Source organism: Empedobacter sp. UBA6305 (assembly GCF_002440405.1).
GTDB lineage: Bacteria > Bacteroidota > Bacteroidia > Flavobacteriales > Weeksellaceae > Empedobacter > Empedobacter falsenii_B.
The window spans coordinates 57672-115342 of sequence record NZ_DJTP01000041.1 but is presented as its reverse complement, the minus strand read 5'-3'; the positions used below and the strand labels follow the sequence as shown (position 1 = coordinate 115342).

Genomic DNA, 57671 nt, shown 5'->3' with positions numbered 1-57671 from the left:
ACTATCGTAGAAGAAGCAACTACAAAATATCCAAAAGATGCTGACATCAACAATATCGCAACTGGAATTTACCAAGTTTCTGGAAACTCTGATAAAATGACAAAACGTATCGAAGAAGCGATTAAAATTAATCCAAACGATGCACAAAATTATTACAACTTAGGAGTTTTATATTTAGATGACGCTTCTAAAGCAGAAGAATCTAAAAACTTGTTCAAAAAAGCGATTGAATTAAATCCTAAACATTTCGAGTCTTACAACAATTTAGTTTTAGCTATTTTGCAACCAGACAAAGAAATTGTTGAAACAATGAACAACAATTTAGGAACATCTAAAAAAGAGAAAGAAATTTATAATGCAAACGAAGTAAAACGCAAAGCTTTGTTTACAGAAGCAGCTCCTTATCTTGAAAAAATGTACGAAATTCAACCAGAAAATCGTCAAGTTATTCGTAACTTAATTCAAGCTTACAAAACTTTAGGAAACGAACAAAAAGAAAATTTCTATCGTGACGCTGAGAAAAAATTAGTAAAATAATTATTTCAATATTTTAAAAAAAAGGACTTCAATTGAAGTCCTTTTTTTATGCTTTATCATTCTGAATGTAGATTTAACGAACTTAGAACAAATCCCAATTTCTTAAATCTGGTAAAAAATGATGGGCTGTCAAATCATAACGAACTGGTACAACAGAAACATAACCCTCCTCTAAAGCACGTTCGTCTGTATCTTCACCTTTGTCAAGATTTTTAAACTCTCCACTCATCCAATAATACGTTCTTCCACGAGGATCTTCACGTTTATCAAATTTTTCTTCCCATTTTGCATCAGCTTGGCGACAAACTTTTATTCCTTTTATTTCATGTTCTTTCAACTTCGGAATATTAACATTCAACACTACACCTTTTGGTAATTTATGTTTTAAAACTTGATCAATAATTGTTTTAATAAATTCTTCTCCAGCTTTAAAATCAGCATTATAAGCAAAATCACACAACGAAAAACCAATCGCAGGAATCCCTTCTATTCCAGCTTCTACAGCAGCAGACATTGTTCCCGAATAAATCACATTCACCGACGAATTCGATCCGTGATTAATTCCCGAAATACACAAATCTGGTTTACGAGGTAAAATTTGCGAAACAGCCAATTTCACACAATCCACTGGCGTTCCAGAACACGCATACTCTTTTACATCTTCATCAACTTCTATTTCATCACAAAACAATGTCGAATTTATTGTCACCGCATGCCCCATTCCACTTTGCGGACTATCTGGCGCAACAACATAAACTTCTCCAAATCCTTTTGCAATCTCTATCAACGCTCTTATTCCAGGCGCAGTTACTCCATCATCATTTGTAACTAAAATTAGCGGTCTTTCCATATTTTATTCTTACTTTTATTCATCATTTTTACAAATGTAAAAAACTTCCTTCTAATTTCTTTTTTGTTTTATATTTGAAGGAGTCTTAAATTATTAATTTATATAATACCAACGCAATATGTTAATTAAAAAAACGTATGTATTACTATCGTTTTTATCAATGAGTTTGCTTGCTTTTTGCTTTTGCAAACCCATGCTAGACACAGATGAAGAAAGAGAAAAGTTAATCGTAAAAAATACACGAAACACCCTAACTTACCTACATTACAAACCTGCTACTGTAGATGATAAATTTTCGGAAAATGTTTTCAATAAATATTTAGAATACATTGATCCAAGCAAACGTTTTTTATTGCAATCTGATTATGATCTATTCAAAAAAGATTATCACAATTTAGATGATTATTACAAATCAGAAAACTTAGGTTTCTACAATTCTACTGTTGACACAATCTACAAACGTATTGCTGACGCTGAAAAATATTCGATGGATGCCTTGTCAAAACCTTTTGATTTCAATCAAAAAGAGAATTTCAACATCGATTATAAAACATCAAAATTCGCGAAAGATAAGAACGAATCAAAAGATTTGTGGCGCAAATATTTGAAATATAACGTGATGTTAGAAATCATTTCAATGCAAGACGAATTAAAAGGTCAAAAGAAAGATACATTAGACAACTCTTCTTCTATAAAACCTATAAAAGATCCTTTGGCAGATGAGAAAAAGAAAATCACAAAAGATACGCCTTTTGCAGAAGTAGAAAAGATGGCGCGTGAAGAAGTTAAAGACTTGATTTCTGACTATTTCCGTCGTATAAAACAAACAAAACGCGAGAACTATTTTTCTATTTACATGAACTCGTTCACAGAACAATACGATCCGCACACAACATACTTCTCTCCAACAAGTAAAGAGGATTTCGAATTCGAAATGTCTGGACAAATGGAAGGAATTGGAGCCAAAATACAAGACAAAAGAGGTTACGCTACAATTGCTGAATTAATTGTTGGCGGACCAGCTTGGAAGAGCAATAAATTAGAAGTTGGTGACAAGATCATTAAAGTTGCACAAGGGAAAAATGGTGAAGCTAAAAACATCGTTGGGATGATTTTAAGCGATGCTATTCGCCTAATTAAAGGGAAGAAAGGAACAGAAGTTGTCTTAACTATTCAGAAAAAAGACGGTTCTCAACAAACAATCTCTTTGATTCGTGAAGTGATTGAATCAGAGGAAGTGTTTGCTCGCTCATCTGTTATTACGGACGAGAAGGGAGATAAATACGGAATCATCTATTTACCTGAGTTCTACACTCCAATGGGAAAAGAAGGCGGACGTTATCCTTCGGATGATATCAAGAAAGAAATTGATATATTGAAGAAAGAAAACATCAAAGGTCTTGTCTTCGATGTTAGAAATAATGGAGGAGGTTCTCTTGAAGAGGTAGTTAAAATCTCTGGATTGTTCATCAATCAAGGACCAATTGTTCAGGTGAGACGTTCGGACGGAATGCTTAAAATTCACGAAGACAAAGATAATTCTATCGCATACGACGGACCTTTAGTAGTAATGGTTAACGAGCTTTCTGCATCTGCGTCAGAGATTTTTGCTGCAGCAATGCAAGACTATGGTCGCGCTGTTATCGTGGGTTCTCCGCAAACCTTTGGTAAAGGTACTGTACAAACAATCTTGCCTTTAGATCGTCAGTCGGGAAGTGATGAGTTAGGCGCTATTAAGTTAACAATACAAAAATTCTACCGAGTAAACGGAGGTTCTACACAATTGAAAGGAGTTCAATCGGACATTGCATTAGTTGATCAATTCACTTACGAAGATATCAGCGAAGCTTCTCGTTCAGAAGCCTTGAACTGGGATCAAATCAAACCATTGGTTATTGCAAAATGGCCTTCTGCTTTCGATTTAGCGAAGATTAAAACGAACAGTAAAACTCGTTTGGCAAACAATGCTCACTTAGCATTAATGAACGAAAGTTTCAAGTTCATCAAATCAATGGAAGACGTAAAAGAGATTCCTTTGAACTTAGAAGATTACAAAACGTACCGTAAAACACGCGAAGATAAAATCAAGAAATTCGAAACTTTAGACAAGTATAAAAACAATTTCAAATTTACAATGAATCAAAACGATTTAGCAACTACTAAAACAGATACTGTTCTAAAAGCTAAACGTAACAATTGGTTCAAAGGAATGCAAAAAGACTTTTATTTAAACGAAGCTGTTAACGTTTTAAGAGACATTAAATAATGGAACAAGAAAACGGTTCATTTTCTCAAATCATATTCAATAAATTAAGAAAGAACACCCTTGGTGTTCTTTCTTTTAGTGTAATAGTATTAGCTGCAATCATTTCTATTTTTGCTTATGTCTTTGCGTCCGACAAAACGGAAAATGCAAACAGACAGGACCTAACCATTGCATATTCACCTATAGGTTATCAGCAAAAAACAATCGAAATCCCTTTACCTAATTATTCAGGAAAAACGAACTTTTCTGATTTTATATTCGGGAAAGAAATCGATACCGAACAAATAAGTATTACATCTTACAAAAGAGATGGACAAAGCATTACTTATATTCCATATATAGGGAACGGACTAAGTGGTGAAGCAATAAAGATAGATTTGTTAACTTGGACAAAGCATAACATCAAAACGCAAGATATAGAGAAGGATTTTATCTATACAAAAACCTATTTACTTGGAACAGATTCTTACGGAAGAGACTTTTATTCTAGATTAATCATCGGGACAAGAATTTCTTTTCTTATCGGGTTTATCGCTGTTTTCATTTCATTAGTTGTCGGAATTTCCTTGGGCGCTCTTGCAGGTTATTACAAGGGACGAACAGATAACATTATAATGTGGTTGATAAACGTTGTGTGGTCTATCCCAACATTACTATTGGTTATTGCAATTACCTTAGCTATTGGAAAAGGATTTTGGCAGATATTTATCGCAGTTGGACTAACGATGTGGGTAGAAGTTGCACGTGTAGTTCGCGGACAATTCCTATCATACAGAGAAAAAGAATTTGTAGAAGCAGCAAAAGCTTTAGGATTTTCGGACACAAGAATTATCTTCAACCAAATATTACCTAACGTTGTTGCACCTATTATCGTTATATCTGCTGCCAATTTTGCTTCGGCAATTTTAGTAGAAAGCGGTCTTAGTTTTCTTGGAATTGGCGCACAACCTCCTACTCCGTCTTGGGGAAATATCATAAAAGAACATTATAATCATATTATTTTAGGGAAACAACATTTGGCAATTCTACCGGGATTAGCTATTATGTTATTGGTTCTTGGGTTTAATATCTTTGGGAATGTATTGCGAGATATTATGGATATTAAGCAGTAAGAAGCTTATAAAGTTTTATACTTTTCTTTTTTTAATACTTTAAAACACAAGTTATATCTTTATCTATGTCTTTATGTGGTTAATATTTTATCTTTTTTAACCACATAGAGACATAGGTTAAATATTGATAAAGATTTGAATAGACTTATAGTTTTCACAGTAACTTTACTTAAGTTAATAACTGAAAGTTTATAAATAAATCACAATTAATCAATTTCTATGTTTCTATGTGGTTAATATTTTACCAAAACAAAATTAAAAATCTATCTATTCTAATAATATAAATACATGGGTTTAATAATTTGGAAGATGAGTAAAAAACTCATTAACATACGTTTTTTATCCTTCATTAAATATGTTAAAACAATTGAAGTTGATTAGTATTCCTTTTGGACATTTCAGTAGTTTCATATAAGTTAATAATTGAGCTTCATAAGTAGGAAAAATATCTTGCACAGCTTTTAACTCAACAACTATACTATTTTCTACATAGAGATCACAACGAAAATCAAGATCAAGCAGTTTTTCTTTATAGACAACTGGAACCTTCATTTCTGTGAGAAAATTTATTTTCCTATGATTTAATTCTTCTTTTAAGCATTGATGATAAACACTTTCTAATAATCCTCTACCCATTATTTTATGAACTTCTATAGCAGAACCTATTATTTCATAAGTTAATTCATCTAAATATTTTTTAGTTTTCATAGTCTATGTTTCTATGTTGTTAATGATTATTCAATTGAGATATAAATAAACTTTTTATAAAACCTCCTTATCTTTTATATAAAACATAAGGAGGTTTTAAACAAAACGTCAAGTGGTTTTAATGAAAACCACTTGACGTTTTTTATTTACTTCAATTAGAAATTAGAAAAATTATCTCAACTATTTCTTTTTCTCATACTTTAAAGTAGCTAAAGTATCTCGTAAATCGAGACCAGGTCTAAAAAGTATTTTAGCACTTTTTATAGAAGCAGAATTTACTTTGTTCATTGCATCCATTCCTTCGCTACTAATACTTATTTGAAAAGAACCAAAATCTCCTAAGCGAACAATCTTTCCATCAGACAAATGTTTCGATAACATTTTAGCCAAATCAATCAATGTTGCATACACATCACTCTCACTAACAGATGAGGTTTGCGCAATTTCTTTACTCAAATTTCGAAGTGATACTTCACCATCTGCAATAGAATTTGCGTAGAACTTTTTAGGCGCCATAGGATCTCCTGGGTAAGCCTTCTGAATAACGTTGTATTTTACAGCCATAATTAAAAGTATTTATAGATTAACAGTTAATTATCTTTAAGTTAATACTTTATATTTAATTAACAAAATAAAACTATTGATTATCAATAAAATACATTATATCATAAAAATAAAAAAGGCTTTCTTATATAAGAAAGCCTTGCTATTATCTTGAAACTTTGGTCGAAAGTTTTGCTGTTGTTTTTGGTACAATTGGTTTTTGATGCAATCTCATCGAATCTTTATTTGGTGCTTTTAGCGGATAAGTTCCTGTAAGTCCAGCCAATTTAAATGCACTATATATATTCTTATTCTGCTTGTTTCCTAATGCAATTACCGTAAATTGATTGTTAACATCGTGTACAAAAACTGTGTTATTCCCGTGCCACCAACCATTGTGATACAATAATTTTTTACCATTGTCATATTCTAACAAGCGCATTCCAAGCCCATAATTTTTGAAACCTTTCTGCTCGTAACTATATCCTTTGAAAGCTTCTTTCTTGATCTTCTTCGGTAAAAAATCGTCTGAATACATGGCAACATCTAACTTGTAAAGATCTCTTGGCGTTGAGTAGATATTTTTGTCTCCATACGTGCGGTCAAAATCATCCCAAGCCCACTCGTAACCATTGTATTTGTAAGAACGAGCTACTGTATCTTTATCGCGATCATACTCAAAAACAAAGGTGTTATTCATCTCAAGAGGGTCAAAAACCATGTATTTCATTGCTTTCGGATAAGGTATTTTCATAATCTTTTCGATTACTAAAGCAAGGAAAGCGAAGTTGGTGTTCGAGTAATAAAACCCTTTGTCTGCGGGACGAATTTGTTTAACGTCAAATTCTCTAAAGATATCTAACACATCTTGATTAGAAATTGGTTTCTCGCGATCCATCATTACCTTCTTGTTATTCCACAAAACGTTGGCATAATTTGGCAAACCACTGCGGTGATTTAGCAAATTACGAACCGTGATATCGTCGTAAGGAAAACCTTCTAATATTGTATTTACTTTTTGATCTAATTTGATTTTACCTTTCTCGACCAGCTTAAGTATCGCCATAGATGTAAAAACTTTCGAGATAGATGCTATGTGAATAGGCGTTTCGGCAGTGATTGGACGCTTATGTCTTTCGTCTGCCATCCCTTGATATTGCTCTAAAAGTACTTGCCCATTCTTCACAACCAACAAACCTCCGCTCACTTTCCCGTCAACCCAAAAGTCTTTATAATAGGTGTTTAGTTTATTTCTGTAATCATTAAGTTCTGCTTGTGTGTACTTCATTGGCTTGAAATCTGCTTTCCAATCCAACGAATCATAGCGCAAAGCATGAGGATCCTTCTTTCTAACTTCTTCTTTTTGTTCGTTTTTCTTGCTACAGCTTCCCATAAACAGCATTGCAGAAGCAAGAACAACCGCTACATATTTCATGTGTTTTTTCTTAATCTTATTGTTTGTTTCTACTAAAGTATATATTTATTTGTGGAATAGTTACCCGTTTAGAAACATTAAGTTTTTTTTATGATTTGTGCGAAAGTTGAGACTTAAACTCGCCTAAGATGACACTTGTTGCAACAGCTACGTTGAGACTTTCGGTAGAACCATTTTTCCCAAAGAACGGAATACTTAGTTTATTTGTCGTTAACTTCTCGATTTCTGGAGAAATTCCATTCGCTTCGTTCCCCATTACCAAGATACCTTCTTGTGGAAGTGTTTGTTCATAAATAGATTCTCCTTCCATAAAAGTCCCGAAAATGTTTCCTTTATAGTCAGACAAGTATTTCTCCAAATCGATATAATGAACTTTCACTCGTGTAAAAGAGCCCATTGTCGACATCACAACTTTTGGGTTGTACATATCAACAGATTCTTTGGTACACAAAATATCCTCTACACCAAACCAATCAGCCAAGCGGATAATTGTTCCTAAATTACCTGGATCTCGAATATCATCCAAAGCAATACTTAAACCATTCAACTTGATGTTTTCGTTATAATTAGGTAATTCACAAAGTGCTAAACCTACATTCGGAGTAGTTAAGAAACTGATCTTTTTCAAGTCTTTTTCTTCAATAAAAGTCTTTTTGATATGTGTAGCTTCTGGCCAAAAGTCTTCAGTTATAAATAATTCTTTAATATTTATAGAACTTTTTATAACTTCCCCAATATTTTTAACACCTTCTACGACAAACAAATTATATTTTTGTCTATATTTTTTAGAACCCAGAGAAGTTATTATCTTAATAACGTTATTTGATAACATATTTATGCAAAAAAAAATTACAACAAATATAACACTTATCTCTTGTTTAGGTTTACTTTTTTATAGCTGTAGTACAACTAAAAAAGTACCTGAAGGAAAATATTTGTTTGTAAAGAACAAATTTATCTACGATAAAGAAGATCCCGATATTAAGAAGAAAAAAACTATAATCAACAAAGATTTAAGTGATTATGTGAAACAAAAACCAGCTGGTAAGTTCCTTGGTTTTTTCCCTCTTTGGCAATGGGTTTATAATTGGTCTCCTGCAAAATTTGATGAAACTTTTCAGGAATATTATCGACAAGATGCTTCGGTTCGTAACCAAAAATTATTGGACAGTTTACTAACGAAGAATAATCTTAGCGAATATGTTGGGCACAGTTTATGGAAAGAACGTCTTTATTATAGTCAAGGTGAGGCTCCAGTTTTGTTGGATGAACAACAATCAGAATTTTCGGCAAAGAACTTAAATAGATTATTTCATGACAAAGGTTATTTCGATTCGAAAGTAGCTGTTTCCTATAATAAAGATTCTGTTGCGAAAAAAGCAGAAACTATTTATGATATTAAGTTAGGGGAACCTTCTTATATCGAAACATATGATCAAAAAATATCTGATCAAAAAATAGAAGAATATCTTAATTCTTCTATTGGAAAACAAACTGTTTTGCATGCTGGAGATCAATATAATTTTGACAAATTTGAGGAAGAACGCGATCGTATCATCGATTTGTTAAAGAATAGAGGTTACTATGATTTTAATGATTCGGGCGAAGATTTATATTTTGAAGCGGATACATTAAAAAGTAACAAACGCCTTGATGTAACGATGTTTATTGATAAATATATTCAAGATTCTTTGAAAACGGATAGTATTACACCTTTTACGCAATACCGTTTTGGGAAGATAAATATTTATGCAGATTCTCGCAGTTTTGTTGATGATGAAAGTAAATTAATCAAAGAAGAATATAAAGATTATAACGTTTTATATACAAAAGAACCAGAATATCGACCAAAATATTTTACAGATGCATTTGTAATTCGTCCTGGTCAACTATATCGTCAACGACAAGAAATTCAGACAAAACGTAATATTTTCAAGAAAGAAAACATTAACTTACATGGATTCAGAATTAATAAACAAGATTCTATCCTAAATGTAGACGTTTTCTTTACACCAAAAAAGAAATATGACTTGAATCTCTTTGTCGAAAGTTATGCTTCTCGCTATATGAACTTTGCAATTTCTCCCGGAATGACTTTAACTTCGAGAAATCTATTTGGAGGAGGAGAAAATTTAGAAACAACTTTGAAAGGAACTTTAGGTTCTGTCAACAAAGATTTCTCAATGAATAAAGCATTCTTAAATGCTTACGAAATCGCTATCGAAACAAAGTTGAAATTTCCTTATTTATTAACACCAATTAATCTTGATAATATTTTACCAAAACGTTTTACTGCCGAATCTGCTATTCGAATGAATGCAAGTACGCAGAAAAATGTAGGTTTAGACAAAACGACTTATGGTTTTGGTTTTGATATGGATATTTCGAGTTCGGAGTTTCAACACAAAGTTTCTTTGTTTAACACAGAATTTATTAGTAACCGAAAAAAAGATCGCTATTATGAAGTGTTTACAAAAGATAATAATACAAAAAACGAAGTAAAAGATTTATACTACGCATACAATCCTAATGCACCAATTTATCTAACGGACGATGAATTAACAGACGCAATCGAGGCTGACAAAGGATTCCAAAGTTCATTAACTGGAGAAAACGCAAAGTTGTATGTTGATTTTGAGAATATGTTATATAGAAAAGCTAATATTTCCCAAAATGTATTAATCAACTCTTTTATCTATCAATTTACATTTAATCAAGAAAATTCATTTCGACCAAAAAGTAATCCTTGGTTTATTCAAGCGAGAATTGAATTAGCCGGAAATGTATTAAGAGGTTTAGACAAAGCTTTTGGCTTTAATAAAGCTGAACCTGATCGAGACGGAAATCAAGCAGGTTTGATCTTTGGAATTCCTTATTCTCAATTCGTAAAATTTGATGTGGATGTTAGACGAAAATTCAAATTAAATTCAAATTCTAGCGTAGCGGGACGTTTCTTATTCGGAATCATTCAACCATATGGAAACTCAGATGTTGCACCCTTCGTAAGAAGTTATTCGGCTGGAGGAGCAAATGATGTTCGTGGTTGGGCACCGTTAACTTTAGGTCCTGGAAGTAAACCACGTATCGATTCTAAAAATCAAAGTTTAGAATTTGAAAGCATGAAATTGTTATTCAATGCTGAATATCGCTTCAATCTTTTTGGAAGTTTGGAAGGTGCATATTTTCTTGATGCTGGTAATATTTGGGGTGTTAATAAAAATCGTCCAGAAACATTATTTAAGTTCAAAGATTTTTACAAAGAATTCGGAATTGGTTCTGGATTAGGTTTCCGTTATCACATTGGTACGTTTGCAATTGTAAGATTTGATTTAGGTTACAAAATTTATGACCCTTCTTACGAATTGGGTGATCGCTGGCAATTTGACAATTTTAATTTGCTTAAACCAAGAATCCACTTCGGAATTAATTATCCTTTCTAAAAAAACATCTATATTTGTTTCACAAAATACTAACATAATGAGCAGAAAATTTCCTGCCGGTGTTGCTACCGGTTCATTAGTTCAAGACATTATCAATGATGCAAAAGCAAATCAATACGCTTTACCAGCGTGTAATGTCATCGGTTCAGATACTATTAACGCTGCAATGGAAGCTGCAGTTGAAGTAAACTCTCCGGTTATTATTCAATTTTCTAACGGAGGTGCTGCTTTTAATGCCGGAAAAGGATTAAAAGGAGAAAATCAACTTTCTGCTATCAAAGGTGCTATTGCGGGAGCAAAACATATTCACACTTTAGCTGAGTCTTACGGAGCTACTGTAATTTTACATACAGACCACTGTGCAAAAAAATTATTGCCTTGGATTGATGGAATTATGGACGCTAACGAAGAACATTTTAATAAATTCGGAAAGACTTTATTTAGTTCTCACATGTTAGATTTATCTGAAGAGCCTTTAGAAGAAAACGTAGAAAAGTGCAAAAGATACTTAGAAAGAATGTCTAAAGTTGGAATGACTTTGGAGATGGAATTAGGTATTACAGGTGGAGAAGAAGATGGTGTTGACAATTCTAATGTTGACAATTCTTTATTATACACTCAACCAGAAGAAGTTGCTTACGTTTACGAAAACTTAAAATCTATTTCTGATAATTTCTGGATTGCAGCAGCATTTGGTAATGTACACGGTGTTTACAAACCAGGAAATGTTGTATTGACTCCAAAAATTTTAGATAACTCTCAAAAATACATCAACGAAAAGTATGGTGTAGACAACGCTGTAAACTTCGTATTCCACGGAGGTTCTGGTTCTACGTTAGAAGAAATTAGAGAAGCAATTAGCTACGGAGTTATCAAAATGAACATTGATACAGATTTACAATATGCATTTATGGAAGGAATTCGTAAATATTTTGACGAAAATGCAGCTTATTTACAAGGACAAATTGGAAATCCTGAAGGTCCAGAATCTCCTAACAAAAAATATTATGATCCACGCGTGTGGTTAAGAGCTGGAGAAGTTACTTTCAAAGACAGATTAATTCAAGCTTTTCACGATTTAAATAATGTTAATACTTTAGGATAATCTTTTCACTAAGATTATTCTTACCCAAATAAAAACAGAGAATATGCCTTGGTTTATTAGAAGCAAGAAAAATATTACAACGCCTACTGAGTCTAAAAAAGACGTTAAAAAAGGCTTATGGTACAAAACACCATCAGGAAAAATTATTGAAACTGAAGAACTAAAAGCAAATGCGTATGTAAGTCCAGAGGATGATCATCACGTACAAATTGGTTCTCAAGAATACTTCGATATCTTATTTGATGATAGTAAATTCACAGAATTAGATACAAAAGTAGAAAGTAAAGACCCATTAAATTGGACAGATACAAAACCTTATAAAGATCGTTTAAAAGAGATTAAAAAGAAAACGGGAATGACAGATTCTATTCGCAATGCGACTGGAAAAATTCATGGACGTGACATTACAATTTCTTGTATGGATTTCAAATTTATTGGAGGTTCTTTAGGATCTGTAATGGGAGAAAAAATTGCACGTGCAATTGATTATTCTATCAAAAACAAAACTCCATTCGTAATTATTACACAATCTGGTGGTGCACGTATGATGGAAGCTGCAATTTCGTTGATGCAATTAGCTAAAGTAGAAGCTAAATTAATTCAATTAGCAGATAACAACATTCCTTATATTACAATCTTAACAAATCCATCTTTTGGAGGAATTACAGCATCTTTCGGATCAATTGGTGACGTTATCATGGCAGAGCCAGGAGCATTAATTGGATTCGCTGGACCACGTGTTATCAAAGAAACTATTGGTAGAGATTTACCAGAAGGATTCCAAACTTCTGAATTTTTATTAGAAAAAGGCTTCGTTGATATGATCGTTCATCGTAAAAAGATGAAAGATAAAATAAAAGAAGTAGCTGATATGTTAATGCCTATCAACTAATTAAAATAAGTGCAAATATTTTTTTAAAATTTTATTCAAATTTGATTTGGATTATTAGAAATTGATTTTATATATTTGCACTCCAATCGCGAGAATAGCTCAGCTGGTAGAGCGCAACCTTGCCAAGGTTGAGGTCGCGGGTTCGAGCCCCGTTTCCCGCTCTTTGAAATATAAAAATTCATAAAAATCAAATTTTGCCTTGGTGGTGGAATTGGTAGACACGCAGGACTTAAAATCCTGTGTCCATTAGGACGTGCGGGTTCAAGTCCCGCCTGAGGTACTTTTTAATTTGATTTTTACAATTTACACGCGGGAATAGCTCAATTGGTAGAGCGTCAGCCTTCCAAGCTGAATGTTGCGGGTTCGAGTCCCGTTTCCCGCTCTAACTTCTTTCTTAGAAGTGGATGCCTTGGTGGTGGAATTGGTAGACACGCAGGACTTAAAATCCTGTGTCCATTAGGACGTGCGGGTTCAAGTCCCGCCTGAGGTACAACAAAGTTCAAGAATTTATTTTCTTGAGCTTTTTTTATGCTCTAAATAATCATATCTTTATACTCATAAAAAACACGTTTTTACCATATGATTCAAAAATCATTTCTAAGAAAGACACTCTTTGCTCTTACCTTTTTACCTTTATTTTCGTATAGCCAGGAATTTAAAAGTTCGGATGATTTATTTCAAGAAGCACGTCACAAAGCTTTTGAAGAAAAAGATTATACAACTGCCAAGAAACTTGCATTACAGGCTTTAGATCAATCGCCAGAATATGCAGATATCGCTGTTTTTTTGGGACGAATATATACTTGGAATGATGAAACCGAAGAAGCGAGAAAAGTTTTTCAGAATGTCGAAAAAAACATGGATCCCTCTCCCGATTTCTATTTAGCCTACACGTCACTTGAATATTGGAATGATAATTATAAAGAAGCTGTTTCTATTATTGATCGTGGATTAATTAAATATCCTAAAAATGAAGAACTATTGCTGTTAAAAGCTAAAGTTCTTAATTGGAACAATTCTTATAAAGAAGCTTCAAAAACAATCAAAGAATTATTAGCAATTAACCCTAAAAATACAGAAGCACGCGAATTAGCAAATCGAATCGAAATCAATAATACTAAAAACGCAATTGGTGTTAATTACAATTACTCGCATTTTGACAAACAATTTGCAGATGATTGGCATCAAGTTTCGGTAAGTTATAAAAGACAAACTTCGCTTGGTTCATTGATTTTTAAAGTGAATTACGCAAACAAGTTTAAAGATAACGGTGTTCAATATGAAGTAGAAGCTTATCCAAGACTTTCTAAGACATTTTACATGTACGTTGGCGGTGGATATTCGGATAGTGACGGAATTTTTCCTAAATATCGCACAGGAGCCTCTCTTTACGCTAATTTACCTAAAAGTTTCGAAGCTGAATTAGGTTATCGTCAACTTCATTTTTCGGATGATGTTTGGATGTTTACTGGATCTATCAGTAAATATTATAAAAATTATTGGTTCAATTTACGTGCATTTGTAACGCCAAGCAACAACAATATTTCGCATTCGTATACATTCACAACTCGTTATTATACAGGCGATGCAAACAATTATTTAAGCTTAGCTATTGGTACAGGAATTTCACCAGAGGATTTTAACAACAATCTTTTAGAAGATACAACTTACAAACTGAAGTCTTTCAAAATTGGAGCAGATTATAATTGTTCGATCAATGAATTAAACTTAATTTCAATTGGTGCAAATTATTACAATCAAGAATATCGTCCAAATCAAAAAGGAAATCAATTTGATGTAAGCGTTTCGTACAGCCGAAAATTCTAATTGATATAACGGTTAAATATAGAATCAGGAACCATTTTTTGAGTATTTTTCAAAGAATGGTTTTTTGTTTTAAAGCTTTTCAATCGATTTTTCAACTCTGTTTCCATCTTCGAATTTTGTTCAACATCTTCTGTTAAATTCTTTTCAATTCGATATAACTTCCCTCCTGACAAATGATAATTTTGAAAAACATAATCGTCTAAAATATTTTTATTCTGCATTAACGGAACACCTTGTTTTCTGTAATTCACTTTACCGTTTTCTAAATTTTGTCCCATCCAAGTCACATAATTCGGTAATTTCAGTTTATACGAATCTCTAAAATATGTCACAAAAGTTGGTGCAATATCAAAATGCGTCACAATATTTGACATCTTTTTCGGTGACTTTAACAAAGGAGAATAGACAATAATCGGAACATGAAAACGATCAATCTTTGTTTCCATCGGTACTTCTGGCATTCGATGATCTCCAGTAATCACAAAAATAGTTTGATTAAAATCTGAACGTTTTTGATAAGCTTCGAAAAAGTTTTTTACAGCTTCATCAACAATCAAAAAAGTCACCAATTGTTGTTTATATTTTTTTACTGTCGTCAAAGTTGTCGCATCATAATTTCGAGATTTAATCAACGTTTCAAACTGTTTATTATATTTCTCAACATTGTTTATTAAGAAAGGACTATGCGTCGCTAACGTCATCAAAACATTAAAATATGGTTGATTATTTTCTTTTTGCGTTGCTAAATATTTTTTAAACACTGAATGATCGTCAAATCCCCAAGAAAATCCATTATTCGACGGAATTTTTGCATAATTATTTTCGTAATCATTTTCATCAATAATTGTTTCAACACCCGAATAATTCAAGTATTTTGACATAAAATCGAAATCAACATCGCCACCGTAAAAATACCCCGTTTTATAACCATTACTTTTCAACAAATTATACAAATTGTAATGTTGAGGTAAACTCTTTTGTTCCATAAAACCATTTTCAGCAAATGGCAAAGACCCCGTCAATCCAGGTAAAACTCCATATGTTCTTCCCGTCGTACTTAATCCATTTTCCCAATACAAACTCTTTTTCGAAAGCTTATCAATATATGGTGTAAAAGAACCTAAATATGCACTTTCGTTACTAAAAGCTCGTCCCAAACCTTCAATCACAATAAAAACAACATTCGGTTTTTCTGTTGTTAAATTAAATTGATCCGCGAAGAAATTTTTGTTCTCATCTTGATACAAAAATGGATAATTAATTTTATCAAAATAATGTCGATTATCTTCATTATTTGAACTCGAATTTGAATTTAAAAAATCAATTTCCGAAAGTTTATCTTCTGCATATTGTTCAATCGAGTTTGAGAAAAAATAAGACGATTTACTCAAAATTAGATTAGATGAAAACTCATCATTTTGAGAACTTTTTAAATCCAAATTAATTGGAACAATAAGCGATAAAAAACTCAAAATTATTAATGGTAATTGAAGAATTTTTTGGTTAATTTTTAATCTATAACTGTAAATAAATATCGTTGTTAAAATAGCAATTACAGCAATTGATAAAAGGATACTTATTGTATTGACAACACCTGATGCTCCAATAATTAATTTCAATTCTTCGAACGTATAAGAAAACAAATCTGAACCTAATAAATTGAGTGTTGTTTCAAAATATTTAATCAATAAAATATTTGAAATGATTAAAAAAGAATACGCAAAAATGATCCATTTTTTTGCCCAACTTATCGAATAAAATTGCAGTAAAAAATATGCAAAACTTACCACAAAAATACTATCTAAAGCAAAATCGATATTATGTACGAATAAATCAAAAAATAAAGTTTGATTAGAAGTTGTTGTAAGATTTTCTTGATAAAGATAAAATTCAAGAATTGATGACAATCCAAAAATTAAAAAATATATCAGTGAAATAAACGTAGTTTGCTGAACTAAATTAATAAATCCAAGTTTCAGTTTTTGCCAAATAGATAATTCTTTCGCTTGATTTCCTCCAAAACCTTGTCGCGTCATTTCTCCCCACGAATTATTTTTGAGAAAGAAATCCTTCACCCCTTTCACGCCTGCCATCACAACAAACGGATGAAATGTAAACGGCTCTATAAACGCCGTAAAAAATAATTTCGGAATATCCCCTTTTTTGTGATAAACATTGTACGTCATCAAATCAATCAGAATAGCATAAATCGAATATAAAATTCCATAAAGCAATACAAAAGCCATCAAAGGAAAGAAAATATGCCAATTAATAAATCCTAAAAAGAATAAAACTACGAAAATGATCCAACCAATATATTCGATAATCGGTCCTAAAAATTCGAAGAAAAACCAATACGGATAACTCATCATTCCAAGTTTTCCATATTTCGGATTGAAAAATAAAATACGATGCTTCCACAATGTTTCTATCGTTCCACGCATCCAACGATTACGCTGTTTGGTTAAAATTTCTTTATTTTCTGGTACTTCTGTCCAACAAAGCGGATCGGGAATATTTACTACTTTATAGGCCAATTTTTGCTCGTGCATATAACGTCGCATTCGCACAACAAGCTCCATATCTTCACCAACTGTATCGTGATCGTAACCGCCACACTGGAGTACAATTTCACGATCAAAAGCACCAAAAGCACCCGAAATCAGCATCAAACCATTGGCGCGCGACCACGCCATTCTTCCCAAAAGAAATGCACGAATATATTCTAACGCTTGTGCTCTTCCTAAACGAGTTTTAGGCAAATTAACATCGACAATTTTTCCGTCAACAATGGTACAATTATTCGCCAAAAGAATTACGCCTCCACATGCAATTACTTTTGCTTTTGCTTCATCCATAAAAGGTTTCGCAAGCTTCAGAATCGCATCTTGTTCTAAAATACAATCGACATCAATACAAACAATATAATCGTTTGTTGCAATATTAATTCCGACATTTAACGCATCCGATTTTCCTCCATTTACTTTGTCAACAATAATTAATTTTTTGAAAACTGGATTGGTACTTTTATAAATTGCATTAATTGGTTTCGTTTCGATGTTTCCTTCAACGAAATAATCAATTTTAATCAAATCATACGCTTCAATTAATCGTTGCAACGAATCATCTTTGGAACCATCATTTACAATAATAATTTCGAGCTGATTGTAATACAACGACAACAACGAACGCACATTCTCCACAATCGTTGCACCTTCGTTATAAGCGGGCGCAATAAGGCTAAAAGTAGGCGCATTTGGCGATGTTGCAATAAGCGAATAATCCGTAAAACTGTTTTTTCGGATATACATTTTTATCGCTCCTTTTGCATAAAAACCTATCCATCCGTAGACTAAAATTAATAGGATTGAATAAAAAAGGAAGCCGTAAATAAAAAAATCGAAAGCCGTTTCTAGCCAATTCATGATTAGTTTTCTTGGATAATTTGATTAATAATTTGTTTTAATTCAGGAGAGTTTGATTGGTGTGCAAGTTTTTGTAAATCGGTTTTTGAACAACAATTATTTAAGGCTTTTACACTTGCTTTTTTGACAGAAAATGAAGGATTTTCCTTTGCTTGAGTTTCTAAGAATGTGTTATTTTCTGGATTTGAGATTTTTTCTAAAGCTTTTAAAATTTGAATTTGAAACTTTTCGTTACACGTTTCATATTGCTCAATCAATAGCTTTGAGGTTGAGTCATCTTCGATTCTGACTAATGTTTTAATCGTTTCTTCCACAACTTTTTCATCAGAATCGTGCAAATTATCTGCAACCAAATCGTGCATTTGCAACAATTGAAACTTGCGAATTAATTTCATTGTTAGAATTTTCACACTTTGATTAGGTGATTTTAACCAATTTGAAATTATCTTATCAACCTCATCAAGATTTGGTAAAATTGTAATTGCATCCAACAATTTCAACTGTTGCCAATCCGTCAATTGCTCTTGTAAATTATCCAAAAAATATAAACCTTCGAAACCAGCAAATTTCGTTAAACCATATTGCGCTTCAGATCGTACTAAATCATTTTTATGTTGTAACATACTTTTGATTTTTGGTAAAGTTTCAACATGATTCATCGTCGTAACTTCTTGTATTGCCTCGGCTATTTCATGATTTTTTTGACTATTTAATTTCTGTAAGGATATTTTTTTTAATTCATAATGGTCAAATAAATTTTGAATACTTTCTTTTGAATTTCCAGAAAAATTTTGTTCCGCTTTTAGTAATTTTTTAATAAAATAATGTTTGAATGAACTTGATTTCAAATAATCATTAAAGTCAGTATTCGAATTGGATTGATCATCCAAAATTGTTTCATAAATTTCTTTATCAATAATCGCATTCCACTTATTTTTCTTTGTAATGATTTTATATTCAATTATACTTGTCAATAACGTATAAATAATTGTCAAAAAAAGTAAAATAAGTAGAATATAAATTCCTACGATTAACTCGGTATAGGTTATAATTTGTAGGATAATCATGCTTTTATTTTAATAATTTCTTCACGCGAACAGACAATTCAATAGGGCTAAATGGTTTCACCATAAAATCATTTGCACCCAAATTAAATGCTTCCACCACTACATCTTCTTGCCCTAAAGAAGACAAAATAATCATTGGTGTTTCGGAATTTTTACTTTTTCTAACAGCACTAATAATCTCCAAACCAGACGCAAAAGGCATCATAATATCTGTAATAATCAAATCAATATCTTCATTCTCAATCTTACTGATTGCTTCTTTTCCATTTCGTGTTAAAACAACTTTGTAACCTTCTTTTTTCAGTTTGTGTTCAATTGTTTTTAAAATCAATTCATCGTCTTCGGCAATTAAAATCTGCATAATATTGGTTTTTAAATATTTTTTAAATAGTTAATAACTAATTCTATTTCGGTTTTTACTTTAATAATCAGCTGGTTTTCTTGTAGGTAATTGATCGAAGTTGATTTTTCTATTTGTTCGGTTAAATCAGCCAAAATTGTAAGTCCTGCAGTTTTTGCTGTTCCTTTTACTTTATGACCTAATTGATTTAATCCTTCTAAATTTTGTTTGTTGAAATAAGTTTCAAATTCTTGTACAGATTTTTCTAACTCATTAATAATTATTTCTATAAACATTTTTCTAAACGATTCGTCGTCTTTCGTATAATTATTTATCATCGAAAGATCAAGGTGATTTCCAAAATCATTGGTTTCAATCTTTTCATATTGGGAAAAGTCTAACCATTTTTCTAGTACATCAAAAATATCTTTTTCTCGAATTGGTTTTGCTAAGAAATCATTCAATCCAGCATTAAGACATTTTTCCTTTTCGCCTTTTACATTTCCCGCTGTCACTGCAATAATCGGAGTTTCTTGAAAATTGTTTAATAAACGAATAACCTTAGTTGCTTCAATACCATTCATTTCTGGCATTTGAATATCCATCAAAATTAAATCAATCTTATTTTCTTGACAAATTGATACGGCTTCCGCTCCATTCGCAGCCGTATACAAAATAGAATTTGGTGCAATATTTTTGATAATCTGCTGATTTAAAGCCATATTAACTAAATTATCATCAGCAATTAAAATATGAAATTGTTTCGAAAAATCTTGCGAAATTTCTTCTTGATTTTCAATTTCTATGGTTTGAATTTCTTTCGAATCAATAATCGTTTTACGCAGCGTATCAAACAATTCTTCAGACTTAATTGGTTTCAATAATCGCGAAGTAATTCCCAATTCTTTTGCTTTCTGAATTAGATATTCATCCTCAGAAGAACTATGCAATAATACTAAAGGAATTTTTGTATTCTTAGTTACAAAATACTCTTTTATTTTCTGAATTGTTTCTAAACCATTTAAAACTGGCATGTGATAATCCATCAAAATAACATCGTAAACATTGCCATTCAAAACTTTCTGAAGCGCTTCCATTCCATTGTTCGCAATATCAGACGTTATATTTTTGAACTGCAACATATGCTGCAAAATCATTTGATTACTTTGATTATCATCTACAATCAACACATGATTTATTTCTTCCAAATGATCAAATTGTTGCTCAATATTATATTCGTAATCAACTTCTAAATCAAAGAAAAATGTAGAACCTTTATCTATTTCGCTTTGCAATTCTAGATGACTTCCGAAATAATTTAATAATTTATTCGAAATTGTTAAACCTAAACCTGTTCCTCCGAAACGTTTACTAACAGTACTATCCTCTTGTGTAAATGCATCAAAAATCTTGGCTTGTTTTTCTGGTTTTATACCAATTCCTGTATCACGAACAGAGAATCTCAGTTTTGCTTTTTCTCCTTTCACAATTGGTTCAACTTGACTAATTTTTAGTTCTATTTCTCCACTATCCGTAAATTTCACAGCGTTTCCAAGTAGATTAATTAGCACTTGTTTCAATCGAGCTTCATCAATCCAAATAAATTGAGGTAAATTATTATCTATATTCAACAACAATTCAATTTTTTTGTTTTCGGCTTGATAAAGAATCACATTGATTACTTGATTTCCTAACTCGAACAAATTATTTTTTTCTATCGAAACATCCATTCGACCCGATTCAATTTTAGAGAAATCTAAAATATCATTTATTATTGACAACAATGAATTTGCAGAATCATTAATAAAATTCAAATATTGTTTTTGAGTCGGATTAAGTGGCGTTTTCAACAATAAATCAGAGAAACCAATCACACCATTTAAAGGTGTTCGAATCTCGTGACTCATATTTGCTAAAAATTCAGACTTTGCCTTACTAGCGAGTTCAGCATTCTTTTTGGCTTTTTTAAGTTCTTTATTTTTCTTGACAGATTCTGTTATATTTTGCGAAAACATAATCAGACCACCAATCTGTTTTTTGTTGATATACCACGGATGAATCGCCCAGGAATAGTGTTGATCCGTATCATATTTTGGTGTGCGATAAATCATATCTTCATCCGAATAACTTTCACCTTGCAAACAAGCGTCATAAATCGCTTTTCTTTCTGCTGGAACATTGTACATTTCATAATGAGATTTTCCGATCACATTTTTCTTTTTTACTACAAATTCATCACACCATTGATTACTCAAAGTTAGATAATTCATATCCTTATCAAACATTGCAACAGATGCAGGTACATGATTAATAAATGTTTCGAAAATAGCTTTTTGTCGAGCCAACTCTAACGTATAACGTTTTCTCTCATCAATATCCTGAAAAGTTCCAAAAACGCTAACACATTTTCCATTTACGAACTCTGGAATTCCTTTACATCTTACCCAAATTGTTTTTCCTTTTTGGGTAACTATTTGCAACTCCATATCATATCCGATTCCTTTTTCTACCGCATCTCTAAAAGCTTTCTTTATTTTTGGATAACTACTTTTTGCTTCATAAAAATTGAGTGAAGTTTCTACATTTGGTTCATAATCTAGTTCAACTTCATGGATTTTTTTCGTTATATCAGTCCAAATTAATTCTTGCTTAACTAAATCGTATTTCCAACCTCCAACATTGGCAACTTCGTACGTATGATCTAGTAACTGACGAACACGATTAAGATCTCTTTCCAACAAAGTCCTTTGTGTCATATCAACTGCAGTACTCATTACAACAGGATTTCCTTCGTTATCTTTGTCCAAAATATTATTGTATAACCAATATGTTAACGAACCATCTTTCTTAATCAAGCTCATTAAACCAGAATCTTGCTTTTTACTTAAAATCGTCTCTATATAGATTTGATATTCTTTTTGATTAGATTTTGGGATTAATTTTTTAAGATCCAAATCTTTCGATTCTTCTTCAGTATAACCTATCAATTCTAAACCTTTTTTGTTAATGGATAAAATATTACCATCCAAATCGTGAATCGTCATTAAACCAAGCGAAGAATTGAAAAAATTTCTAAGCTTACGTTCACTGTTTTCTAGTTCCTCCTTTTTAGAGTTTTCAAGTGTAATATCTCGTCCAAATAAGAAAATCTCGTTATCATACGAAGTGTTTAATTTAGTATACCATTCAACCATTTTTTCTTCTTTCGTTTCTATTGAACACATCAAACATTTAAAATTGATAGAATCTGTATTATTTTTAAGATTTGATAAATAGGTATTGACTTTCGTTTTATCCTTTTCAGCAACAAAATCTATAAAATTTCTTTCTACAATAGGAAATTCTTTTTTCATCCCCAAAACCTCTTTGAAAGCAGGATTTATAGATTTTAAAACACCATTAATATCAGCAACTCCAATCAGATTATTAGATATTTTATAGATATTTTGAAAGTAAGCCGCATCTTTTTTGCGCTTTTTACTCACCAATAATTTGGTAATATTTTTCCCAAGTTGAATCAATAAATTACGTTGTTTTTCGTCCAACGTTCTTGGATAATGGTCGTTTACACATAATGTTCCCAACGCATTCCCATTGTCATCAATCAACGGAACACCAGCATAGAACTGAATATTTGCAGCTTTTACACCAGCAATATTTTTTGCAGGTTCAAATTTCGTCACATCATCAATCACCAAAATTTCATTTTCTACCAAAGAAAATTGACATATTGTTTGTTGACGCGGAACAATATCTACCTCGATTCCACAATTTGCTTTAATCACTTGATAGTTTTCATCAAAAACAGAAACTAACGCAATTGGCGCATTACAAATCAAACTCGCAGCATTTGCAAAAACTTCTAATTCTTCGTCTTTATCATGCGCTTGTAAATTATAATCGTAAACCGCTTGCAATCTTTGCTTTTCGTTCGTTGGGATGGGAAAATTTTCCATTAAAAATTGATCTTATTTAAAAGGTAAGTAGAGGTGGTTAAAGATACTACATAAATCCAAATATTCTAAATCTATTATTTCTAAAAATAAAATCAACCTTTTTATTCATAAAATCATCTCTATTATAAATCTAAACTTTAAAAAATATGAAAATCACAATTCCAATTCCTTGCAAAGAGAAATTAACAAACGAAAATTTCTGTGCAAAATGTCAACATAAAATCACTGACTTTTCTAATTTGACAAATGACGAAATTTCGAATGAATTTCAGAAAAGCAACGTTCATTGTGGTATTTTTCATCCAAGTCAATTAGGTCAAAATCTTTTTAAGAAAACGATTTCTAATGTCATGATTTTTTCTGCTTTTGGGTTATTAAATTCATGTACAAATGGACAGGATAAACCAAATTGTACAGAACCTTTAGTTGCAAAAAATGATTAGATTCAAAAAGAAAAAATAAAATTCAAAATAAAAGTTAATTTTGGAAATTCTAACTTAGAGATCAAAACATATCGTTTGTTAATTAATGATGAATTAGTAGAAAGTAAATTAAATATTGGCGAGGAATATACAATACAATTTGAGACCTTGAAAAATACTGAACTTAACCTAAGATTAGCTTCAAATGAAATAAATTCAGAAGTTTATAAATCTTATTCATTTAAAAATTTTCCGAATAAAGTTAATTTAAACACTTCTGATTTTGAAGAGCAAGTTGTTTTGATGGGAGATATAGTGATTGATGAAAATTTTGACCCAGAAAAATAATTTATTACCTTGCTTGCACAAAAGGGAATCGAGTGCAAATCTCGAGCTGTCGCGCAACTGTAAGTAGAGAAAAACTATAAGCCAGACCACTTTTTAGATGATGCTTTCGCGATTGAAGCTCAATCAAAACTACATATATTTTATTATTTGTTGAATTGATTGCACTTGATTTCGAAAGCATTTTTTTATTAAAATTTAGTTTAGTATAAAATGCAAAAAGAAGAAATTCAACACATTATTGATCTTAAAACAAAACCGCTTGGAGCTTTAGGTTTATTAGAAAAAATCGCACTTAAAATTGGTTTGGTTCAGCAAAAAAATCATTTAGAATTAATAAAACCTCATCTAATCGTTTTCGCAAGCGATCACGGAATTGCACAATCTGGTGTTAGTGCGTATCCAGCAGAAGTTACGCCTCAAATGGTTTTAAATTTCCTAAATAATGGAGCAGCTATTAATGTTTTTTGTAATCAAAATGAGATTAATTTAACGATTGTTGACGCTGGTGTAAATTATGATTTCGAGGATTATTCGGTTTTGAAAAATTGTAAAGTAGCCAAATCAACCAAAAATTTCTTGCACGAACCTGCAATGACCTTAGATCAATTGGAACAATGTTTTGATTATTCGAAGACAATTGTGAACGAAATCGCTCAAAATGGAACAAATATTATTGGTTTTGGCGAAATGGGAATTGGGAACACTTCTTCTGCATCGATGCTTGTACACTATTTAACCGATTTACCGCTTGAACAATGTGTAGGACGTGGAACAGGTTTGAATGATGAGCAATTACAAAATAAAATCAATATTCTAAATGAAGCGAAGAATACACATGGGAAAATTACTGATCCAAAAGAAATTTTAGCCACTTTTGGAGGTTTTGAAGTTGCTCAAATGACAGCTGCAATGTTATCTGCTTATGAACATAATATGTTGTTGATGATTGATGGATATATTGCTTCGTCTGCGATTTTGGTTGCGTCTAAATTAAATCCAGAAATTTTAAACAATACAATTTTCTGTCATCAAAGTGATGAATCTGGACATCAATATTTATTAAATTATTTCAACGAAGAACCAATTCTGAACATCAATTTGCGAGTTGGTGAAGGAACGGGGTGTGCGTTGGCTTATCCAATTATCAAAAGTGCGGTAAATTTCTACAATGATATGGCGAGTTTCGACTCTGCAGGCGTGAGTAACAAAGAAACTAAAGTGAAATGCTAAAAAAAGAAATCACTTATTTTTTAACCGCATTGATGTTTTTTACGCGAATTCCGATTCCGTTCAAAATTCCATATAGCAACGAAATCATGAATCAATCACAGAAATACTATGCAGCGATTGGTTTATTGGTTGGCGCTTTTAATGCATTGATTTATATGATTTGTCAATTTATTTTACCTATTGATATCGCCATTATTATCACAATGATTACAAGCGTTTTGTTGACTGGAGCCTTTCACGAAGATGGTTTCACCGATGTTTGCGATAGTTTTGGAGGTGGTTATGGCAAAGAAAAAATCTTGACAATTATGAAAGATAGCCGAATTGGAGCTTATGGTGTAATTGGTGTTATCTTATTGTTGTTATTGAAATTCACATCACTTCAACATATTGCAGAAAATAATTTTTGGTTGATAATTTTCAGCTTGATTGCAGCACATTCGGTTAGTCGCTTTTTTTCTGGAATGATGATTTATACACACGAATATGTGACAGATATCGACAAAAGTAAATCAAAACCGATGGCAAATAAAGCACTTCCAATAAAAAATCTTATCATTAGTTTTCTTTTCTGTCTTGTGCCTTTTATTGTTTTTGGCGAATGGAAATTCTTGTTGATATTACCACTTTGTTACATAGGAAAAGTTTATTTGGGCTGGTATTTCAAAAAATATATTGGTGGATATACAGGCGATTGCTTGGGAACTGTGCAACAAGTTACCGAAGTTTTGTTTTATCTTGGCGTTTTAATTCTATGCAAGTTTCTGTAATTCGACATACAAAAGTTAATGTTCCTTCATCGGTTTGTTACGGACAAACTGATGTGGAATTAGCTGATACTTTTCATCAAGAAGTAGTACAAATTCATACTAAGATCGAAAACGACTTTGAGATAATTTTTTCAAGTCCACTGAGTCGCTGTCAACGATTAGCAGAAACTTTCTCGAATGAAATTATTTTTGATGAACGATTAAAAGAATTCAATTTTGGAGATTGGGAAATGAAATCGTGGAACGAAATTCCTTCGGAAGAAATAGAACCTTGGTACGCCGATTTTGTCGAAACTAAAACACCAAACGGCGAATCAATGCAAGATATTTCTACGCGACTTTTTGATTTTATGGACGAGTTACGAAATGCTCAACACGAAAAAGTGCTGATTGTTGCACATGGTGGAATCATCCGTTTGATGTGGTGTTATTTGTTGCAAATACCAATCAAAAATGCATTCAAAATACCTATAAATTATGGTGAAATGTTTCAGTTTAATTTAGGAAAAACAAATGAGGAAGATTTTATTTTGAGCAAAGAATAAACTACAAACATTTTATCTTTTCTAACGACTTCCATTCATGTTCGTTATTGGTCATCAGAATTGCGTTATCAAACTGAACAGAACCTTTTAGAAAGATTGTTTCATTTTCAAAAAAACTTGATTTCACATGTAAAACTTCCAAAGGTTCTACTCCCCAATTATAGGTTTCGAGTTTTAGACCTTCAAAATTATTTCCATTTGGAGAATAACCGACAGAACCATTCTCGAAGAATTTTGAAACTTCATTCAACGTTTCGAAAATCGAATTCGAATTAAATTCAACAGATTTTTTTGCATCAATTTCAATTCGTGTATCGTCAGAACTCGTGAAATCTAAATGATAATTATCGTTTTCTTCTATAACATTAAACTTCGCAAAATAATGTTTCCCAGGAAAAACTCGACCACCAACAAGCGTATTCAATTTTAGAGAAGTATCTCTCATCGGGATATATACACCTTCTTTTGTCACACCATTTTCTTCCCATTCAACCGCGATTCGATGCGCTGCATTTTCAGAATTCACTCCTACAAAATCAGGTAAACCTTTTGGTTTTATATCTTTTAATCGAATCAAACAGATTCCAGCAATTGCTTTTCCTTTGTACAATTTTGGACGAAAAGGTTGAGGTAAAATCGTCTCAATATAGTGTGATTCTACACAAAAATTGATTAACATTCTACGTTCTATAATACCATAAATTGTAGGGATTTTCATAATTTATTCTTTGTAAGTTGTTTCTTGTATTTTCCAATAATTCAACGTCAAATTATCACTATATTTTAAATAAAGTTTAATTTCTCCATTTTGATCAATTTTACCAATTTTTTCTTGAATTAAATAAACCTCCATTTTATCTAAAATTTCATCAGGCTTACCAATCAATTTATAAACCTCATTTTTTGAAGTTCCATTTGAATTATATGAATCAAATTTTAAAACATTATTAACCAAATCATCCAACATCTTATAACGATAATTTTGTCCGTAAACTCCTTCCTCAAAAGGAATCCATTTATCTGATTCAAACTTTTTCTTAGAATTACAACTCATCACAAGAAGAAAAACACCACAAAAAATAAATAATTTCTCCATAAAATAATTCAATTCCCTAATTTCTCAAAAAAAATCAACAAGTCAAATATTTCAAAATTAATTTATTAGAAAAAAGTTGTAAAATTTATTCGAAAAACACTTGCAAAAGTAATATTAATGACCTTATATTTGCACTCACAACGCGGGAATAGCTCAATTGGTAGAGCGTCAGCCTTCCAAGCTGAATGTTGCGAGTTCGAGTCTCGTTTCCCGCTCTTTGAAATATTAAATTCAAAAATCAAATTTTGCCTTGGTGGTGGAATTGGTAGACACGCAGGACTTAAAATCCTGTGTCCATTAGGACGTGCGGGTTCAAGTCCCGCCTGAGGTACTTTTTAATTTGATTTGAAAATTTACGCGGGAATAGCTCAATTGGTAGAGCGTCAGCCTTCCAAGCTGAATGTTGCGAGTTCGAGTCTCGTTTCCCGCTCTGTAAAAGCCGAAGATTAATCTTCGGCTTTTTTTATTTAGAAAAATTTGATTCCTAAAACATAAAAAAACCTCAAACAATCACGTTTAAGGTTTTACTTTTTTATCTAATCGTTGTCTTATTTCGCTTCTTCAGCCAACATTTGTTTATATTTTTTGCCTTCGATTAATCTTTTTTCTGCCCAAATTGTTCCTCCAGGAATAACTGCTGCGATAAAAAAGATCATAAAAATTTTCCAAGACCAATTGTATTTTTCTTTCAATAAATAAACCAATATAATATAAGCTATAAACAATCCTCCGTGTACGCGTCCTGCGTATGTTACCCATGTCGGATCTTCCCAAATATATTTCATTGGCATTGCGATAAAAAACAAAACTATCGCAGAAATAGCTTCTAAATATCCAGTAATTTTAAATAATTTCAACATTCATCTTAAATTTGAAGTCAAAAATAATTTTTAATTTCCACATGAACACTAATAGATATCAGTAAAACAAATACTTAACATCTATTTTATACGTTATTATAAGCAACAATGCGATTTTTAGGCTACATATTCTTCTTTTTGATCCAAACTATTTTACTTTTTGGACAAGAAAAAACATATCATTTTTTACGATATAATGATGATACAAAATCGTATACAAAAGATTTCGAAAGCAAAAATCTTGATTCATCTTTAGATTCGCTTCAAAAAACAGGTTATTATACTTTGACGATTGATTCGATAAAAAATGAAAAAGTTTATCTAAATAAAGGAAAATTGTACCAAACAATTTGGGTGAAAAACAATGAATTGTTCGAAAATAAAAATAATTATTTCCCAACAAATAATTTAGATTCTATTCTAAATAAAATAGCAACAACCAACACTAATCAAGGTTATCCGTTTGCGCAAATAAAACTTGTTCCAAATGGTTTTGAACAAAATGAACAGAAAATTGAATTGGTTTTAGACAAAGGAAATCTGCGAACAATAGATGGTGTAAAATTGGTTGGTTACGAAAAATTATCCAAAGGTTATTTGCGTCATGGACTCAATATAAAAACTAGCGAAGTATACAATGAACAGAAGTTGGCAACAATTTCGACATTAATGCAACAAACCAATTATATTGCAGAAGCGCAATTACCACAAACTTTATTTAAGCCTGATTCTACGATTTTATATTTGTATCCTCGCAAAGTAAATTCAAATTATTTTGATGGTGTTTTAGGTTTTGGAACAGATGATAACGGCGATTTTAGATTGAACGGAAATGTACAACTTTCGTTGAACAACGTGTTCAATAGTTTGGAAGAAATCAGGTTAAATTGGATTGGAACAGCAAATAAAAATACGTCGTTGAATATTGGTGTTAAAGTACCTTATTTGTTCAAATCTGCGATTGGTTCGGAAACGAATTTCAAGCTTTTCAAACAAGATTCTGTTTTTGTGAATTTAGATTTTTCGGAGCGATTATTTTATCAACTCAACCTCAACTCGAATATTGGTGTAAGCGGAATTATACAATCGTCTAACTTTTTGTTGGAAGATGATTCCTATCTAAAATCGAGCTACGACGATTATTCGAAAATTGGTTTTGGTTTGAGTTATCACTATTTCCTGAAACATCCTTTTCGTTTGATGGAAGGAAAATCTATGTTGAATGTTGTGGTAAATTCGATTCGTAAAAAGGAAAAGAATTTTTCGTGGACAGAAGATTTGGAAAATAAAACCGTCAATCAAATTGAAGTTGGTCTAAAAACATTTCGTTTATTCGAATTGTCCAAAAAACATTTCTTAAAAGCTGGTGCAGAATTTAGAGGTTTGCTCACGAAAGACGATGATTTCTCCGAAAACGAATTGTACAGAATTGGTGGTTTCGGAAGTTTTAGAGGTTTTAACGAAGAAAGTATTACAACAAATATGTACGGATTTTTGAGTGCAGATTATCGTTTTGTTCCAAGCGAAGCATTCTATATTGGACTTTTCGCCGATTATGGTTTTATAGATAACAAACGCGCAAATCTGAATACGTCTTTGTTAAGTTTAGGAACTGGAATTTCTTTTTTAACTAAAATGGGAATTTTCAATTTGAGTTATGCAGTTGGTAAAACAGACGAAACTTCATTCGATTTTAAAGAATCTAAAATCCACTTTGGGATATTAAGCCAGTTTTAAAAAAACATTACAAAGTTTATTTATCTGTAACCTACATTTATTTAAATCATATCTGTTTGTAATGTCCGTAAAGAAACTTTTATCACAAACAAGTCTGTTTTAATTTACCAAACGTACTGTGTGAATGAATACTAAGAATTTTTATTAAAAAAACTTTAAATTTTTATAGGTTTATTGTTAACATTTTCGTGAAATTAGCTACTTATAAAATACTCACACAAAATAAATTTAAAAATGCGTAAAATTTTTTATCCAGTTTTAGCTTCAGCTTTATTTTTAGCTTCAGCTCAATTGGTGTCTGCACAAGACAATTTAGTTAATTCTTTGAACAAAAATGTTAGTGAAAATAGTAAAGAAGCTTTCAAATTTACTGACGTTATCAATTTAGCTAAAACTCCAGTAGAAAACCAAGGTTCATCAGGAACTTGTTGGTCATATTCAGGAAATTCTTTCTTCGAATCAGAAATGTTAAGAATGGGAAAACAACCTATTCAATTGTCTCCAATTTTCAATGCGAGAAATACATATGTTGAGAAAGGAAAACAATATGTTCGCATGCACGGTGCAACAACTTTAGGTGACGGAGGTTCTTTCTATGATGTTTTGAATACAATCAAAAAATACGGAGCTGTTCCAACTGAAACTTACACAGGTTTGAATTACGGAACAAAAACAAATCAATTTGGTGAAATGGCTGCAATTCAAGAAGGAGTTTTGAAAGCGGTTGTTGCAAATCCAAATGGTAAATTAACTCCAAACTGGGAGAAAGCCTATACAGCTGTTTTGGATAGCTATTTAGGAGAATATCCAAAAGAATTCACATACAACGGAAAAAAATACACACCACGTACATTTGCTGATCAAGTGGTAGGAATTAATCCAAACGATTATGTTGCGATTACATCTTTTAAAGATCACGACTATTACAAACCGTTTGTATTAGCGATTCCTGATAACTGGGCGTACGAATCTTTCTACAATGTTCCGATGACAGAGATGACTGATAACATTGATTATGCTTTGAAAAACGGATTTACAGTTGCTTGGGCAACAGACGTTTCTGAAAAGGATTTAGCTGGAAAAATGGTGTAGCGTATGTACCAGAAGTTGATTTTGCAGATATGAATGCGCAACAAAAAGCAGATATGTTCAAAGGTCCAAAACCAGAAAAAGTAATTACAGAAGATATGCGTCAGGCTGCTTTTGATGATTACCAAACGACTGATGACCACGGAATGCACATTGTTGGTATTGCAAAAGATCAAAACGGAAAAGATTACTACATCGTGAAAAACTCTTGGGGTTTAACTAACGATTACGAAGGATATCTTTATGTAACAAAAGCTTTTGTTCAGTACAAAACAACAAATATTTTAGTTCATAAAAACGGTGTTCAAAAACAAACGTTGAAAAAATTAGGATTATAATCTTAATTTATATAATAATGAAAAGCTGTCTTATGAGACAGCTTTTTTTGTTTAAAAACGAATATTTCAAATGGTTTGATGTACTTTTGCAGTCTAATTTTTAGTCAATAAATATGCCTCAAAATGTAACAATACGCATATCTCCTACAGAAGCTGCAAACGAGAAACTTCTGAAACAACGTTTAGCATCTGCTGTTAAAACAAAACCAGAGAATATCAATGCTTACCAAATTATTCGTCGCTCTTTAGATGCACGAAGCCGAAATATTATTTCCCAATTACAAGTCAATGTTTTTGTAAATGAAGAATTCTCTGATGCTTTCGAGTTTCATCCAAATCTTCAAAATGTAGAAAACAAACACGAAGTTTATATTGCTGGTGCTGGTCCTGCTGGATTATTTGCTGCGTTAGAATTAATAGAACAAGGTCTAAAACCAATTATCATCGAGCGTGGTAAAAATGTTCGTGATCGTCGTCGTGATTTAGCAGCAATGAATAAAGAAGGAAAAGTAAATCCTGAATCAAACTATTGTTATGGCGAAGGTGGCGCTGGAACTTATTCGGACGGAAAATTATATACGCGTTCTACAAAACGTGGAAACATTCTGAAATCATTGCAATGGTTTGTCCATTTCGGTGCAACAGAGCGTATTTTACAAGAAGCGCATCCACATATCGGAACAAATAAGTTACCTGGGATTATCGCCAACATGCGCGAAGCAATTATCGAATGTGGTGGTGAAGTTTGGTTTGATACAAAACTAACGGATATTATCATCGAGAATAATCAAATCAAAGGAATTGAAATTAATCATGATAAAAAAATTAAAACTTCTTCTTTGATCTTAGCAACGGGACATTCGGCTCGTGATATTTTCAGAATGTTAGATGAAAAGAAAGTTTTAATCGAAGCAAAACCTTTTGCATTAGGCGTTCGTGTAGAACATCACCAAAGTTTGATTGATTCTGCTCAATATCATTGTCCAATCGGAACAGAACGCAACGAATTTCTTCCGCCAGCCTCGTATTCATTAGTTTCTCAAGAAGCAGGTCGCGGCGTTTTCTCTTTTTGTATGTGTCCCGGTGGAATTATCGCGCCCGCATCTACAGACGAAGGAGAATTGGTAGTAAATGGTTGGTCACCTTCTAAACGTGACGGATTCTTTGCAAACTCGGGAATGGTTGTAACAGTTGATGAAAAAGATTTTGCTAAATATGGTTTTACTGGACCTTTGGGTGGAATGAAGTTTCAACAAATGGTCGAGCAAAAAGCGTGGCAAGTTGGTGAAGGTAAATTAAAAGCTCCCGCACAACGAATGACTGATTTTGTTTCAGGGAAATTATCCAATTCATTAAATGATTGCTCGTATTTACCAGGTTTAACATCAGGTTTATTGAGCGAAGTTTTACCAAAAGAAGTTCATCAATCTTTGAAATTAGGTTTCCAAACATTTGGTAAAAAAATGAATGGTTACTATACCGAAAATGCAAATATTGTGGCAACAGAATCAAGAACTTCTTCGCCTGTTCGTATTCCGAGAAATGAAGAAACCTTAGAACATACGCAAGTTGCTGGTTTATTTCCTTGCGCTGAAGGAGCTGGTTACGCTGGTGGAATTATTTCTGCCGCAATGGACGGAGCAAAAGTTGCAATTGCTGTGAAGAATTTTATCGGAAAATAGTTTTATATTTAATACTCAAAATAAAATACAGATGTCAAGCTGAACTTGTTTTAGCTTCACATCTTTAGGAATGATGAATTTAGAAAAAGTAAATAATTTCAAATTTTTATTGATTTCAGTAGTACTGATTTTGATAGGTTATTCAATCAACTTAATCGGTTGGAATATTGGAACAATTACAATTGCTTATTTTGGATTAGGTTTATTCTTTTTAGGAATTATTTCATTCATCATTTTACTATTTTTAGCTTTAATTAAAATTGTTAATAGAATTTAATGAATCTCTTAAAATCTATACTATTTGTCGGTTTAGGTGGCGCTTTTGGTAGTGTTGCAAGATTTTTAATTTCGTACGGAATCGGAAAATATTATTCACAACCTTTTCCATTTGCTACGTTTTTGACAAATATTATCGGTTGTTTTTTGATTGGCACTTTATATGGATATTCAATCAAAAATGGTTTAGGAAATACCTATTTCAATTTTTTACTGATAACTGGATTTTGTGGAGGTTTCACGACATTTTCAAGTTTTTCGTATGAAAATTTCAACTTAATTCAACAACAAAATTACATCACACCAATTATTTATATTTTTTTGAGTGTACTCATTGGTTTACTCTTTACAATGATTGGTTTTAGATTAACAAAATAACTCTATATCGAAAATAGTTTTCTCTTATTCGTTTTAATGTATTACTTTTAAGCAACTTAAAAAATTAATACATGAGGAAATCTATTTTGATCTGCGGAATCATTTTTGGTTCTGTATTTACTCACGCACAATTAAAAACAGTGAAAAAAACTGACAATAAAGGATATACCTACGAAATGGTAGAAAATGATCCTTCGAATACAAGAATTTATACGCTAAAAAATGGTTTGAAAATCTATTTGGCTCAAATAAAAGACGAACCAAGAATCCAAACTCATATAGCTGTAAAAACAGGTTCTAACAACGATCCAGAAGACAATACTGGTTTGGCTCACTACTTAGAGCATATGGTTTTTAAAGGAACTTCTAAAATTGGAACACAAAATTGGGCTGTTGAAAAACCTTTGATCCAACAAATTTCAGATTTATACGAACAGCACAAAGCAGAAAAAGATCCTGCAAAAAAAGTAGAAATCTATAAAAAAATTGATCAAGTTTCGCAAGAAGCATCCAAATATGCTGTGGCAAACGAATACGATAAATTAATTTCATCTTTGGGAGCATCAGGAACTAATGCACATACATCTTTAGAAGAAACAATTTATCATAATAATATTCCGAATAATGAATTAGAGAAATGGTTAACAGTAGAATCTGAGCGCTTTAGTGAATTAACTTTACGTCTTTTTCATACTGAATTAGAAGCCGTTTACGAAGAATTTAATCGTTCACAAGACAATGATGGACGTTTAGTTTTTTATAAAATGATGGAAACATTGTTTCCAAAATCGCATTACGGAACACAAACAACTATTGGAACTTCAGAACATTTAAAAAATCCATCAATGGTTGCAATTCATAATTATTTCGATAAATATTATGTAGCGAGCAATATGGCTGTGATGTTGATTGGTGATTTCGATTTTGATACGGCTGTTCCAATGATTGACAAATATTTTGGAAATTATGCTACAAAAGCAGCTCCTGCACAATATGTTGCAAAAGAAGAGCCGATTAAAACAATTGTAACAAGCGAAGTTTTTAGTCCATCTTCGGAACGTGTTCAGTTTGCTTACCGTTTTAACGGAGCAAAAAGTTCTGATGCAAAATATGTAACATTAATTGATTATATTTTAAGTAATTCTACAGCTGGATTAATCGACTTAAATATCAATCAACAGCAAAAAACATTAGGAGCAGGAAGCTCTTCTTCTTTCTTTAGAGATTATGGTATGCATTCTTTTTCTGGATCTCCAAAACAGGGACAAAGTTTAGAAGAAGTACGTGATTTATTAATTGCTCAGATTGAAAAAATCAAAAAAGGGGAATTTGATGATTGGATGATAGAAGCAGTTGTAAATGATTTAAGAAAATCTCGTATGAAAAGCTGGGAAAATACTCGTTCTTTAGCAGCAAGTTTGTACAAATCATATATCAATGATGTTCCTTGGGCAGAAGTTGTCGATCAATACGATGATATGGGTCGTGTAACAAAGCAAGAACTAATGGACTTTGCAAAGAATAATTATACGAATAATTATGTAATTGTTTACAAACGTCAAGGTGAAAACAAGGATTTGGTACGTGTTTCGAATCCTGGAATTACGCCAATTCAATTGAATCGTGATGCTGAATCTACTTGGTACAAAGATTTCATGAAGATTAAATCAAGTGAGATTAAACCAGTTTTTGTTGACTTCAAAAAAGAATTGAACGAAAGTAAAATCAAGAATGCAAAATTCACTTCGATTCAGAACAAGACAAACGATATTAGCTCTGTTTACTATATCGCGGATATGGGATCAGACAATAACAAAAAGCTTGGTTTAGCGATTAATTACTTAAATTATTTAGGAACGTCCAAATATTCGCCAGAAAACTTGAAAAAAGAGTTTTATAAAATTGGTGTTGATTATGGAGTTAATCCTGGTACAGAAAGAACTTCTGTTTATATCACAGGTTTACAAAAGAACTTAACAAGCGGAATCAAATTATTTGAACATCTTTTAAGTGATGCCGTTGCAAATAATGAATCTTACCAAGAATATGTGAAAACAATCTTGAAATCAAGAGAAAATTCAAAAAAGAACAAAAACGTGATTTCTTCTTTGTTGAACACTTATGCGCAATATGGACCAAATAATCGCTCGAGAGATATTATTTCTGAAGCTGATTTGAAAGCTATTGATCCAAAAGAATTAACGCAAATCATCAAAGATTTCTTTAATTACAAGCACCAAATTTTCTATTACGGAAATAATGAAGCGGAAACGAAAAAAGCAATTGAACAAAATCATAATTTCGGGAAAAATTTAGATTATCCTAAGAAAAAAGAATATCCACAACCAGCTACAGATGGCAAAGTATATTTTGCTCCTTACGATATGGTACAAGCGGAAATTAATTTCTTTGCTCGTGATACTAAATATGATCCAACTTTGTTGACATCTACAGGAATTTTCAATGAGTATTTTGGTGGAGGTTTGTCATCTATCGTTTTCCAAGAAATTCGCGAGTCTAAATCATTGGCTTATTCTGCTGGTTCTTATTACATTAATGCAAATAAAAAAGATAATTACAATTATGTAAGAGCTGTAATTGGAACACAAGCAAACAAATTGCCACAAGCTGTTGACGCAATGAAAGAATTAATGAATAATATGCCAAAAGCAGAAAATCAATTCAATAATTCTAAACAAGCAGCACTTAAGCAAATCGCTACAAGTCGTTATACAAAAGCAAATGTGTTCTTTTATTGGTTATCATTACAAGATAAAGGTCTAAATTATGATATCAATAAAGATATTTACGATCAAACATCTAAATTAACATTAGAACAATTGGATCAATTTTTCCAAAAACATATCAAAGGTCAAAACTTCAATGTTGGTTTAATTGGTAAGAAAGAAAACTTAGATTGGCCATCTGTTGAAAAACTTGGACAAGTAAAAGAATTAACGTTAGAAGAGCTGTTTAACTACTAATAATCAGAAATTATAAAAACCAATAAACGCGTTTAGGAAATCCTATAACGCGTTTATTTTTTAAAACTAACCTATGAATGAATAATCACTCAAAAACCAAATAAGGCTCAATTTCCCTAAACTTTTCTTCACTTATCGCATAACATCTTTTCAATGTTTTTGCATCTTTAAAACTCCCACCTAACGAACGTTTAAAATTAAGAATCGTATTTACTTGTTTCTCTGTGAAACCGAGTTTTATCCAATCCTCATGACTCAAATTATTTGGATTAAACTTACCTTTTATTTCTATTTTTTCTGCTACTTTATCTTCACTTTTTGACTGTTCAACTTTTGGCTGCTCAGCTTTATAAATTACATTTTCAGGTAAATCAATATAAGATTCCATTTCTGCATATTTTTCATCCGAAATCATATAACATTTTTTCAATTGTTCTTTCGATTTAAACTGACCTCCCAAAATATTTTTATATTTCATAATTGAAGCAGCTTGTTTAGACGAAAAACCTATTTTTTGCCAATCATTTTCAGAATAACTATTTGGATTAAATTTTACATATTGAATCTTTTTGCCACTTTGTTTTTTCTCATTTTTTTCATCTTCCTTTGATTTTTCTGGTAACAAAATATACGTTTTCATCTCTGCATATTTCGCATCATCAATCACAAAACATTTCCTCAATTGCTCTTTCGAGGTAAACTTTCCTCCAACAATCTGTTTATATTTCATGATTATTTCTGCCTGTTTTGGCGAAAAACCAAGTTTTTCCCAGCCTTGTTGTGGCAAATCATTTGGATTGAAATTTTTGTAAACTATTTTAGTTTTTGGTGATGAATAATCTATAAAACTCGATTTAGATTGTTCTGGTAAAAGAACAAAAGGAGCTAATTCATTATACTTTCCTTCATCGATAACATAACATTTCTTAAGCTGTTCTTTCGATGTAAATTCTCCGCCAACAATTCCTTTATATTTCAAAATGACTTCGGCTTGACGTTCCGAAAACCCTAAATTCATCCAATCTTCTAAAGATAATTCGTTTGGGTTAAAGGGTTTGATTGAATCTTTTACTTGTTTATTTGAAGTAGAATTAAATGTATAATTTTTCGGAGTTTTTTGATAATTTGCTAGCAAAGCTTTATCTGCTTCTGATAATTGATATGTTTCTTTTTCAACTGAAATATGTTGAAAAATCTCAAATAACAAAATCAAAACAAATAATAAATACAAGCCAAATCTTTGCGATTTATTCAGGTAAAAAGTAGATTTTTTTAAATATTTCATCTTGGTTGGAAAAGAAGTGAAAATAATATCCTTATCAAACACTCACGATATCGAAAACGACATAACCATCAAATATTTAACAAATTAAGAAATCTAAAATTAATAAAAGGTTTTAAGTATTTGTAAATATTTTTTACAAATCAAAAACCGATTTTCGTTTGATAACAAAACAATCTTTTACCCAAAAAAAGAATAACATAATAAAATAACCAATAAAGGTTAAACCGAAAGTTGCAAAGGTTAAATAAATGAAAATCAAACGTAATTTTGCAACGCGAATTCCCAATTTGTCTGCAAATCGCGAAATCACATTAAACCATTCTGTTTCAGTAAAATTCCTAATTTGATCTTTCATTTAACGTAAAATTTGTTGTCCGATAGCGCAATTTAAACATTTTTTTTCGGAGCAATATCTTTTTTTAAGTTGAATTAATTGTTGAGAATCTTTTGCGGTTTTATTTTCAAAACCAATTCGTTCAAATTCATCTAAAATCGAGTTATTTTCCGCTTCCATTTCATTTAATAAATCCAAATAAAAATCAATTTCTACCTCATCTTTTTGTCGCTCAAAAGCATAACGAATCGGAATAATAGAATTGATGAGCAAATTATTTATTTTATCTTTTGAAAGATTTTTGAGTTGAAATTTTGATTCGTTCTTAAATGTATAATGCGTTTCCCAAAAAGAATTTAATTCCAAATTTTCGAAGATTTTATAAAATTCTTTCAAATTTTTTGGCTGAATAATTTCAGAAAACAAACTTTGATAATTCACATAAATCGATGCTAATTGCGCCAAACGAATCGTCGGAAAACCAATTGGTCGCATTTTCGAAAATCGGAACAAACTATTTTCAATTGATTCTAATTGATATTTATTTTTCAGGAATTGATATTCGTTTTTTAATTGCTTAGAATAATCATTCTCATAGTTTTCTTCTAAAAAACTGGCTTGTCCAAAAAACAAGGCTTCAACTTTTTGGGCATTAAATTGTATTTTTTGCAAAACTTTGAACGGAAAAGAATTTGCCCAAATCTCAAAAGTTTCTACATTAACTTTTAATCCAAAATTCTTTGCCAAACTTTTGAACAATGTTTCTTCCCAATTGGAATTATTGTGTTCTAAAATTTGTACAATATCGTTTGTTTTTTCTTCGAAACGTTCGATTAAAATTCGTTCAAACCAAAAAGAAAATTGCTTCAAATCAATTGAATCTAAAAATTCTTCACAATAAATTTTATCCAACTTAGAATTAATAATATTTTGATAATTAAAAACAATTTCCGGTTTTACAAAATCTTGTAAAATCAAAGTTTGTACATTACGTTGACGCAAAATATCAACTTCACAATCGTGATTCCATACAACATGCAAAATCACATTTTGATACGATAAATCATTCGAATGTTGATGAAAATTCCAATCCGAAGAATTGACATGCATTTCGACACTTCCAATCCACAATTTATCGCCAATGATGATTTCTGCTTCCAAAAAATCTGGCCCAGCATGATGGTTTAACTTTCCAACTTTCACAATTTCAATGAAATCTCCATGAAAAGTTTGTAAGCTTTGATGTGAAAATTGATTCAATTTCCAAATATGATGTAGAAAAATTTCTTTCATAGACAAAAGTTAATCAATGAATTATAAAAAATCATTAAAATAAATACTTATTTTTTTTAAATTAATTAAACGTTTGTTTAACTTTGCGCGTTCAATTTTTATAAGATGAAATTAAGTGAGAAGCAAATAGAAATTTTGGGCGCGGCTGAACGAGTTTTTGGAAGACGAGGAATTGATGCTGCAAGTGTTCGAGAAATTGCAAAAGAAGCAAACATTAATATTGCGATGATTAGCTATTATTTTGGATCAAAAGATAAATTGGTCGAGAATTTATTTAGTTGGCGTATCACAACTTTCAATGAATCATTGGCCTCAATTTCACAAAATTCTACACTTTCTCCATTTGAAAAGTTACAGTCAATCCTAAAAGCTTATTTGAATAGAATTTTGGATAAACCTGAATTTCATCGAATTATGGCAAGAGAATATTCGAAAAGAGATTCAATTTTAGAAATTGATTGTAAAGTCAATGACTTAAAAACAAAAAATTTAGAATATATCACAAATATTATTAGTGAAGGATATTCTGAAGGCGTTTTTAAAAGAAAAGCTCCTGCCGAAGCTGTTGTAATGGTAGTTATTGGTGGAACATCTTATTTGATTTTGAACGAAAAAACATATATGAAACAATGGGGATTATCTTCTCATGAAGAGTTTACAGAACATATTCACGAAGAATATTACCCTTATTTAATAGATTCTTTAAAAGCAATTTTACTATACGATGAAAAATAAAATTTTCTTACCGATTTGTTTAGTTGTTGCTACTTTCGCTCATGCGCAGGAAACCAACGTTTCTTTGCAGGAAGTTATTCAACAAAGTTTGCAGAACAACAAATCTGTGAAAGTTGCCGAAGCTGCTAAAAATACAAGTGAGTATAAAGTACAAAGCGCGAAAAACAATCGTTTACCAGACATTTCGTTGAGTGGACAATACATGCATTTGTTTACGACAACAAATGTAGACATCAAACTTCCGATGCAATCTTCTGGTGGAGGAATGGGAGTTGAACCGAGCCAATTATTATTAGGACAAGCAAGTGCTTCTGTCCCTGTTTTTGCTGGATTTAAAATTAAAAATGCAATCAAAAGCAGTGAATTGATGGTTGATTTATCAAACTTACAAATCGAAGCAACAAAAGAAAATGTGGTTTGGCAAGCTATTAATTTATATTTTGGATTGTACAAAACGCAACGTTCTATCGATGTTTTGAATGAAAACTTAGTGAGAGCAAATCAACGTGTGAAAGATTTTCAAAACTTTTTGGATAACGGAATCATCGCGAGAAATGATTTGTTGAGAGCAAAATTACAAGCATCGAATGTGCAAGTTGCAATTGATGAAGCCGAAACGCAATACAAAAACATTAATTACCGATTGAATTTATTGACTGGACAAGACGAAAGTAAAATCGTTCATGTTGATAATGTAGAAACCTTGAAAACCATCAATCAAAATTCTCAAGATTACGTCAATCGTACAGATGTTAAATCATATGATGTAAAAAATCAGATTGCTGATAGTCAAATCAAAATTGCGAAAGCAGCTTATTACCCTCAATTAGCGGTTTCAGCTGGATATATTGCGATGGATATTGATAAAGTTGCTTCGGTTACAAATGCAACAAATGTTGGTGTTGGATTGAAATATGATTTATCTTCTTTGTATAAAAATAAAGCAGAAGTTGAAATTGCAAAAGCTCAGAAATTAGAAAATGAGATGCAAAAAGAAACGACAATTGATAAAGCTAAAGTTGAAATGAACGAAGCTTTTCAAAAGTATGATTTAGCAAAAAAGAAAAATAATGTTTACAAAGAAGCTGTAGAACAAGCGAACGAAAACTACAGAATTGTAAAAGATAAAAATGACAACGGATTGGCTGATACAGACGATTTATTAGAAGCAGATGTACAACAATTGCAAGCAAAAATCAATCAAGTTGTCGGAGATGCTGACGAACAATTAGCGATCTACGAATATTACTATACTACAGGAATTTTATTAGAAAACGTACAATAACACCTCTCGATATGGAAGAAAATAATCAAGAAAAGAAAAAAATAAATTCAAAATTTATCATCGTTTTAGGAGCATTAATCATCCTTGGAGGTGGATATGGAGTTTATAAATATTTACACGGACAAGCGCACGAAATTACTGATGATGCACAAATTGAATCAAAAATAACACCTGTTATACCTAAAGTTTCAGGATACATTCAGAAGATTTTAGTAGAAGATAACCAAATGGTTCACAAAGGTGATACATTAGTTGTTTTGGACGGATCTGAATTTGCCTTGAAATTGCAACAATCGCAAGATGCTTTATTACAAGCAGAAGGTCAATTAGGAGTTGCTCACGCAGGTGTTTCTCAAGCTGGTGCAGCTATTGGAGTGACAGAAGCTGGTGCAGTTGCAGCAAATACAACAATCGAAACAGCTCAAGCAAGTGTTAATACAGCTCAAGCAAATGTAGAAGCAGCAAAAGTACAAGTTTGGAGAACGAAAAATGATTTTGATCGTTACAATAAATTATACCAAAATCAATCGATCACAAAACAACAATACGAGCAAGCTTTAGCAGCAAAAGAAACAGCTGAAAAGCAATTGCGAATTGTACAAGAACAATTAGGTGTTTCTCGTGCTCAATTAGCTTCTACAGCAAAACAAGCGCAAGCTACAGCAAAACAAGTGAACACTTCGAAAGCGCAAGCTGATGCTTCAAAAGCACAAATAAAAGTAGCGGAAGCAGCAATAGGTCAAAGCAAAACAAACATCGATAATGCAAAATTATATTTGTCTTATACGTATGTAATTGCAGCTGAAGATGGACAAGTTTCTAAAATTAATTTACAACCAGGACAATTGGTTCAAGCTGGTCAATCTTTGTTTAATATTGTGACTACAAATAATATTTGGGTTGTGGCAAATTACAAAGAAACTCAATTAGAAAAAATTAGAGTTGGACAAGAAGCCATCATCAAAGTAGATGCATATCCAAACCACGAATTCAAAGCGAAAGTAACGTCTTTATCTCCTGCAACTGGTGCTAAATTTGCGTTATTACCTCCAGATAATGCGTCTGGTAACTTCGTAAAAACAGTTCAACGTCTTCCTATTAAAATCGAATTTATCGATCAAAAAGACGAAATGTTGAAAATGATTCGTCCAGGTATGAACGTGGAAGCTGATATTCTTTTAAAATCGAATACTTCTGCAAAGTAATAACACCTATTCAGAAAAATTATGGAAGAAAATAATTTAGTTGAATATGGTGCAAGACGTGTAATCATCACCATTACCGCCATCATGTGTGCATTGTTAGAGATTGTTGACACAACAATTGTTAACGTTGCGATGAATGACATGAAAGGTAGTTTGGGTATCTCTTTAACTGATATTGCGTGGGTGGTTACCGCTTACGCAATTGCCAATGTAATTGTAGTACCGATGACCAGCTGGTTGTCGCAACAATTTGGACGACGCAATTATTTTGCGGCTTCGATTATCATTTTTACAGTTGCCTCATTTCTTTGTGGAAATGCAACAACGTTGTGGGAAATTATCTTGTTCCGATTTATTCAAGGACTTGGTGGTGGAGCACTGTTGGTAACTTCGCAAACCATCATTACCGAAAGTTATCCACCCGAAAAGCGTGGTTTAGCGCAGGCAATTTATGGAATGGGAGTTATTGTTGGTCCTACGCTTGGTCCGCCTTTAGGAGGTTATATTATTGATAATTGGTCTTGGCCATATATATTTTACATCAATATTCCGATCGGGATTATTGCCGTATTGTTAACGATATCATTTGTTCGTAGCCCAAAATATGCAGAGAAATCAAAACTAAGTCAAGTCGATTTCTTGGGAATTATTTTGTTAGCCATTGCAGTTGGATCGTTACAATACGTATTAGAACACGGACAACAAGACGACTGGTTCTCAGATTCGACAATTGTAACCTTGAGTATCGCAAGTTTCTTCGGATTCATTTTATTTGTTTGGCGAGAATTAGTTTTCAAACATCCAATTGTAAATTTACGTGTACTGAAAGATAGCAACTTAGCAGTTGGTACTATTTTATCCTTCATCTTAGGATTTGGATTATATGGATCGACATTCATTATTCCAATTTATACACAATCAATCTTAGGATGGACTGCAACTGATGCAGGTTTATTATTAATTCCTTCATCGTTGATGACTGCTTTCATGATGCCAATCATCGCAACAATGTTACAAAAAGGTGTACCACCAAAATACATGGTTGCAGGAGGATTCTTTATCTTTTTCTGTTACAGTTTTTGGTCATACAAAATCTTAACACCAGACACAGGTTCCGAGCATTTCTTTTGGCCATTAATTGTTCGTGGAGTTGGATTGGGATTATTATTTGTACCTGTTACCACACTTTCACTTTCAAGTTTGAGAGGGCAACAAATTGGTGAAGGAGCTGCCTTTACAGGAATGATGCGTCAGTTAGGAGGATCTTTTGGTATCGCGATTATTACAACATTTATTTCTCGTTGGACAGTTGGACACCGAACAAATTTAGTTTCGCATCTTGATACATCCGATTTTGATGTACAAAAACATATTCAGAATTTACAAATGAGCTTCATTAGTAAAGGTTTTGCCCCAAATGAAGCATTAAATAAAGCCTATAACCTACTCGATTTACAAGTTACCAAACAAGCAACTGTGTTAACTTATATGGATGTTTTCTTGTATTTGGGTGTAGTTTTCCTAATCTGTATTCCATTTATTCTGTTCTTTATCAAAAAAGGAGCAGGTAAAGTAATCAGTGCAGGACATTAAAAAAGAATAATTATTTTAATTTTCAGTTTTTTATAAATGTAAAATCTATCTCAATTTATTGGGATGGATTTTTTTTATTTGATTGATTCTGTAATTTTCTTTTCATCTAATCCAAAATCTGCTAGAATAAGTTTTCCTTCTGGATTAAAAAGATAAAAAGTTGGTGTACCGATAATCTTGTATTTTGTATAAGTACCTCCTGTTCTACCTTCTTTATCCCAAAGCGAAATCCAATCTTCTGCATGTTTTAAAAGAAAGTTTTTATAACCAATTTCTTCTTTATCTACATAGAAACTTACAATTTCTAACTTATCAAGATTATTAGTCTTTATTTGATCTAAAACAGGAATAGATTCTAAAGAGAATCCACAATAAAAAGTTGTAAAATCTAATAACACATATTTTCCTTTGAAATAATCTGAAAAATTAACTTTTTTATTTGATTGATTATACGCCATAAAATCTATATAACTGTCGCCAATATTTAACTTTTCTGTATTAATATCTGTCATGATAGATTTGTAATAGGCTGATTTTTTATATTTAGATTCTAACTTATTCATCAAATCAATTAAAACTTCTTTTGACAATTCTGTCTTGTATGAATTAACTAATGAAAGTGTATAGTATGAATTTATATTATCTTGATAAAATTGAAGACTATTCTTTGCAAATTCATTATCTAATGCAGTTATTTTACCATAAGGTTCTACTTTACCCCAGTATGCTTTTTGTAAACTATCATTCCATTTATTTTGTTCACGAAGCGACATCATATCAGTTAAAAATTCTCGTCGTTTTATCGTATAATCTTTATCAAACTGAGCATATTTATACCTCATCTCGTCATACTCAGATCCAGAAGTTTTTACATCATAAGGAAAATCTTTTTTTGTGGCATTTAGTGTAATTTTTTCATTACCAATAAAAAGAAGTGCAGAATGATAATCTTTTCCATTTTTGACTGTAATATAAACCGAAGATGGAACCTCTTTTAATTTTCCTTCTAATTTATAACCCCCTTTAACTAATACGACACTATCAATAGGAGCATTATTAATACTTATTTTGACCAATGCATTTTCATCAAATCCATCAAGTTTTCCAGAAATAGTAAATTGTTTTTGAGCAAATAAGTTTGTAAAAACAAATAAGATAATTAGTGTTAATAGTTTAGTCATTATTATGTAGTTAATTATTTATAAATCTAATTAAATATTTCGAAAAATCATCTCAAAAAAACCTCCACCCAAGCAATTTGGGTGGAGGTTTTATTATTCAATAATTAACGTTTAGTATTTTTACAATTTCGGCTCGTTTGTTTACTTGTTCAACTTGCAGGCAACACACTATTTCTTGCTGCTTTCACAATCTCATTCAAATCGTGGTACAAATTAGACCAATCCGGTACATCTTTCATTGCTGTAATTAGATTGAGGTAAGATCGCAGTACTTGTTCCAATTCTTTTCGAGAAGATGACGCACTCGATATTTGACGAAGATCTGCATTAGCCTCTGCTTGTTGCGCAAATAATATCTCAAAATCGGTATGTTTTGTTTTCAAATCATCAAAAGCTGATACAAGCGATAAGTTAATAATACGCAATGTATTATCTGGCTTTTCTAATTCTTCGATAAGCTTCTTCAATTGAGCTGTTTCGGCAGAATAACTCAATCTGTCTAAATCCAGTCCAAACATTTGGAAAACTTTGTACAAAGCTTCCGCATCTTGATAGTTCGCGACAGAAGTCAATTTACGATAACCATTCAAGAAAGCCTTCATGTTACTAAATGCAACATCTCTCTCTTTATCCGCTATCGCCACCTCTTTTCCTTTTCCGCTGTAGGTCAACTTTGTGTATACCGTGTCGTAGTTTTGATAACTCGCAATAAGCGACAGCAACAAAGGGTGGTTCTCTACAATGGTGTAATTTCCGGCTTGAGAAGAGTTGATAGTTCGCTGCGCTAATGTCGCTAGATTTTTTGTCGATAATGAAGTTAATGTAATTTTCATAATAATTTATTTTAGGTTATAATTCATTTAATATTAGAATCTTATAAACTTAATCAATATATTATTATCAAACAATAGTTTTAATAACTAAATAAGTAAAACAGATCTGTTTGTAATCAACTGAGGGCTCGGGTAAGGTAAAACAGACCTGTTTGTAATAAACCGAGGACTCAGGTAAGGTAAAACAGACCTATTTCTAATAAACCGAGAACTCAGGAAAGGTAAAACAGACCTGTTTATAATCAACCAAGGACTCGGGTAAGGTAAAACACCCTTGTTTATAATCAACCAAGGACTCAGGTAAGGATAAACATACCTGTTTATAATAAACCAAGGACTCAGGTAAGGTTCAACTAATAACTAAGCTTTCGTCTTGTCTGTATGACAAAACTATATTACACAGTCATAGAACACAAACTAAAAAACCTTGTCAAGATTCAAAACTTTGACAAGGATTTTATTTTTCTAACCATTAACCGCTCTAAAAAAAGCGTCTAATTTCTTTTCGTCTAATTTTCCGTCAGTTCTTACACCGCTACAAATATCTACGCCAAAAGGCTGAACAATATCAATCGCTTCACGAATATTATCAGGATGAAGACCGCCAGCCAAAAATAGAGGAATGTTAATTTCTTCTCTAATTTTTTTGCTAATCGCCCAATTGTGCGTGCGCCCTGTCCCTCCCAGTTCTTTTACTTGTAAGTTAGGATTTCCGCTATCTAATAAAATAGCGTCTACAAACTGAGATTTCTCTATCGCTTCAGTTACCGAATTTTCATCAATTACATGAATCACTTGTACCAATTTTACCCAAGGTAATTCGTTTCTCAAAATTTGATATTCTTCGTTTTTCAGCTCATCAACTAACTGAATTGTATTCGTATAAACTTTTTTATAATGTTAAATAATTGCTTCGGCAGTTGTTTCACTTGTTAATAAAAAAGACGAAACAGCTGGTGGAACAATTTGAGCAATATCGTTGATTAAATCATCACCAATTACTCCAGGGCCGCTTGGCATATTACCCACCAAACCCAATCCATTCGCTCCACATTTTATCGTTTGTTGCGCTTCTTCTTTGCTACTAATACAACAAATTTTAACTCTTGTTTTCATCCTTCGTTTTATTCTTAATACTATAAATATATAAAAAAACACCTCAATTTCTTGAAGTGTTTTGTATGATCTAAGATTTAGAATTGATGTTAGAAATCTTCTTCCGAACCTTTTAATTTTTCTGCATTTTCTGCCATTTTCAATGCATCAATCATTTCTTGGATATCTCCATTCATAAAGTTATCTAAATTATAAATTGATTTGTTGATACGGTGATCTGTTACACGTCCTTGCGGATAGTTGTATGTACGAATTTTAGCCGAACGGTCACCAGTCGAAACTAACGATTTACGTTGAGCAGAACGTTCTGAATGTTTTTTCTCGAACTCGATTTCATACAATTTTGTACGTAATAATTGCAACGCTTTTTCACGGTTCTTGTGTTGAGAACGAGCTTCTTGACAAACAATTACAATTCCAGAAGGTTTGTGCGTTAATTGAACTTTCGTTTCAACTTTATTTACATTTTGTCCTCCCGCACCAGATGAACGAGCTGTTTGATACTCCAAATCTGCTGGATTAATCACTACATCAACCTCCTCTGCTTCTGGTAAAACCGCAACCGTAATCGCCGATGTATGCACACGTCCTTGCGATTCTGTTTCAGGAACACGTTGTACACGGTGAACACCTGATTCGTATTTCATTGTTCCGTACACTGCATTTCCTTCTACTTGCATTACCAACTCTTTATATCCTTTTCCAGATGCTTCAGAAGTATTTAATACTTCGTGTTTCCATCCTTTTTCTTTGAAATACATCGAATACATACGGTAAATATCTTCTACGAAAATCGCTGCCTCATCTCCTCCTGTTCCAGAACGTAACTCGACAATGATGTTTTTCTCATCTTCTGGATCTTTTGGAATCAACATCATTTTGATTTCTTCCTCTAAAGGTGGAATCGCATTGATTGCTTCGTCTTTTTCTATTTTAGCTAACTCAACCATTTCAGCATCAGAACCATCTTGAATAATTTCGTCTGCTTCCTCAATTACATTGATTAAGTTTTCGTATTGTTTTTGCATTTCAACAAAGTCTTTCAAATCAGAATATTCTTTGTTTAATTTCGCATAACGAGTTTGATCTGTTACGATATCTGGTTGGATGATTAAATCTGCCACCTCATCGAAACGTTGTTTGATTGCTCTTAATTTATCTAATAGACCTAAATCTGCCATATACTTTTATTGGATTGCAAAGATACAATAACTCAAGGGATTCAGAAAATTTGAATAAAAAAAACCGATGATTTCTCATCGGTTTTGTAATTTATTGTTAAAAATATTATCTCGTAAATAATAATTCTCTGTATTTTGTTAAAACCCAGAATTCGTTATCGACCATTAATTCTAACTTATCAGCATGGTAACGAATTTCATCATAATATGGTTTTACTTTGTTACAATAAGCATGTGCTCTTTCTTCTAAAGATTCAACCACATTTGCTTCTTTACGTGCATCCATCATTAAGTGCAATTTTGCGTTTAATTCGTTTACATGCATCGAAATTTTCTTCAAAATAATTAATTGCTCGCCTGCATATTCTTCATAATCATCTCCAAAAATATCTTTGAATCCTTTAATGTTTTTGATCAATATGTTTTGATATTTGAAAGCTGTCGGAATAATATGATTTCTCACAATATCACCTAAAACACGACCTTCAATCTGAATTTTCTTGATGTAATCTTCTAATTCGATTTCGTAACGCGCTTCAACTTCTGTGTTGTTCATTACATTAAGTTCCGAGAATAAATCCAATGATTTTTGAGAAACTTTTGCTTTTAAAGCAGATGGAGTTGTTTTGTGATTTGACAATCCTCTACGAGCCGCTTCTTCTTCCCATTCTTTGCTGTATCCGTCACCTTCGAATAATATATTCTTTGTTTCTTTAATATATTCACGTAAAACATTGAAAATTGCTTCATCTTTTTTCAAACCTGTTTCAATCAACGCATCAACTTCTTTTTTGAAATCGATCAATTGTTTTGCTACAATTGCATTCAACGTTGTCATTGCATTTGCACAGTTTGCAGTCGATCCTACAGCACGGAACTCGAATTTATTTCCTGTAAAAGCAAATGGAGAAGTTCTGTTTCTATCTGTATTGTCTAATAAAACATCTGGAATTTTTCCAACAACGTTTAATTTTAAATCAGTTTTTTCTTCAGGAGATAATTTCCCTGTCGAAACACCTTCTAATTCTTCCAATACTTTTGTCAATTGTTGACCAATAAAGATCGAAATAATTGCTGGTGGCGCTTCATTCGCTCCTAAACGGTGGTCATTAGAAGCAGAAGCGATAGAAGCACGTAACAATTCCTCATAAATTGAAACTGCTTTGATGGTATTAATAAAGAACGTTAAAAACTGTAAATTGCTGTTTGGTGTTTTTCCTGGCGCTAATAAATTAACTCCAGTATCTGTTGCTAACGACCAGTTATTGTGTTTTCCAGATCCGTTAACTCCTTTGAATGGTTTTTCGTGGAATAATACTTTAAAATGATGACGCTCACCAACTTTTTGCATCACATCCATTAACAATGAGTTGTGGTCAACTGCTAAATTCGTTTCCTCGAAAATTGGCGCTAACTCAAATTGATTAGGTGCTACTTCGTTGTGACGAGTTTTTACAGGAATTCCCAACAACATACATTCGTTTTCTAAATCGCGCATATAATTTAAAACACGCGTAGGAATCGAACCAAAATAATGATCTTCTAATTGTTGACCTTTTGCAGAAACATGTCCTAACAACGTTCTACCAGTTTGTAAAATATCTGGACGAGAAGCCGCTAAAGCATCATCAATTAAAAAATATTCTTGTTCCCAACCTAAAGTCGGAGTTACTTTCTTCACATTTTTATCGAAGAACTTCGCTACTTCTGTAGCTGCTTCATCAATTGATAAAAGCGCTCTTAACAAAGGTGTTTTATTATCTAGAGCTTCTCCTGTGTACGAAACAAATACTGTCGGAATGCATAAAGTTGTTCCAAAAATAAATGCTGGTGAGGTTGGATCCCAAGCTGTATATCCACGTGCTTCGAATGTATTACGAATTCCTCCATTTGGAAAAGAAGATGCATCTGGCTCTTGTTGAACTAATAATGATCCACTAAATTTTTCTACAGGATCTGCTCCATCAAATGAAGTTTCGAAAAAAGCATCATGTTTTTCTGCTGTTGTTCCTGTTAATGGCTGAAACCAGTGTGTATAATGTGTTACACCTTTGCTCATCGCCCATTCTTTCATTCCTAAAGCAACAAAATCTGCCATTTTACGGTCGATTTTAGTACCATAATCCATTGCAGAACGAACGGCTTTATAAGCTTCTGAAGTTAAATGTTGACGCATTGCTTTGTCATTGAAAACATTGCTTCCAAAAATTTCTGATTTTTTCCCTAATTCAGGAACAGCTACCGGTTTGCGATTGCTTGCGGCTTTTAGTGCTTCAAAACGAAATGATGTCATAAGAAAATTACTTTGTGTTGTTTTATGATGCAAAAATAAATAAAAATTAAACATAAAATAAAAACACCCCTATTTTTTTAGGGGTTAAATTATAATTTCATTACAAATAAATTCAATACCCCTTTATTTTAGTTTAGATTTTCAAAACATCAGTGTAAAATTAATTTTTATTTAACATTCGAATAAACTTATTTAAACGAAAAAAGCAGTTTCAATTGCTTGAAACTGCTTTTAGACACTCATAATATAAAAAGTTTTTGGTCTATCTGAAACGGTCTACTGATTTTACAAGATCATCATCCTTCTTAATCAAACGATTGGCAATTGACAGAAGCACAATCGAAGCTAAAGGAACTAATGCCCAAATACCTTTCTCAGAATTTCCTTCTCCAGGTAATGTTAATAGACAATATACAAAAGAACCAATTAATAAAACATTCAAAATAATGTTTAACCATCCTAAGCTAATCTGTAACTTACGTTTTTTGAAAAACATAATGGTTAAAAATGAAATTAAAGCTGATGAGAAAAAGGCTAACGAAAAAATGTAATCTCCTTTCTCCGGATTTTGTAACCAATTTAATGGAATATCAAACAGCTTATCAAAATTCATGGCGAATATACTCGAAATTATTCCACTTAAGAATAAATATATACTTTGCTTTCTTTGAATCATTTCTTAAATTTCGAATACAAATGTAAAAAAACTTTTTGAGTTTTTATAATTATTCGTACTATTGCATTAATAAATCTCAAATTTATACGCTTTATAACAATTCTATTGTTATGATTCCCAATTACTTTATTGAATAAAAAAAATATAAACACATTAATACCTTCATTATAGGATTATGTTTGATATAGAAGAATTAAAATCATTCAAATTACCAGATTTACAACAAGTTGCAGAGCAACTGAAAATCGATGGGTATAAGAAATTAAAAAAAGGCGAATTGTTAGACGCAGTTTTAGGTTTTATCAACAGCCAACCAAAGGTTGAAGAAAAAGCTGAAACAAAACCTGCTAAAAAAGATAAAGCTGAAAATCTACCTACAGAAGATAAGAAACCGAAACGCAAACGAGTTCAAAATTCGGAAGGAGAAGTTCAACAAAAAGAGGCTGTTGCAGAAGAAGTAAAAACTGAAAAAGTTGAAAATACTTCTACCGAAACAGAAAAAAAGGAAGAAAATAATCCTCGCGTTAATAAATTTCAGGAACGAGCGAACAAAAGCCAAGATCTGAAAAAGAATAATCAAAATAATCAGAAGAAAAATAATCAATCTGATAATCGTAATCAAAACGATCAATCTCAACAAAATAATCACCACAATAATCAAAATCAAAAAAATAAATATCGCGCTGCGAATTATGAATTTGACGGAATTATTGAAACTGAAGGTGTTTTAGAGATTTTACCAGATAATAATTATGGTTTTTTACGTTCTTCTGATTTTAATTATTTGTCTTCGCCTGATGATGTGTATGTTTCTCAATCTCAAATTAGATTATTTGGATTAAAAACGGGAGATACAATTACAGGAGAGGTTCGTCCTCCAAAAGAAGGTGAAAAATATTTTCCTTTAATCAAAATTAAAGAAATCAACGGTCGTACGCCAGATTATGTACGTGATCGTATCGCTTTTGAGCATTTAACTCCACTTTTCCCTAACGAGAAATTCAATTTAAGTAATTCTAAATCTTTATCAAATCGCGTAATTGACTTATTTACACCAATAGGTAAAGGTCAACGTGGGATGATTGTGGCGCCACCAAAAACGGGTAAAACAACGTTATTGAAAGATATTGCGAATGGAATTGCGCAAAATCATCCAGAAGTTTATTTGATTGTTTTATTAATCGATGAGCGTCCGGAAGAGGTAACAGATATGAAACGTTCGGTAAACGGAGAGGTTATTGCATCTACGTTTGATGAGGAAGCAAATCGCCATGTAAAAGTTGCAAATATCGTTTTAGAGAAGGCAAAACGTATGGTAGAATGTGGACACGATGTTGTGATTCTTTTAGATTCTATTACGCGTTTGGCTCGTGCTTACAATACAGTTTCGCCAGCTTCTGGTAAAGTGTTATCGGGTGGTGTTGATGCAAATGCATTACACAAACCAAAACGTTTCTTTGGAGCTGCTCGTAACATCGAAAATGGAGGTTCTTTAACAATTATTGCAACTGCATTGATTGATACAGGTTCTAAAATGGATGAAGTTATTTTCGAAGAATTTAAAGGAACAGGTAATATGGAGTTACAATTGGATCGTAAGATTTCGAACAAACGTATTTTCCCTGCAATTGACTTAGTAAGTTCTTCTACGCGTAAAGACGATTTGTTATTAGACGACAAAACACAACAATTAATGTGGGTTCTTCGCAACCATTTATCGGATATGAATCCTGTAGAAGCGATGGAATTCTTACACGATCGTATCAAACATACACGCTCTAACGAAGAGTTTTTAATCTCAATGAATAAGTAATTTATTACAACTTATAATTTTAAAAACCATCTAAAGTTGTTTAGGTGGTTTTTTTTAAATCTATTTTATGAAAAAAATATATAACAAAAAAAGCTCAAGAAAATAAATTCTTGAGCTTTGTTGTACCTCAGGCGGGACTTGAACCCGCACGTCCTAATGGACACAGGATTTTAAGTCCTGCGTGTCTACCAATTCCACCACCAAGGCATCCACTTCTAAGAAAGAAGTTAGAGCGGGAAACGGGACTCGAACCCGCAACATTCAGCTTGGAAGGCTGACGCTCTACCAATTGAGCTATTCCCGCGATTGTGAGTGCAAATATAGAACAGCTTTTTTAATTACAAAACTTTTAGGAAACATTTTTTTCATAATTATTTTACATTAAAAGCTAAGTTTCTCATCATAATATTTTTAAGTACTAAAATAATTTTACTTTTTTTTGATTAAATTATTTTGAACATTAAAAATTCATCTTAAATAATTGCATTTTTCCAGATTTCAAGCAATCGTTCGTAAGAAAATTGAGCATTTGCTGGACTTGTACTTGGCAAAGAAATATACTCTATGGATGTTTTTTTATCAAAATATTTCCAAAATAATTGCTCTGCTTTCTTTCCATTGAAAATTATTTTCTCGATTGTAGGATATTCATTCAACAATTCATCAATCTGATTTGGCGAAACATTTTTCATATCCACATCCATGCTTCCTTTTCGTTCTGCAGAATGTGCAACATCCCAAAGCGCTAACTTATTTTGTAAAATAAGTTGTTTTCTTATTTCATAATCTTCTGAAAATTCTGTCTCAAAAATCTCAAACATCATTTTCCAAAATCGATTACGTGGATGCCCATAATATTGATTGATTTCTAACGATAAATCACCAGGTAAAGAGCCAAGAATTAATGTTTTTGGTTGTTCTGATATAATTGCAGCAAAAGATTGTTTATGCATTTTGTGTTATTCTAAAAATATAATGTACAAAAAAAGTGCTACAGTTTGTAGCACTTTTTTTTCTATTTCTATCATTAGATAATTTGTTCAGAAACCTCCTCCCACTCTAACATTTTTTTGTCTAAATCATTTTTCAGATTCGAGTATTTATCTAATTCTTGTTGCGTTTGCGAACCTGCATGCAACTTATTTTCTAAATCGGCAATCTTCGTCTCTAAATCAGAAATCTCCGTTTCTATTCTTGACAATCTATTTTTAAGACGTTTTTGCTCTTTCTCTTCCTCAAAAGATAAAACTCTTTTCGCTTGTTCTATTTTAACCTCAATCGGTTTCTCTTCTTTTCGTGCAGCCAAACTATTTCCTTTCTCCACTTCACGGAAACTTCCCGCTTTTATTTGCGCCAAATAATCATCAATTCCAGAAAGATATTCTTTCACTTGACCATTACGGAAATCGAACACTTTATCTACTAAACCTTCTAAAAATTCACGGTCATGAGATACTAAAATCAAAGTTCCAGAATATTTTTGTAAAGCTTTTTTCAACAATTCTTTTGATACAATATCCAAGTGGTTCGTTGGCTCATCCATGATTAATACATTGAATGGACGTAACAATAATTTACACAACGCCAAACGATTTCGCTCACCTCCCGAAAGAACCGAAACTTTTTTCTCAACAGCATCACCACCAAACATAAATGCACCTAAATAATCGCGAACATGTTTACGTGTTTCTTCTGTTGCAGAATTTTCTGCTTCTTCTAAAACCGTTAATTTATCATTCAAAACATGTGCTTGATTTTGGGCAAAATATCCGATTTCTACATTATGTCCATGTTTTATTTTACCTGAATGCTCTTGTTCGTTGATAATCGCACGTGATAAAGTCGTTTTTCCTTGACCATTTTGACCAACAAAAGCTACTTTTTCTCCTCGATTAACATAAAAAGAAACATGATCAAAAACTTGATGATCACCAAAAGCAACACCTACATCATCTAACTCGAAAATAATTTTACCTGGCTGAACAGCATCCACAAAACGGATATTCATTTTCGTTACATCATCATTTTCAATTTCGATGCGTTCTATTTTATCTAATTTTTTGATTAATGATTGCGCCATCGAAGCTTTATTAGCTTTTGCACGGAATTTTGAAATTAAATCTTCCGTGTGCTTAATCATTTGCTCTTGATTCTTCTGTGCTTGCTCTAATTTTTCGCGACGATCTTCACGCAATTCTAAATAACGCGTATAATTCGCTTTAAAATCAGAAATGTGGCGATTTGCAATTTCGATTGTACGATTAGTTACGTTATCCAAAAATTGACGGTCGTGCGAAACCAACACAACAGCTCCAGGATAATCTTTCAAGAAATCTTCTAACCAAACAATCGAATCGATATCCAAATGGTTGGTAGGCTCATCTAAAAGCATTACATCATGTTTTTGCAACAATAGTTTTGCCAATTCAATTCGCATTCTCCAACCTCCAGAAAATTCTTCTGTTGGGCGATGAAAATCTGAATTTTTGAATCCTAAACCAATTAAAATTTGCTCGATTTCAGCATCTTTTGTGTAACCACCTAAAAGTCCGAAACGTTCCGTTAAATGCGAAATATCTTCAATTAATTTTCCGTATTCATCAGATTCGTAATCTGTTCTTTCAGCTAATTCTTTGTTTACAAAATCAATACGTTCCTGAATTTCAACCAATTGCTCAAAAGCAGAATCCGCTTCTTGCCAAACAGTTCTTCCTTGTACAAAATCAATATCTTGCGATAAATATCCGATTGTAACGTCGCCTTCGTAAACAACTTCACCTTCTGAAGATTGCTGACTTTTGGCTAAAATTTTAAGCAAAGTAGATTTTCCTGCTCCATTTTTCCCTACCAAACCAACACGGTTTCCTTTGTTGATGCGGAACGAAACGTTTTCGAATAAATATCTACCCGCAAAATAAACTCCTAAATTTTGTACTAATAACATTTTGCAAAAATACAATGTTTTTTGTTAGATGAAAACTTATCTCAAAACTATAAGTAGTATATTGTGAAAGTGTTTTAAAAATAACAATCACCTTTCAATTAATGATTATGAGTAAAATTATTATTGTTCCTATTAATAAAGAAGCTGAATTAAAATTAGATTATGATACAGCTTCTCCAAACGAATTAATCGAAATTAGGTTAAATGAATCAGAATTTAATATTTTATGGAAGAAAGGTGTTTTTGATTTAATTAATCAAACTTGTAATTCAATAATTGACGATTATGAAGACGAAAAAATTAATAATTTAGTTTTAATTGAAAACACTTATAATCAATTGAAGAAAACATATCCTGAATGCGAAAATATTATTAATATATTTCATAAAGCATTAGAACTTAAAACAAGTATTCATTTCTATTTTTAACAATATTTAAAATCACTTATGAAGATAATATTTGATGGCTGGAATGAAGGATTTCAAAAAGTCACTTTAACACATCTACAAATTGACTTACTAAAAATATCATTAAAAGTTGCTAAAAGTAATGTTGACAAATTATTAGATGGACATTCAATAACAATTGATGTTAACGATGAACAATTAGCTTTAACTTTTATAAAAGAAGCTAAAAATATTAATGC

General features: G+C 31.9%; 47 protein-coding genes, 9 tRNA genes, 2 pseudogenes and 1 riboswitch (2 of these 59 cut by a window edge). Of the genes and pseudogenes, 32 read left to right on the top strand and 26 right to left on the bottom strand.

Translation table 11 applies throughout. The features are described 5' to 3' along the window. Nucleotides 1–537 carry the end of a tetratricopeptide repeat protein gene (locus tag B3M86_RS10150; RefSeq protein WP_221854161.1) on the top strand. 660 nt of this gene lie to the left of the window's left edge, so 537 of the gene's 1197 nt are visible here — the last part of the coding sequence; the start codon falls outside the window, past its left edge; the stop codon is at nt 535–537. A gap of 82 nt (nt 538–619) precedes the next feature. Here the strand turns inward: B3M86_RS10150 and surE are convergent, their stop codons facing one another. Further along, nucleotides 620–1387: a 5'/3'-nucleotidase SurE gene (gene surE, locus B3M86_RS10145; protein ID WP_219033704.1), complete on the bottom strand. Its 768-nt coding sequence runs from the start codon at nt 1385–1387 to the stop codon at nt 620–622. Between the two features lie 193 nt (nt 1388–1580). On the opposite strand from surE, the gene B3M86_RS10140 reads away from it, so the two are divergent. Further along, nucleotides 1581–3653 (top strand): carboxy terminal-processing peptidase, encoded by a 2073-nt coding sequence (locus tag B3M86_RS10140; RefSeq protein ID WP_291060588.1) that lies wholly within the window; start codon nt 1581–1583, stop codon nt 3651–3653. Then, the gene (locus tag B3M86_RS10135) at nt 3653–4765 is read left to right on the top strand and encodes an ABC transporter permease (protein ID WP_219033706.1); all 1113 of its coding nucleotides are present in this window, start codon (nt 3653–3655) and stop codon (nt 4763–4765) included. Before B3M86_RS10140 ends, B3M86_RS10135 begins: the two co-directional genes overlap by 1 nt. 339 nt (nt 4766–5104) lie before the next feature. Here the strand turns inward: B3M86_RS10135 and B3M86_RS10130 are convergent, their stop codons facing one another. From B3M86_RS10130 to B3M86_RS10115, 4 genes are all read right to left on the bottom strand, one after another. After that, a complete protein-coding gene (locus B3M86_RS10130; RefSeq protein WP_219033707.1) occupies nt 5105–5473 on the bottom strand; it encodes a GxxExxY protein in 369 nt (122 codons plus the stop codon). A gap of 180 nt (nt 5474–5653) precedes the next feature. Beyond that, on the bottom strand, nt 5654–6037 hold the full coding sequence (locus B3M86_RS10125) for an HU family DNA-binding protein (RefSeq protein ID WP_280036721.1): 384 nt from the start codon (nt 6035–6037) through the stop codon (nt 5654–5656). Nucleotides 6038–6182: 145 nt separating this feature from the next. Beyond that, nucleotides 6183–7451 (bottom strand): serine hydrolase domain-containing protein, encoded by a 1269-nt coding sequence (locus B3M86_RS10120; RefSeq protein WP_286494747.1) that lies wholly within the window; start codon nt 7449–7451, stop codon nt 6183–6185. 88 nt (nt 7452–7539) lie between these two features. After that, nucleotides 7540–8283 carry a TrmH family RNA methyltransferase gene (locus tag B3M86_RS10115; RefSeq protein WP_115001648.1) on the bottom strand — a complete coding sequence of 248 codons (744 nt, stop codon included), beginning with the start codon at nt 8281–8283 and terminating at the stop codon, nt 7540–7542. A gap of 4 nt (nt 8284–8287) precedes the next feature. Between B3M86_RS10115 and B3M86_RS10110 the strand changes: the two genes are divergently transcribed. From B3M86_RS10110 to B3M86_RS10075, 8 genes are all read left to right on the top strand, one after another. Further along, complete coding sequence (locus tag B3M86_RS10110; protein WP_291075817.1) at nt 8288–10891, top strand: BamA/TamA family outer membrane protein; 2604 nt, start codon at nt 8288–8290, stop codon at nt 10889–10891. Between the two features lie 37 nt (nt 10892–10928). Beyond that, nucleotides 10929–11996, top strand: coding sequence for a class II fructose-bisphosphate aldolase (gene fbaA / locus B3M86_RS10105; RefSeq protein ID WP_219033712.1), 1068 nt, complete (start codon nt 10929–10931; stop codon nt 11994–11996). Between the two features lie 43 nt (nt 11997–12039). Continuing rightward, a complete protein-coding gene (gene accD, locus B3M86_RS10100; protein WP_115001651.1) occupies nt 12040–12888 on the top strand; it encodes an acetyl-CoA carboxylase, carboxyltransferase subunit beta in 849 nt (282 codons plus the stop codon). Between the two features lie 88 nt (nt 12889–12976). Continuing rightward, nucleotides 12977–13049: transfer RNA gene (locus B3M86_RS10095), tRNA-Gly, on the top strand. A gap of 35 nt (nt 13050–13084) precedes the next feature. Next, nucleotides 13085–13168: transfer RNA gene (locus B3M86_RS10090), tRNA-Leu, on the top strand. 29 nt (nt 13169–13197) lie between these two features. Continuing rightward, nucleotides 13198–13270, top strand: a tRNA-Gly gene (locus tag B3M86_RS10085). Nucleotides 13271–13294: 24 nt separating this feature from the next. After that, nucleotides 13295–13378: transfer RNA gene (locus tag B3M86_RS10080), tRNA-Leu, on the top strand. Nucleotides 13379–13467: 89 nt separating this feature from the next. Then, nucleotides 13468–14715: a YaiO family outer membrane beta-barrel protein gene (locus B3M86_RS10075; protein WP_291075819.1), complete on the top strand. Its 1248-nt coding sequence runs from the start codon at nt 13468–13470 to the stop codon at nt 14713–14715. On the opposite strand, the gene B3M86_RS10070 is transcribed toward B3M86_RS10075, so the two are convergent. The 4 genes from B3M86_RS10070 to B3M86_RS10055 are packed head-to-tail and all read right to left on the bottom strand — an operon-like array spanning nt 14712 to nt 23503. Continuing rightward, nucleotides 14712–18140 carry a sulfatase-like hydrolase/transferase gene (locus B3M86_RS10070; RefSeq protein WP_291075821.1) on the bottom strand — a complete coding sequence of 1143 codons (3429 nt, stop codon included), beginning with the start codon at nt 18138–18140 and terminating at the stop codon, nt 14712–14714. The genes B3M86_RS10075 and B3M86_RS10070 overlap by 4 nt on opposite strands. Before the next feature lie 2 nt (nt 18141–18142). Then, nucleotides 18143–19207, bottom strand: a complete 1065-nt coding sequence (locus B3M86_RS10065) for a HEAT repeat domain-containing protein (RefSeq protein WP_291052899.1) — start codon at nt 19205–19207, stop codon at nt 18143–18145. A gap of 4 nt (nt 19208–19211) precedes the next feature. After that, a complete protein-coding gene (locus B3M86_RS10060; protein WP_221854151.1) occupies nt 19212–19568 on the bottom strand; it encodes a response regulator transcription factor in 357 nt (118 codons plus the stop codon). An 11-nt stretch (nt 19569–19579) separates the two neighbouring features. Next, complete coding sequence (locus B3M86_RS10055; protein ID WP_291075823.1) at nt 19580–23503, bottom strand: response regulator; 3924 nt, start codon at nt 23501–23503, stop codon at nt 19580–19582. Nucleotides 23504–23649: 146 nt separating this feature from the next. Between B3M86_RS10055 and B3M86_RS10050 the strand changes: the two genes are divergently transcribed. The 5 genes from B3M86_RS10050 (at nt 23650) to cobC (ending at nt 26818) form a co-directional block, all read left to right on the top strand. Further along, complete coding sequence (locus B3M86_RS10050; RefSeq protein ID WP_291075825.1) at nt 23650–23946, top strand: hypothetical protein; 297 nt, start codon at nt 23650–23652, stop codon at nt 23944–23946. A gap of 75 nt (nt 23947–24021) precedes the next feature. Next, entirely contained in the window at nt 24022–24273 is a 252-nt protein-coding gene (locus B3M86_RS10045) for a hypothetical protein (RefSeq protein WP_291075827.1), read from the top strand. Next, nucleotides 24249–24382, top strand: a riboswitch (cobalamin riboswitch). (Overlaps the previous gene by 25 nt.) A gap of 101 nt (nt 24383–24483) precedes the next feature. Then, complete coding sequence (gene cobT, locus B3M86_RS10040) at nt 24484–25503, top strand: nicotinate-nucleotide--dimethylbenzimidazole phosphoribosyltransferase (protein WP_291047138.1); 1020 nt, start codon at nt 24484–24486, stop codon at nt 25501–25503. After that, nucleotides 25497–26273, top strand: a complete 777-nt coding sequence (locus B3M86_RS10035; RefSeq protein ID WP_221854148.1) for an adenosylcobinamide-GDP ribazoletransferase — start codon at nt 25497–25499, stop codon at nt 26271–26273. Before cobT ends, B3M86_RS10035 begins: the two co-directional genes overlap by 7 nt. Continuing rightward, nucleotides 26258–26818, top strand: a complete 561-nt coding sequence (gene cobC, locus B3M86_RS10030) for an alpha-ribazole phosphatase (RefSeq protein ID WP_221854147.1) — start codon at nt 26258–26260, stop codon at nt 26816–26818. The genes B3M86_RS10035 and cobC overlap by 16 nt, the downstream gene beginning before the upstream one ends. Before the next feature lies 1 nt (nt 26819). Here cobC and B3M86_RS10025 read toward each other — a convergent pair whose 3' ends face one another. Continuing rightward, complete coding sequence (locus tag B3M86_RS10025) at nt 26820–27536, bottom strand: DUF2071 domain-containing protein (protein ID WP_291075828.1); 717 nt, start codon at nt 27534–27536, stop codon at nt 26820–26822. Between the two features lie 3 nt (nt 27537–27539). Continuing rightward, nucleotides 27540–27914, bottom strand: a complete 375-nt coding sequence (locus tag B3M86_RS10020; protein ID WP_125350484.1) for a hypothetical protein — start codon at nt 27912–27914, stop codon at nt 27540–27542. A 142-nt stretch (nt 27915–28056) separates the two neighbouring features. Here B3M86_RS10020 and B3M86_RS10015 point away from each other — a divergent pair. The 3 genes from B3M86_RS10015 to B3M86_RS10005 all read left to right on the top strand — a co-directional run bounded on the left by B3M86_RS10015 (nt 28057) and on the right by B3M86_RS10005 (nt 28344). Beyond that, nucleotides 28057–28129, top strand: a tRNA-Gly gene (locus B3M86_RS10015). A 32-nt stretch (nt 28130–28161) separates the two neighbouring features. Next, a tRNA-Leu gene (locus tag B3M86_RS10010) sits at nt 28162–28245 on the top strand. Nucleotides 28246–28271: 26 nt separating this feature from the next. Then, a tRNA-Gly gene (locus B3M86_RS10005) sits at nt 28272–28344 on the top strand. 118 nt (nt 28345–28462) lie between these two features. On the opposite strand, the gene B3M86_RS10000 is transcribed toward B3M86_RS10005, so the two are convergent. Next, nucleotides 28463–28774, bottom strand: coding sequence for a DUF3817 domain-containing protein (locus B3M86_RS10000; protein ID WP_219033722.1), 312 nt, complete (start codon nt 28772–28774; stop codon nt 28463–28465). 108 nt (nt 28775–28882) lie between these two features. Between B3M86_RS10000 and B3M86_RS09995 the strand changes: the two genes are divergently transcribed. The 6 genes and pseudogenes from B3M86_RS09995 to B3M86_RS09970 all read left to right on the top strand — a co-directional run bounded on the left by B3M86_RS09995 (nt 28883) and on the right by B3M86_RS09970 (nt 37258). Then, nucleotides 28883–30511, top strand: a complete 1629-nt coding sequence (locus B3M86_RS09995) for a hypothetical protein (RefSeq protein ID WP_291079028.1) — start codon at nt 28883–28885, stop codon at nt 30509–30511. Nucleotides 30512–30745: 234 nt separating this feature from the next. Continuing rightward, nucleotides 30746–31938: pseudogene (locus tag B3M86_RS09990) on the top strand (aminopeptidase C). A gap of 113 nt (nt 31939–32051) precedes the next feature. Beyond that, nucleotides 32052–33620: an NAD(P)/FAD-dependent oxidoreductase gene (locus B3M86_RS09985; protein ID WP_219033725.1), complete on the top strand. Its 1569-nt coding sequence runs from the start codon at nt 32052–32054 to the stop codon at nt 33618–33620. Nucleotides 33621–33693: 73 nt separating this feature from the next. Then, nucleotides 33694–33897, top strand: coding sequence for a hypothetical protein (locus tag B3M86_RS09980; protein ID WP_291072354.1), 204 nt, complete (start codon nt 33694–33696; stop codon nt 33895–33897). Beyond that, nucleotides 33897–34274: a fluoride efflux transporter CrcB gene (gene crcB / locus B3M86_RS09975; protein WP_125349605.1), complete on the top strand. Its 378-nt coding sequence runs from the start codon at nt 33897–33899 to the stop codon at nt 34272–34274. Before B3M86_RS09980 ends, crcB begins: the two co-directional genes overlap by 1 nt. Nucleotides 34275–34345: 71 nt before the next feature. Next, nucleotides 34346–37258 carry a M16 family metallopeptidase gene (locus B3M86_RS09970; protein ID WP_291047143.1) on the top strand — a complete coding sequence of 971 codons (2913 nt, stop codon included), beginning with the start codon at nt 34346–34348 and terminating at the stop codon, nt 37256–37258. Nucleotides 37259–37343: 85 nt separating this feature from the next. Here B3M86_RS09970 and B3M86_RS09965 read toward each other — a convergent pair whose 3' ends face one another. The 3 genes from B3M86_RS09965 to B3M86_RS09955 form a co-directional block, all read right to left on the bottom strand. Beyond that, a complete protein-coding gene (locus B3M86_RS09965) occupies nt 37344–38543 on the bottom strand; it encodes a helix-hairpin-helix domain-containing protein (RefSeq protein WP_286494764.1) in 1200 nt (399 codons plus the stop codon). A 133-nt stretch (nt 38544–38676) separates the two neighbouring features. Further along, the gene (locus tag B3M86_RS09960; protein ID WP_125349608.1) at nt 38677–38898 is read right to left on the bottom strand and encodes a PspC family transcriptional regulator; all 222 of its coding nucleotides are present in this window, start codon (nt 38896–38898) and stop codon (nt 38677–38679) included. Beyond that, nucleotides 38899–40170 (bottom strand): DUF2851 family protein, encoded by a 1272-nt coding sequence (locus B3M86_RS09955; protein ID WP_125349609.1) that lies wholly within the window; start codon nt 40168–40170, stop codon nt 38899–38901. A gap of 105 nt (nt 40171–40275) precedes the next feature. Here B3M86_RS09955 and B3M86_RS09950 point away from each other — a divergent pair, with 105 nt between their 5' ends. The 4 genes from B3M86_RS09950 to B3M86_RS09935 are packed head-to-tail and all read left to right on the top strand — an operon-like array spanning nt 40276 to nt 44988. Beyond that, entirely contained in the window at nt 40276–40905 is a 630-nt protein-coding gene (locus tag B3M86_RS09950) for a TetR/AcrR family transcriptional regulator (RefSeq protein WP_280062831.1), read from the top strand. Continuing rightward, complete coding sequence (locus tag B3M86_RS09945; protein ID WP_286494765.1) at nt 40895–42190, top strand: TolC family protein; 1296 nt, start codon at nt 40895–40897, stop codon at nt 42188–42190. Before B3M86_RS09950 ends, B3M86_RS09945 begins: the two co-directional genes overlap by 11 nt. 11 nt (nt 42191–42201) lie before the next feature. After that, nucleotides 42202–43395, top strand: coding sequence for an HlyD family secretion protein (locus tag B3M86_RS09940; protein WP_038332984.1), 1194 nt, complete (start codon nt 42202–42204; stop codon nt 43393–43395). A 21-nt stretch (nt 43396–43416) separates the two neighbouring features. Next, the gene (locus B3M86_RS09935) at nt 43417–44988 is read left to right on the top strand and encodes a DHA2 family efflux MFS transporter permease subunit (RefSeq protein ID WP_291075830.1); all 1572 of its coding nucleotides are present in this window, start codon (nt 43417–43419) and stop codon (nt 44986–44988) included. 74 nt (nt 44989–45062) lie between these two features. On the opposite strand, the gene B3M86_RS09930 is transcribed toward B3M86_RS09935, so the two are convergent. From B3M86_RS09930 to B3M86_RS09900, 7 genes and pseudogenes are all read right to left on the bottom strand, one after another. After that, nucleotides 45063–46169, bottom strand: a complete 1107-nt coding sequence (locus B3M86_RS09930) for a TlpA disulfide reductase family protein (protein ID WP_180905119.1) — start codon at nt 46167–46169, stop codon at nt 45063–45065. 149 nt (nt 46170–46318) lie between these two features. Continuing rightward, complete coding sequence (locus B3M86_RS09925; RefSeq protein ID WP_291075832.1) at nt 46319–47002, bottom strand: DUF6261 family protein; 684 nt, start codon at nt 47000–47002, stop codon at nt 46319–46321. A gap of 465 nt (nt 47003–47467) precedes the next feature. Next, nucleotides 47468–47881, bottom strand: a pseudogene (locus B3M86_RS09920) (phosphoribosylanthranilate isomerase); the annotation flags it as partial. Nucleotides 47882–47902: 21 nt separating this feature from the next. Further along, the gene (locus B3M86_RS09915) at nt 47903–48118 is read right to left on the bottom strand and encodes a hypothetical protein (RefSeq protein ID WP_291075834.1); all 216 of its coding nucleotides are present in this window, start codon (nt 48116–48118) and stop codon (nt 47903–47905) included. A gap of 89 nt (nt 48119–48207) precedes the next feature. Next, the gene (gene prfA, locus B3M86_RS09910) at nt 48208–49299 is read right to left on the bottom strand and encodes a peptide chain release factor 1 (protein ID WP_115001678.1); all 1092 of its coding nucleotides are present in this window, start codon (nt 49297–49299) and stop codon (nt 48208–48210) included. Between the two features lie 106 nt (nt 49300–49405). After that, a complete protein-coding gene (locus B3M86_RS09905) occupies nt 49406–51592 on the bottom strand; it encodes a glutamine synthetase III (protein ID WP_291047146.1) in 2187 nt (728 codons plus the stop codon). 262 nt (nt 51593–51854) lie between these two features. Continuing rightward, nucleotides 51855–52268 (bottom strand): DUF4293 domain-containing protein, encoded by a 414-nt coding sequence (locus B3M86_RS09900; protein ID WP_038332961.1) that lies wholly within the window; start codon nt 52266–52268, stop codon nt 51855–51857. 175 nt (nt 52269–52443) lie between these two features. Here B3M86_RS09900 and rho point away from each other — a divergent pair, with 175 nt between their 5' ends. Next, on the top strand, nt 52444–54081 hold the full coding sequence (gene rho / locus B3M86_RS09895; RefSeq protein WP_115001683.1) for a transcription termination factor Rho: 1638 nt from the start codon (nt 52444–52446) through the stop codon (nt 54079–54081). A gap of 123 nt (nt 54082–54204) precedes the next feature. Here the strand turns inward: rho and B3M86_RS09890 are convergent. The 4 genes from B3M86_RS09890 to B3M86_RS09875 all read right to left on the bottom strand — a co-directional run bounded on the left by B3M86_RS09890 (nt 54205) and on the right by B3M86_RS09875 (nt 57025). Continuing rightward, nucleotides 54205–54288: transfer RNA gene (locus tag B3M86_RS09890), tRNA-Leu, on the bottom strand. A gap of 24 nt (nt 54289–54312) precedes the next feature. Next, nucleotides 54313–54385, bottom strand: a tRNA-Gly gene (locus tag B3M86_RS09885). A gap of 169 nt (nt 54386–54554) precedes the next feature. Then, complete coding sequence (locus B3M86_RS09880) at nt 54555–55034, bottom strand: DNA-deoxyinosine glycosylase (protein ID WP_291066542.1); 480 nt, start codon at nt 55032–55034, stop codon at nt 54555–54557. A gap of 74 nt (nt 55035–55108) precedes the next feature. Beyond that, a complete protein-coding gene (locus B3M86_RS09875; protein WP_180905128.1) occupies nt 55109–57025 on the bottom strand; it encodes an ABC-F family ATP-binding cassette domain-containing protein in 1917 nt (638 codons plus the stop codon). A gap of 107 nt (nt 57026–57132) precedes the next feature. On the opposite strand from B3M86_RS09875, the gene B3M86_RS09870 reads away from it, so the two are divergent. Together B3M86_RS09870 and B3M86_RS09865 are read left to right on the top strand one after the other, a co-directional pair. Further along, entirely contained in the window at nt 57133–57453 is a 321-nt protein-coding gene (locus B3M86_RS09870) for a hypothetical protein (protein WP_115002126.1), read from the top strand. A gap of 18 nt (nt 57454–57471) precedes the next feature. Beyond that, nucleotides 57472–57671 carry the 5' portion of a hypothetical protein gene (locus B3M86_RS09865; protein ID WP_115001689.1) on the top strand. 22 nt of this gene lie beyond the right edge of the window, so 200 of the gene's 222 nt are visible here — the first part of the coding sequence; the start codon lies at nt 57472–57474; its stop codon lies beyond the right edge, outside the window.

What these genes read in the sequence shown, in the direction of transcription:
- surE (WP_219033704.1), bottom strand. Translation starts at nt 1,387, where the DNA reads ATGGAAAGACCGCTAATTTTAGTTACAAATGATGATGGAGTAACTGCG.
- B3M86_RS10140 (WP_291060588.1), top strand. Translation starts at nt 1,581, where the DNA reads ATGCTAGACACAGATGAAGAAAGAGAAAAGTTAATCGTAAAAAATACA.
- B3M86_RS10135 (WP_219033706.1), top strand. Translation starts at nt 3,653, where the DNA reads ATGGAACAAGAAAACGGTTCATTTTCTCAAATCATATTCAATAAATTA.
- B3M86_RS10130 (WP_219033707.1), bottom strand. Translation starts at nt 5,473, where the DNA reads ATGAAAACTAAAAAATATTTAGATGAATTAACTTATGAAATAATAGGT.
- B3M86_RS10125 (WP_280036721.1), bottom strand. Translation starts at nt 6,037, where the DNA reads ATGGCTGTAAAATACAACGTTATTCAGAAGGCTTACCCAGGAGATCCT.
- B3M86_RS10120 (WP_286494747.1), bottom strand. Translation starts at nt 7,451, where the DNA reads ATGAAATATGTAGCGGTTGTTCTTGCTTCTGCAATGCTGTTTATGGGA.
- B3M86_RS10115 (WP_115001648.1), bottom strand. Translation starts at nt 8,283, where the DNA reads ATGTTATCAAATAACGTTATTAAGATAATAACTTCTCTGGGTTCTAAA.
- B3M86_RS10110 (WP_291075817.1), top strand. Translation starts at nt 8,288, where the DNA reads ATGCAAAAAAAAATTACAACAAATATAACACTTATCTCTTGTTTAGGT.
- fbaA (WP_219033712.1), top strand. Translation starts at nt 10,929, where the DNA reads ATGAGCAGAAAATTTCCTGCCGGTGTTGCTACCGGTTCATTAGTTCAA.
- accD (WP_115001651.1), top strand. Translation starts at nt 12,040, where the DNA reads ATGCCTTGGTTTATTAGAAGCAAGAAAAATATTACAACGCCTACTGAG.
- B3M86_RS10075 (WP_291075819.1), top strand. Translation starts at nt 13,468, where the DNA reads ATGATTCAAAAATCATTTCTAAGAAAGACACTCTTTGCTCTTACCTTT.
- B3M86_RS10070 (WP_291075821.1), bottom strand. Translation starts at nt 18,140, where the DNA reads ATGAATTGGCTAGAAACGGCTTTCGATTTTTTTATTTACGGCTTCCTT.
- B3M86_RS10065 (WP_291052899.1), bottom strand. Translation starts at nt 19,207, where the DNA reads ATGATTATCCTACAAATTATAACCTATACCGAGTTAATCGTAGGAATT.
- B3M86_RS10060 (WP_221854151.1), bottom strand. Translation starts at nt 19,568, where the DNA reads ATGCAGATTTTAATTGCCGAAGACGATGAATTGATTTTAAAAACAATT.
- B3M86_RS10055 (WP_291075823.1), bottom strand. Translation starts at nt 23,503, where the DNA reads ATGGAAAATTTTCCCATCCCAACGAACGAAAAGCAAAGATTGCAAGCG.
- B3M86_RS10050 (WP_291075825.1), top strand. Translation starts at nt 23,650, where the DNA reads ATGAAAATCACAATTCCAATTCCTTGCAAAGAGAAATTAACAAACGAA.
- cobT (WP_291047138.1), top strand. Translation starts at nt 24,484, where the DNA reads ATGCAAAAAGAAGAAATTCAACACATTATTGATCTTAAAACAAAACCG.
- B3M86_RS10035 (WP_221854148.1), top strand. Translation starts at nt 25,497, where the DNA reads ATGCTAAAAAAAGAAATCACTTATTTTTTAACCGCATTGATGTTTTTT.
- cobC (WP_221854147.1), top strand. Translation starts at nt 26,258, where the DNA reads ATGCAAGTTTCTGTAATTCGACATACAAAAGTTAATGTTCCTTCATCG.
- B3M86_RS10025 (WP_291075828.1), bottom strand. Translation starts at nt 27,536, where the DNA reads ATGAAAATCCCTACAATTTATGGTATTATAGAACGTAGAATGTTAATC.
- B3M86_RS10020 (WP_125350484.1), bottom strand. Translation starts at nt 27,914, where the DNA reads ATGGAGAAATTATTTATTTTTTGTGGTGTTTTTCTTCTTGTGATGAGT.
- B3M86_RS10000 (WP_219033722.1), bottom strand. Translation starts at nt 28,774, where the DNA reads ATGTTGAAATTATTTAAAATTACTGGATATTTAGAAGCTATTTCTGCG.
- B3M86_RS09995 (WP_291079028.1), top strand. Translation starts at nt 28,883, where the DNA reads ATGCGATTTTTAGGCTACATATTCTTCTTTTTGATCCAAACTATTTTA.
- B3M86_RS09985 (WP_219033725.1), top strand. Translation starts at nt 32,052, where the DNA reads ATGCCTCAAAATGTAACAATACGCATATCTCCTACAGAAGCTGCAAAC.
- B3M86_RS09980 (WP_291072354.1), top strand. Translation starts at nt 33,694, where the DNA reads ATGAATTTAGAAAAAGTAAATAATTTCAAATTTTTATTGATTTCAGTA.
- crcB (WP_125349605.1), top strand. Translation starts at nt 33,897, where the DNA reads ATGAATCTCTTAAAATCTATACTATTTGTCGGTTTAGGTGGCGCTTTT.
- B3M86_RS09970 (WP_291047143.1), top strand. Translation starts at nt 34,346, where the DNA reads ATGAGGAAATCTATTTTGATCTGCGGAATCATTTTTGGTTCTGTATTT.
- B3M86_RS09965 (WP_286494764.1), bottom strand. Translation starts at nt 38,543, where the DNA reads ATGAAATATTTAAAAAAATCTACTTTTTACCTGAATAAATCGCAAAGA.
- B3M86_RS09960 (WP_125349608.1), bottom strand. Translation starts at nt 38,898, where the DNA reads ATGAAAGATCAAATTAGGAATTTTACTGAAACAGAATGGTTTAATGTG.
- B3M86_RS09955 (WP_125349609.1), bottom strand. Translation starts at nt 40,170, where the DNA reads ATGAAAGAAATTTTTCTACATCATATTTGGAAATTGAATCAATTTTCA.
- B3M86_RS09950 (WP_280062831.1), top strand. Translation starts at nt 40,276, where the DNA reads ATGAAATTAAGTGAGAAGCAAATAGAAATTTTGGGCGCGGCTGAACGA.
- B3M86_RS09945 (WP_286494765.1), top strand. Translation starts at nt 40,895, where the DNA reads ATGAAAAATAAAATTTTCTTACCGATTTGTTTAGTTGTTGCTACTTTC.
- B3M86_RS09940 (WP_038332984.1), top strand. Translation starts at nt 42,202, where the DNA reads ATGGAAGAAAATAATCAAGAAAAGAAAAAAATAAATTCAAAATTTATC.
- B3M86_RS09935 (WP_291075830.1), top strand. Translation starts at nt 43,417, where the DNA reads ATGGAAGAAAATAATTTAGTTGAATATGGTGCAAGACGTGTAATCATC.
- B3M86_RS09930 (WP_180905119.1), bottom strand. Translation starts at nt 46,169, where the DNA reads ATGACTAAACTATTAACACTAATTATCTTATTTGTTTTTACAAACTTA.
- B3M86_RS09925 (WP_291075832.1), bottom strand. Translation starts at nt 47,002, where the DNA reads ATGAAAATTACATTAACTTCATTATCGACAAAAAATCTAGCGACATTA.
- B3M86_RS09915 (WP_291075834.1), bottom strand. Translation starts at nt 48,118, where the DNA reads ATGAAAACAAGAGTTAAAATTTGTTGTATTAGTAGCAAAGAAGAAGCG.
- prfA (WP_115001678.1), bottom strand. Translation starts at nt 49,299, where the DNA reads ATGGCAGATTTAGGTCTATTAGATAAATTAAGAGCAATCAAACAACGT.
- B3M86_RS09905 (WP_291047146.1), bottom strand. Translation starts at nt 51,592, where the DNA reads ATGACATCATTTCGTTTTGAAGCACTAAAAGCCGCAAGCAATCGCAAA.
- B3M86_RS09900 (WP_038332961.1), bottom strand. Translation starts at nt 52,268, where the DNA reads ATGATTCAAAGAAAGCAAAGTATATATTTATTCTTAAGTGGAATAATT.
- rho (WP_115001683.1), top strand. Translation starts at nt 52,444, where the DNA reads ATGTTTGATATAGAAGAATTAAAATCATTCAAATTACCAGATTTACAA.
- B3M86_RS09880 (WP_291066542.1), bottom strand. Translation starts at nt 55,034, where the DNA reads ATGCATAAACAATCTTTTGCTGCAATTATATCAGAACAACCAAAAACA.
- B3M86_RS09875 (WP_180905128.1), bottom strand. Translation starts at nt 57,025, where the DNA reads ATGTTATTAGTACAAAATTTAGGAGTTTATTTTGCGGGTAGATATTTA.
- B3M86_RS09870 (WP_115002126.1), top strand. Translation starts at nt 57,133, where the DNA reads ATGAGTAAAATTATTATTGTTCCTATTAATAAAGAAGCTGAATTAAAA.